Here is a 44006-nt window from a genome sequence, read left to right as displayed (position 1 = left end):
AACTTCGGAATCAGGACACTAGCCCCTTGTGGGAGAAGGTGGCCGAGCGAAGCTCGGTCGGATGAGGGGTATTGGCAGGATCGCTACGATGAAGGCGTAAGCAGCTCAAATCCCTTGATGTTTTCACGTCTTGCTTCCGCGCCGATCCACCTTCTCCCACAAGGGGAGAAGGCAAGAGCCCTACTCCGTCGGCTGGTCCGCCGGATACGGCGTGCGGACCAGGATCGCCAGGCCGACGCCGAGGAACAGCACGATTGCCGCCATGCCTAGCCGCGACGAGCCGCTGGCCAAGGTGATCGTGGCCACCATAAATGGCGCAGCAAAACTGGTCGCCCGCCCGGCCAGCGCATAGATGCCGAAATAGCGGCCTGATTCGGCAGCTGTGACACTGCGCGCCATGTAGGAGCGCGACGATGCCTGCACCGGCCCGAAGGCAAGCCCGATCAGCAGACCGAAAAAGATGTAGGCTTTTTCGGCCGGTGTACCGAACAACCCGCCGCTATCGGCTCCGGGCATCATCCAGGCACCGAACAGCGTGTAGCCCGGCCCGGTCGAGACGATGCCGATCGTGGCAATGCTGAGCAGGACAAGCGAAATCATCACTATGGTCTTGGAGCCGAGCGCCACGTCGAGGCGCGCGGCAACCAGGCAGCCGACGATGGCGACGACGTTGAGGATGATGCCGAACAGGCCGATCTCGGTGATCGACCAGTGGAACATCGCCGCCGCAAAGGCACCGCCCAGCGCAAGCAGCGCATTGACGCCATCCTGATAGATCATGCGGGCGACGAGAAAGCGGAAGATACCGCTGCGCTGGCGTATTTCGCCCAGCGTCGATTTCAGTTCCGACAGCCCCTCGCGCACCGCTGGTCCAAGGGGAATGCCCTTGGCCGCATCCGGTGTGAAAAAGAACATTGGCAGGATGAACAGGAAATACCAGGCCGCTGAGAGGGGTCCCGTCGCCCGTGCGTCCTCGCCGAGTTTCGGATCGAGACCGAGGATCGGGTCGAGACCGACGATCGTCTTGCCGGTTTCCGACGAGCCGGCCATGAAGGCGACGACAAAGATCAGCGCGATCATGCCGCCGAGATAGCCAAGGCCCCAGGCCATGTTCGAGATTCGGCCAATTTCGCTCTTGGGCACCAGGCGCGGCATCATCGAATCGTTGAAGACGGTCGAGAATTCCGCCGCGACCGAGGCCAGCGAAAAGAACAGCACGACCAGGAAAATGTTCGAACCGGGAGCAGCGAACCATAGCAGGCAAAGACTGGTGATCTTGATCGCGGCGAAGAGCGCGATCCACGGTTTTCGTGGGCCGGTCTGGTCGGCGATCGAGCCGAGGACCGGCGACAGAACGGCGATGGCCAGCCCCGCCGCGGCGATGCCGTAACCCCATGCCGCCTGTCCAGTCTCCGGATCGCTCGCCATACGCGAGACGAAATAAGGGCCGAAGATGAAGGTGGTGATGACCGTGAAGAACGGCTGCGCCGCCCAGTCGAACAGCATCCATCCCCAGATGCCGCGTTCCGGCGCTCGCTGCACTGCTACCTCGGCCATATGCCCTCCCACGAACGGTGCCCCGAAGCGGGGAACCGTTTCGCTCTATAGCGCAGTTCCTGCCGGCAATCGCGAGCGATTCGGAAGACTTCTCACAGCGCTGTCAGGTCGCTGATCAGCCCCGATGCCACCGACAGCCGCGACACGGTGATGTCGCCGCCCTCGGTCAGCGCCTGCAGCCGCTCGCGGACGCGTCCGACCCTCTCGCCGCCGGCCTCCAGCCATGCCGTCACCGAATCCGCCGCCTCGGCATGGCTGATCAGCGCCGCCACGGCGATGCCGCGCCTGGCCGCGCCGATCGTGTCGGTGGCGCGGGAAAGAGCCAATTGATCGTAGTAGTCGGACGGCGCGATCGAGCGCGCCGCGTCCTCGACGCGCGGAATGCGGAAGGCATCGCTGACCGCGAAAAACGCCTTCGCGGCGACGACGATGTCGGCATTCGCGGTTCGGGCCGTCAGCGCGATGTCAGGGACGACGCTGATCACGTCGGTCAGCGCCAGCTGTTCGGCCAACCTTTCGGGCGCGCCGCCCTTGGCCAGACCATGCCGCCGCTCCTCGATCCGCTCGCGCGAGAAGGCCGGCAGCAGTGAAACCAGCTTCGGCTCCAGAGCCTTGCGTGCGTCCTGCAACTCGGCGATCCGTTGCCCGAGCGGAGCGGTGCCGGTATCGTTCTTGAGATACCAGCCGCTGGCCACATAGGTAACCCGGCTAATGGCCTGATAAAGGTCGAGCTGCACCTGCCCGTCGATCCGGTTGTCCAGCGCGTCGATCTGGCGATAGAGCGCCGGCAACCCGAAGCCGTCGCGCACCACGGCGAAGGTCCGGACCACGTCGGCCGCACTTCGGCCGGTGGCTTCCTGAAGCCTGTTGACGAAGGATGGGCCGCCGCGATTGACCAGATCGTTGGCGACGACACGGGCGATGATTTCGCGGCGCAGGCGATGGCCATGGATCTCGGCCGCGTATTTCTTCGCCATGCGGTCCGGAAAATAGCCCATCAGGTCACGGTCGAAATGCGGATCGTCCGGCACGTCGCTGGCGACGATGTCGGAAAACAGCTCGATCTTGGCATAGGCCAACAGCACGCCGAGCTCGGCCCTGGTCAACGGCTCGCCGCGCGCCTCGCGCTCGGCAAGGGCTGCCGGCGACGGCAGAGCCTCGACATTGCGATCGAGCAGGCCGCGCGCCTCGAGCGCGGCCATGAAACGGCTCTGATGGGCGATGTCGGCAAGGCCGCGCTTGCGGGCCAGGGATAACGCCAGCGTCTGCTCGTAATTGTTGGACAGCACCAGCGCGCTCACCTCGTCGGTCATCTCGGCAAGAAGCTTGTTGCGCGCTGGGCGGGTCAGCGCCCCTTTGCGCATGGCGGAAGCCAGCGCGATCTTGATGTTGACCTCGACGTCCGAGCAGTTCACGCCGCCCGAATTGTCGATGGCGTCGGAATTGCAGCGGCCGCCATTCAGCCCAAACTCGATGCGGGCCAGCTGCGTCACGCCGAGATTGGCGCCTTCGCCGATGACCTTGGCGCGCACTTCGAGCGCGGTCACCCGAACAGCATCGTTGGCGCGATCGCCGACATCCTGGTTGGTTTCTGTCGATGCCCTGAGATACGTGCCGATGCCGCCGAACCATAAAAGGTCGACCGGCGCTTTGAGGATGGCGCTCATGATCTCGACCGGCGAGGCGGTCGTCTTGCCGAGGCCGATCGCCGCCGCTGCGGCCGGCGGCAGCGTGATCGACTTCTGGCTGCGCGAGACGATGACGCCGCCTTCGGACAGTTTTGTCTTGTCGTAGTCCTGCCAGCTCGAACGTGCGAGGGCGAACATGCGTCGGCGCTCGGCCATCGAGGCCGCCATGTCGGGGGCGGGATCGATGAAGATGTCGCGATGGTCGAAGGCGGCGATCAGCCGGGTCTGCTCGGACAGGAGCATGCCGTTGCCGAACACGTCGCCCGACATGTCGCCGACGCCGACGACGGTGAAGGGCGCGGTCTGGATATCGCGGTTCATCTCGCGGAAATGCCGCTTGACCGCTTCCCAGGCGCCCTTGGCGGTGATGCCCATCTTCTTATGGTCGTAGCCGGCCGAGCCGCCGCTGGCGAAGGCGTCGTCGAGCCAGAAGCCATGTTTCTCGCTGATGGCATTGGCGGTGTCGGAGAAGGTCGCCGTACCTTTGTCGGCGGCGACGACGAAATAGGGATCGTCCTGGTCGCGCCTGATCACACCGGCTGGCGGGATGACGCCGTCCAGGCCGATATTGTCGGTGATCGACAACAGGCTGGAGACGTAGTTCTTGTAGGCGGACGCGCCGGCTTCGAAGATGGCGTCGCGCCCGGCGCCCATCGGCAGCTTCTTCGGATAAAAACCGCCCTTGGCGCCAACCGGCACGATTACCGCATTCTTGACCTGCTGCGCCTTGACCAGGCCGAGCACCTCAGTGCGGTAGTCCTGGGCGCGGTCCGACCAACGCAGGCCGCCGCGGGCGACCGGGCCGAAGCGCAGATGCACGCCCTCGACCTCGGAACCATAGACGAAGATCTCCCGCCACGGCCGCGGCGCCGGCAGGCCGTCGACCGCCTGCGAGTCGAGCTTGATCGCCAGCGACTGGCCCTTCTCCTTCGTATCGGCAACGAAATGATTGGTGCGTAGCGAGGCCTCGATCAGGTTGAGGTAGCGACGGATGATGGTGTCGTCATCGATGTTGGGAACCTCTTCCAACGCATCCCTGATCTTGGCCTTGAGGTGCTTGGCCGCGACTAACCCTTCCGTCTCCGCCATCGGCCCGAGGCGGGCGACGAACAGCTCATGCAGGCCACGCGCGATCTCCGGATAGCGGTTGAGTGCGGCGGCAATGAAATCCTGGCTCTGCGGGATCCCGGCCTGCTGCAGATAGCGGCCATAGGCGCGCAGGATGGTGACCTCGCTCGACCACAGGCCGGCGGTCTGGGCAAGGCCGTTATAGCCGTCATTGTCGATGTCGCCGCGCCAGACGGAAAGGAACGCGTCCTCGAACAGCGCGCCGCGGTCGCCGAGGTCGATCGGCTTGCCGTAGCTGTTTTCGAGCTCCATGTCGTGGATGAAGACCATGCCGGAAGCCTCGTCGCCGACCTCGAAGGTGCGCTCGCTGATCACGCGGAACCCGATGTTCTCCAGCACCGGCACCCGCCGCGACAGCGCCACCGGGCTGCCATGGTGATAGATCTTCAGCGCCGCCTGATGCGGCTCCTGGTTGGCATGACGGTAGTAGTCGATGGCGATCGGGTTGGCCGCGCTGATCTTGGCGATGCGCCCGGCATCGGCCAACGCCTCCGCCGGCGAGAAGCTGTCGCGATAGCTTCCCGAGAAGCGCGAGGCGATCGCCGTGAGCGCCGCATCGGCGCCGGTCTCGGCCGCCGTCTCGCGCAGAATGTCGTCCCAGGTCCGCACGATGGCGCGGATCGCTGCCTCGATCGTCGCCTGGTCGACCTTCGGCGTCCTGCCGCCGGAACGCCCGATGATGAAATGGACGCGCGCCAGTCCGCCTTCCGGAAAGGCGGGGTAGTAGGCCGAAAGCCGGCCTTGGAACACCGTCTTCAGATAGGTGCCGATCTTCTCGCGTACGACGCTGTCATAGCGGTCGCGCGGCACGAAGACGAGGATCGAGACGAAGCGGTCGAACTGATCGGCGCGCACCAGCGCTCTGACGCGCGGCCGCTCGATCAGCCCCAAAATGGCTTCGGCGTGCTTGCGCAGGATCGGCACCGGAACCTGGAACAGCTCGTCGCGCGGATAGCTCTCCAGCACGTTGATCAGTGCCTTGCCGGAGTGATCTTCAGGGTTGAAACCGGATTTGGCGATGATGGTTTCGGCTTTCGACCTGAGATAAGGGATCTTCATCACCGAGCGCGTGTAGGCAGTCGAGGTGAACAGGCCGACAATGCGCAGTTCGCCGGCAAGCACGCCCTTGGCGGTGTAGGTCTTTACGCCGATGTAATCGAGATAGATGCGGCGATGCACGGTCGATTTGGCGTTGGCCTTGGTGACGATCAGCGGTTCCGGCCCGTGCAGGAAGGCGCGGATTTCCGGCGTCGTCGACACCGCTTCGGTGCCGCGCCGCAGCACCAGCACGTCCGGATCGGAGAGGATGCCGAGGCCGGGCTTTTCGGTGCGCTCCAGCATGCCGCTCTTCTCGCCGCCGGTATATTTGAACTCACGCATGCCGAGGAAGGTGAAGTTGTCGTCGCGCAGCCATTCTAGGAAGGCGATCGCCTCAGCGACGTGGGCCTTGTCGAGCGGCACCGGAGCGTAGCGGAATTCGGAGATTGCCTGGTCGAGGCGGGCCAGCATCGGCTTCCAGTCGGTGACAGCGGCGCGCACCTGGCCTAATATTTTCTTCAACCGCTCGGCCAATGCGTCGGCCTGATCGGCCGAAAGACGGGCGATATGGACGTGGATAACGCTCAGCCGCTCATGACTGTGATCGCCCTTGGCAAAGCCGCCATCGCCGAGGATTTCGTCGACGCCGCTCTTGCCGTGCCTGACGACGATGACCGGGTGGGTGACCAGCAGCGGTTCGCCGGCGCTCTCGGTGACCTCGCCGAGGACGGAATCGAACAGGAACGGCATGTTGTCGTTGACAACGGTGATCACGGTCATCGGCCTGCCTTGGCGGACGACACCGGAATCGACGTCTATGGCGACGAGGCAATCGCCCTTCTTATGCCTGGCGACGGCGCGTCCGGCGAGATCGGCGGCGCGTTCGAGGGCGGTGACCTCATAGGCGGCGACATCTTCGGCCGGCGCTCGGGCCAGCAGATAATCGGCAAGCCTGCCGGGTTTCTCGCTGCCTTTGGCCGTGCTTATCTTTTTCAACTGGCTTGCAGATTTCAGGCCGGCCATGTCGCTAATCCCTCCCGTCATATGTTTTGCGACTATGGTAGCAGATGACCGATATTTGGCGACAAAGGTTTGACCGCTTGCGACGAAATGTCGGGATTCGCCGGTGGGTCAACGAAAATGAGGAGAAAATCCGCCATGAAAGACAGGATCACCGCACTTGACCTCGCGCCCGCGGAACTGAGCGAAGCGACGAAGGCCTATTTCGCCAAATGCGAGGAGAAGCTCGGCCTCGTTCCCAATGTGCTTTTGGCCTACGCTTTCGACGAGACGAAGCTGCGTGCCTTCACCGATATGTACAACGATTTGATGCTGGGCCAATCCGGCCTGTCGAAGCTGGAGCGCGAGATGATCGCGGTCGCCGTCTCCTCCATCAATCATTGCTATTATTGCCTCGCCGCCCATGGCGCGGCGGTGCGCCAGCTTTCCGGCGACCCGGCCTTTGGCGAGATGATGGTGATGAACTTCCGCGCCGCCGACCTTTCCGCGAGACAGAAGGCGATGCTTGAATTCGCGGTGAAGCTGACCGAGCAGCCGGACAAGATCGCCGAGGCCGATCGTGCAGCGCTGCGTGAGGCCTGCTTTTCGGATCGCGACATCTGGGACATCGCCTCGACCGCCGCCTTCTTCAACATGTCGAACCGGGTGGCGGCGGCGGTCGACATGCGGCCGAACGATGAATACCACGCGATGGCGAGGTGAGGTTCGGCCCAACCGAACCTTATATTAACCTTGTATTAGCTATTGCGCATTCTCGTTGCTTGTTTGCCGGTTTGGTCCGATGATCGTCCTGCGGCGTGACCGCATGCAGGTTCGACGCCGCTGATCAACGGAGGAGAACATGGCGAAATTTCTCTATGTGTATCATGGCTCGGGCAAGATGCCGACCGACGAGGCCGAACGGAAGGCAGCGATGGATGCCTGGAACGGTTGGTACGGCAAGCTTGGCTCGGCCGTGGTCGACGGCGGCAATCCGGTCGGCATGTCGAAGACCGTGCTGCCCGGCGGCAAGGTCGAGAACAATGGCGGCAGCAATCCGACCGCCGGTTACACGATCGTCGAAGCGAAAGATATCGACGATGCCGTCGATAAGGCCAAGGACTGTCCTATCCTGAAGGACCCGGGTTTCAGCGTCGAGATCGCGCCGATCATCGAGATGATGTGACGCTCAGGACCGCGCCGCGATCGCCGCCGCGGCGCCGGCCATGGTGCCGGCGCTGACACGGTTGGCGATCTTCATCGCCCGCTTGCTCTTCAGCAGTTTTCGCGCCTGCGCTGCCGCGAGCACCCAGGCGAGAGTGATGGTGACCAGAACCACGGCCATGGTCAGCGTCAGTTCGATCCAGCCGACGACCGTCACCGAGGCGAGATCGATGATGGTCGGCAGCAGCGCCAGGTAGAACATCATGATCTTGGGATTGCCGAGCGTCACCGCCATGCCGGCAAAGAACAGTTTGACGGCCGACTCCTCGCGCGGCATCTCGCCCTCGCGCGCCTCGACCGGAGCGGTCCACATCTTCCAGGCGAGGTAGGCGAGATAGGCGACGCCGACCCATTTCAGCACGACGAAGGCGAGATGGAAGGTCTGCGCCACCACCGCCAGGCCGAATACCGCCAGCGACAGCCAGATGCCCTCGCCGATCCACATGGCGAGCAGGAACGGAAACACGTCGCGAAAGCCCTTTGCGATGACCCGCGCCACCAGAGCGGCAATCGATGGGCCGGGCGAGCCGGCGGCGACGAAAAGGGCGGCGGCGAAGATGAGGAGAGAAGTGAGGTGCATGACCAGGATCTTTGCTTGGGACGTAGACCGCTCGATGTTAGCCGAACTGCCGCCGCAGCGGTAGCACCGATGATAGAGGGGCTTGTCGGCCCGCCGCGTCGCGGCTAGAAGGTTGGCCCGCCACAATTTCGAGCTTCACTTTGCCTACGTAATCGCCGGTCTCGTCAACTCCCCCGACACAATGCATGGCGCCGCATTCGCAGCGTCTGTTTCATATCATGTGTTCCTCAGGGTGGCGGTTCGAGACCGGTTTGGCACTGCTGAACCGCTGTCGCGCGCAGTCACCCGCGACACCTGATTTCCGACCACCGCAGCCTCTCGCCACGCCGTGCCCGCATGGGCATCTCGACATCGCCGATCTGACGAACTTCCCGACGGGAAGGCCTTTTCGCATGTCTTCGATACTGCGTATGCGCTGGACGATCGCACCCAAAACCGCACCTCGACCTCTGAATAACTGCAATCGCTGCGGCGGCCTGAAGGCGTACCACAGCAGCGGGAAATTCCGCGTCAACGCCAACGGCAAACGCATCGACGCGTGGCTGATCTACCGATGCATCGATTGCGACAATTCCTGGAATTTCGGCATTCTGGAGCGGTGCAACCGCCGCGAGATCGAGCCGGCGCAGCTGCAGGCGCTCGAAAGCAACGATCCGGCCCTGGCGCGTCGCCATGCCTCGATGTTGTCGCGCTGCGAAGCAGGGTCGGACGCGTCGAGGTATTTCCCGAAGCCGCCGTCCACAAGGAGATGCTCGGCGACAGGCCGGAAAACATCGCCGCTATCGAGCTCCAGCTCGGGCTCGAGGTGCCGACAGCGCTGCGGCTCGACCGGTTGCTTGCCAGCCAACTCGGCATCTCGCGATCGCGGCTTCAGGCCTGGGAAGAGAAGCGATTGCTGGTCGTTGGTCCGGACTGGGCCAAGGCGTTGCGCAAGCCAGCTCGAGCGGGAACGGCGATCCGCATCGATCTGGCCGGCGAATCCGATCGCGAGGCCGTTATCTCGGCTGCCGGCGGGTAAACTAAAAGGGAGGGAGCACGCGCGTGCTGCCTCCCTCATAACCGCTGAGAAGAAAAGGCTTACGCCGCGCCGACCACTTTCGCCGACTTCTCAAAACGCTTGCGCTCGTTCGGGTCGAGGTAGAGCTTGCGCAGGCGGATGGTCTTCGGCGTCACCTCGACCAGCTCGTCGTCCTGGATCCAGGCCAGCGCGCGTTCCAGCGTCATGCGGATCGGCGGCGTCAGCTTCACCGCCTCATCCTTGCCGGCGGCGCGGATGTTGGTCAGCTTCTTGCCCTTCAGCACGTTCACTTCGAGGTCGTTGTCGCGTGAATGGATGCCGATGATCATGCCCTGATAGACCTTGACGCCCGGATCGATGACCATCGGACCGCGATCTTCCAGGTTCCACATGGCATAAGCCACCGATTCACCCTGTTCGTTGGAGATCAGCACGCCATTGGTGCGGCCTGGCAGCTCACCCTTATAGGGTTCATAGGCATGGAACAGCCGGTTCATGACAGCGGTGCCGCGCGTGTCGGTCAACAGTTCCGACTGGTAGCCGATCAGGCCGCGCGTCGGCGCGTGGAAAACGATGCGCTGGCGGTTGCCGCCCGACGGGCGCAATTCGACCATCTCGGCCTTGCGCTCCGACATCTTCTGCACGACGACACCGGCATGCTCCTCGTCGACGTCGATAACGACTTCCTCGACCGGCTCCAGCAATTCGCCGTTGTCGCCCTGCTGCATGACGACCCGCGGACGCGACACGGCGATCTCAAAACCTTCGCGGCGCATCGTCTCGATCAGAACGGCAAGCTGCAATTCGCCGCGGCCGGAGACGAAGAACGAGTCCTTGTCCGGCGATTCCTCGATCTTCAGCGCGACATTGCCTTCGGCCTCGCGCAGCAGGCGGTCGCGAATGACGCGGCTGGTCACCTTGTCGCCCTCGGTGCCGGCCAGCGGGCTATCGTTGACGAGGAACGACATCGTCACGGTCGGCGGATCGATCGGCTGCGCATGCAGCGGCTCGGTCACCGACGGGTCGCAGAACGTATCGGCAACGGTGCCCTTCGACAGGCCGGCGATGGCGACGATGTCGCCCGCCTGCGCTTCGTCGATCGGCTGGCGCTCAAGCCCGCGGAAAGCCAGGATCTTCGAAATACGGCCGGTTTCGACCTGGGTGCCGTCATGATGCAGCACCTTGACCGCCTGGTTGGATTTCAGCGTACCGGATTCGATGCGGCCGGTGATGATGCGGCCGAGGAACGGGTTGGCCTCGAGGATGGTGCCGATCATGCGGAACGGGCCGGGATGGACGGTCGGTGCCGGCACATGCTTGATGACGAGGTCGAACAGCGGCGCCAGACCCTGATCCTTCGGACCTTCGGGGTTTTCCGAGACCCAGCCGTCGCGGCCCGAGCCGTAAAGGATCGGGAAGTCGAGCTGCTCGTCGGTCGCGTCGAGCGCTGCAAACAGGTCGAACACTTCGTTGACCACCTCGACGTGGCGGGCGTCCGGCCGGTCGATCTTGTTGATGACGACGATCGGCTTCAATCCGACCTTGAGCGCCTTGCCGACGACGAATTTGGTCTGTGGCATTGGCCCTTCGGCGGCGTCGACCAGCACGATGGCCGAATCCACCATCGACAGGATGCGCTCGACTTCACCGCCGAAATCGGCGTGGCCGGGGGTGTCGACGATGTTGATGCGGGTGTCCTTCCAGTCGACCGAGGTCGCCTTGGCCAGGATGGTGATGCCGCGTTCCTTTTCCAAGTCGTTCGAATCCATGGCGCGTTCGGCAACGCGCTGGTTGTCGCGGAACGAGCCGGACTGTTTCAGGAGTTGGTCGACGAGGGTGGTTTTTCCATGGTCGACGTGCGCGATGATCGCGATATTACGAATTTTCATGTTGTGGTCTCGGGAGCGTTGCAGGCAGCAGGCCAAAAGGCGCTGCCTCTTTCGGTTGGGCGGCTCATACAGGGTTTTTCGCAATTGCGAAAGAGGAGGCGTGCCACCAAATATATGGTCACCAAATCTTAAGCGTCTTGGTGTGAAATGGAATTATTAACCAAAGCGGAACCTTTCGCGGTCGGGACAGTTCGAATTTCATGAGCAATACGGGCAGCAGATACCGGCCAATCCTCGCATGGGCGGCCTTCGCCGTTCTCCTCGCGGCGGGCGCGGCACAGTCGGCCGCGACCCTCAAGGAAGCGCCCCCTGCCCTGCCGTCCGATACGCGTTCGGCGGAGCAGTTGTTTGCCGATGCGCCCGATGGCGTCGACCCGGTGGTGACCGGGCCGGTCAGCGCCGCCTTCAAGCAGAGGCAGGAGGCTGCCAACTGCGACAGCGCTGTTTGGCCCGAAATTCCGACCGTTTGCTATCCTGACTGACGACTGCCGACGGCGGTCGTCATCCCGAGATACCGTTCCGCTGCGATCCTTCACGCCCCTCTGCCCTGCCGGGCATCTCCCCCACGAGGGGGGAGATCGGTCGTCGCCGCCGCTTTCGCCAACCTCCAACGTTGCAGGCGCGAGCGGAGCGCCCAAGCTGCCAATCTCCCCCCGTGTGGGGGAGATGTCCGGCAGGACAGAGGGGGGCGCTGTCCCGCCTGCGTTTTGGCCATTATTGAAGCCAGCCCCTCACGCCGACTGCACCGGGTCGAGCGTGACCTTGTAGAGTTCATTGTCGTCGCGATCCATCAGCCGCACCGTCATCTGTTCAGTGGCGCCGTCGATGTCGACGAGGCCGAAGAACTGCAGGCCGGCCGAGGGCGGCAGGTTCTGCCCCTGCTCGGCGGTTGGCGCCTTGATGAATTTCAGCTCCGGGCCGAAGGTCATGTCGAAATCATTGGGTCCATACGTGCCGGCATGGAGCGGACCCGAAACGAATTCCCAGAACGGATTGAAGTCCTGGAACTGCGCCCTATCAGGATTGTAGTAATGCGCCGCCGTGTAGTGCACGTCGGCGGTCAGCCAGACGGTGTTGGTGATACCGGCATTCTTTATATAGCGAAGGAGGTCGGCAATTTCCAACTCGCGACCCTTGCCCGGACCATTGTCGCCATTGCTGATGGCCTCGGCGCCGGCCTTCTTGGTGGCGTCGTTCCAGACGACGAGACCGAGCGGCATATCGGCGGCGATGATTTTCCAGGTCGCGTTGGAGGTTGCCAGTTCGCGCTTCAGCCACTTCGTCTGCTGTTCGCCGAGAATGCGCGATTGCGGCGTCACCGTATCCTGCATGCCGGGGCCGTTGGCGCCGCGATAGGAACGCATGTCTAGGAAGAACACGTCGAGCAGCGGCCCGTAGGCGATCTTGCGATAGACGCGGCCCGGTTCCGACGGCTCGTAGCGGATCGTCGTCATCTCGTGGAAGGCGCGTGCCGCGCGTGCCGCCAGCACATGGATGTTTTTTTCCGAGTAGCGGTCGTCGGCGCTCAGGTCCTTCGAATCCGACCAGTTGTTGACCACCTCGTGGTCGTCCCACTGGTAGAAGGTCGGGCAGATGGCGTTGAGACCCAGCACATGTCCGTCCATCAAGTTGTATTTCCACTGGCCGCGGTACTCGTCCAGGGTCTCGGCAACCTTGCGCTTTTCGTCGATGAGGACGTTGTTCCTCCACTTGCTGCCATTGGTAAGGTCGACCTCGTCCTTCATCGCGCCGTCGGCATAGATGGTGTCGCCGGAATGCAGGAAGAAGTCGGGCGTATGCTTGCCGATCGTGGCATAGGTCTTCATGCCGGTGTCGTCGATGCCCCAGCCCTGGCCGGCGGTATCGCCCGACCAGGCGAAACGAATGTCGCGCTTCGAGGCCGGCGCCGTGCGGAAGCGGCCGACGATCGGCTCGGAGACGGCGTTGATGTCGGCGAGATCGGCCGCGATCATGCGGTAGAAGATGTCCTGGTCGGAGGCGAGGTCGGTGAGCAGCCGCTTTACCGTGTAATCACTGGCCGGCGACGTGTCGAGCGGCGCAAGGCGCAAGGCATTGGCGAAATTTTCCGTCGACGACACTTCGAACATGACGCGCGAAGGGCGGTCGGTGCGGGTCCACACCACGCCGCTGGTTGCGTCGACATCGCCCGACTGGATGCCATGGGTGAAGGCGGGCCGCTGATTGGCGCGCGAATAATAGGGAAGCGCGAGGCCCGATACGCCGACGAGGCCGGCGGCGCTCACGGACGTGACGAAGGCGCGCCGGGTCATCGAAATCTTGTTCATGGCTGTCTCCTGGATGGCGTTGAACGGCGCCGCCAAGGTCCAGCCTCAATGTTTCAGGCACATCTCGAAACTATGAAGGTTTTCTGACGATCAACAGGCTGGCGAATCTCCCCCCTCGAGGGGGAGATGTCGCCGAAGGCGACAGAGGGGGTCGTCTCGCGTGGAGCGCCGACCTCCTGTGTCTGCGATAAGGGGCCGAGCCCGGTCGGACCGACCCCCTCTGGCCGCTTCGCGGCCATCTCCCCCTCAAGGGGGGAGATTAGCGCTCAGCCGTCACCGCTCAAGCCGCCTGCGGTTCCGGCTCAAAGGCCGGACGGCTGGTGTTGATCAACAGCGAGATGCAGGCTGCGGCTATTGCCGTCATGCCGGCGATGAGGAAGGCAACCTCGTAATTGCCCTGCAATTCACGCATGGTGCCGCCGAAGAAAGCGGCCGCCGCCGCACCCACCTGATGGCCGGCGACGATCCAGCCGAAGACGATCGGCCCGCTGCGGTCGCCGAACGCCTCGTTCGACAGCCTGAGCGTCGGCGGCACGGTGGCGATCCAATCCAGTCCGTAGAGCACGGCGAAGATGATCAGGCTGGTCGACGAAAAGCCGGAATAAGGCAGGTAGATCAGCGACAGGCCGCGGATGCCATAATAGACGCCGAGCAGCTTGCGCGGATCGAAACGGTCGGTGAGCCAGCCCGACAGCGTCGTGCCGATCAGGTCGAAGATGCCCATCAACGACAGCAGGCCGGCAGCTTGCACTTGGCCGATACCCATGTCGCCGCAAAACGCGATCAGGTGCGTGCCGACCAGTCCGTTGGTGGTGAAGCCGCAGATGAAGAAGGTGGCGAACAGATACCAGAACACGCGGGTGCCGGCGGCACGGCGCAGCGTGCTGAGCGTATGCGTGAGGAAATTGCCCTGCGAGGCCGGCGGAACCGGCGGCACGTCATCGGCGTCCGCACCATAGCGCACCATGCCGATCGAGGCCGGACGCTCCGGCACCAGCAGATAGACCAGCGGCACCAGGCAGGCAGTGGCGATCGCAATGGCGATGGCGACCGGCTTCCAGCCGCCCAACTGGGCGAGCGCGGCGAGCAGCGGCAGGAACACCAGCAGGCCGGTGGCGGCGGAGGCCGACATCAGTCCCATCACCAGGCCGCGATTGGTCTTGAACCAGCGATTGACGATGGTGGCGCCGAGCACCGTGGCGACCGCGCCGGAACCGACGCCCGAGAATACGCCCCAGGTGAGAAGCAGGTGCCAGGGCTCGGTCATCAACAGGCTGAGCGCCGTCGAGCCCGACATCACCACCAGCGACGCCAGCAGCGTGCGGCGCAGCCCGATCCGTTCCATCAGTGCCGCGGCAAACGGCCCGGTCAGGCCGTAGAGGAAGATGCCGATGGCCGCGGCGAGCGAGACGACGTCGCGCCGCCAGCCGAAACTCTCCTCCAGCGGCAGCATCATGACGGCCGGCGCCGACCGCAGGCCCGCCGCGATCAGCAGGCAGAGGAAAATGACGGCGACCACGACGAAAGCGTAGCGCTGGCCAAACGGGCGGGATTGGACTATCATGTTACTGACCGGTACGTTGCGATGCGCCGAGGTATACGTACCGATCGGTAACATTGTCAAGCAGGCAACACCGTGTCGAGAATCAAAAGCATTGAACCAGCGATCAAAGCGGATGAAGTAGCCCCGCCGCGCGCCGGCGAAAAAATCCTTCGCGTTGCCCGCGACCTGTTCTACCGGCAAGGCATCAGGGCGATCGGCGTCGACGAGATCGTGCGGCGCGCCGGCGTCACCAAGCCCAGCCTCTATCGCAGCTTTCCCTCCAAGGACGAATTGGCCGCCTCCTATCTCCGGCAATACGACCTGGAGTTCTGGGAGCGCTTCGACGCGGCGGTGGCTGCCCATCCCGGCGATCCGCGCGCGCAGATTGCCGCCTTCCTGACCCGCATCGGCAAGCGCACGCAAAAACCCGACTATCGCGGCTGCGGCATGACCAATGCGGCCGTCGAATATCCCGAGCACGGCCATCCGGCCCGCCTGGTGAGCGAGGCCAACAAGCAGGAATTGCGACGACGCCTGCGCGCCATGGCGGCGGCAATGGGTGCCGGCGACGCCGACACTCTGGGCGACGGGCTGCTGCTTCTCATCGAGGGCGCCTATATCAGCGGCCAGCTGTTCGGTGCCGGCGGACCGGCGAAGTCTGTGGCCCGCAACGCCGACCTGCTGATCGAAGCGAGCTTGAAGAAGTAGACCTCTTGCGGTCCATTCCGGCCGGAAGCAGTATGGCTGTCACGCTCGCACTCTGTTGATAATTGCCGGTACCGACTTGAACCCTGCTAGGATGTTTTTAGACGACCTCGAAAAGATGTTCCTGCTTCACTACCTGAGGCAGGGGCGGTCGGGTTTAATTGGCGAGCAAGAGAAGAAAGACATTGGGGCGATCCTTAGCCTGAATGAGTATAAGGTCAAGGAAGCCGTACTGCGCAGGGTTGCCTTCTTGATACTCATCTCGTCGATTGCGATGTATTTCGTCGGCAAAACGCCAAGCTCCAGCACAACGGCAAGTATACTGACCACGTTGATATCCGCATTCACTTTGGTATTTTTATACTTGGATGCCGCGGTTCCCGTAGTCCTGTTTGCGGCCAGCGCGTCGCTACTGGCAATTTGCTGGATGGACTACCAAACGTTCGTTATGGCCACCTGGTTTTCTGCGTTGTATGGGCTGTATTTTTTTGCGAGGCTTAGATTCAGGTAGCTGGCCAGAGGGGATTTCCGCCGTGCGTGTTTCTTTGATCCCGCTTGCCCTCGCTGGCCTCTGCCAGGCCGCTCAGGCCGGCGATATTTCCAGCGCCTACACCGATCTCGACTGGAAGAAGGACTGCGTGACCTACGCGCAGGCGGAGGAGGGCGAAGGCGACTGGGCCAGTCTTGCCTGTTCGGGCTATCGCGGCTACCCGGTGCTGATCGCCTACGACGATGCCCGGGAATCGCTATTCTATGGTTTTCCGCCCAGCGATATGACCGCGGTCTGGGAAAGTTTTGTCGGGCTCAATTCGGCTGCACCCAGACTCGAGTGGCGCATCGAGACGAATGGCGATCTGGCCATTCCTTTCGCGGTCATCCACCGTCGTTCGGTCAGCAATCCCGAGGCGGAGAACAAACCGACCGACGTGCTGATCGTCGCCAAGGTCGCCCAACCGGAAACCTATGAAGGCTGCACCGTCGGCCTGGTGCTGGCCACCGGCAACCCCAGCGCCAACGACCAGGCCCGCAGGCTCGCCGACGAGAAGGCGCGGACCTTTGCCTGTGGCAAGGACAAGCGCGTGGTTATCGGCAACGCGCCCGCTTTCGGCCGCGTCGATAACTGACTTCGTCATCCTGGGGCGGAGCAAGGAGCGCAGCGACGCAGCGCAGACCCCTGGATCCATGCCGTGACGTCAAAGCGCCGCAACGGTGCAGAATTCTGGTCCGCTGCGCACTTCGGTTGATGTCACGGAATGGATCCCAGGGACTGCGCTCCGCTTCGCGTCGCTCCGCCCAGGGATGACGAAGCTGAGGGGCTTCGGCCAACCTCAATCGTTGCGACAACCCATTCGGTCAACTTCAGGAGTTTCGGCTACTTGCTTGCCTTGGCCCGTTCGATCGCCTCGACGATCATCTTCTTGGCGTAGGCGGCATCGTGCCAGCCCTCGATCTTGACCCATTTGCCGGGTTCGAGATCCTTGTAGTGCTCGAAGAAATGCTGCACCTGCTGGCGGGTGATGTCGGGCAGGTGCGTGTATTCGGTGACGTTCTCGTAGCGCAGCGTCAGCTTGGGCGAAGGCACTGCGATGATCTTTTCGTCCAGACCAGAATTGTCCTCCATCACCAGCACGCCGATCGGCCGCACATTGATGACGCAGCCCGGCACCAGCGCGCGCGTGTTGCAGACCAGCACGTCGATCGGGTCGCCGTCACCCGACAGCGTGTGCGGCACGAAGCCGTAATTGCCGGGATAGCGCATCGAGGTGTGCAGGAAGCGGTCGACGAACAGCGTGCCGGCCTCCTTATCCATTTCGTACTTGATCGGCTCGCCGCCGATCGGCACCTCGATGATGACGTTGATGTCCTCCGGCGGGTTCTTTCCGATGGCGATGGCTTCGATACGCATGGCTTTTGTCCCTCTTTCGATTGGAGACCGATAGCGGGCAGCGGCGCATGGTGCAATGCGGCGAATGGTACTGAAAGCAGCTGAGGGTGTTAGCGAAAGGCGTGTCGAGCCGTCATTCCCAGACGAAGGCGACCTTCTTCAGAGCCTTCTGCTCGAAGATCTCGACGCCCTCGGCGACGTCGCGGCCGCCGGCGCCGGCATAGAAGGTGAGCGCGCTCTGGTTGTCCTCCAACGCCCACACCACCATGCCTTTCAGGCCGTGGTCTGCCAGTCGCGCCCGTGCGGCCGAGAATAGCCGGCTGCCGAGCCCGATGCCCTGATATTCCGGGCGCACGTAAAGTTCGTAGATCTCGCCCTGCTGCTTGAGCTCGCGGGCGCGGTTCTTGCCGATCGTGGCGTAGCCGGCGACCTTGCCGCCGATCTCGACGACCAGAACGGTGGCGGCACGACGGATGGCGTTCGCCCACCAGTCGACGCCGCGGCGGTTGATCATCGACGTCAGTGTCCGATGCGGGATGATGCCGGAGTAGGCGCCGCGCCAAGCCAGCAGGTGCACGTCGGCGATGGCGCTTGCGTCGCGCGGCTCGGCTTTCCTGATGTCGATGCTCAGCGTCTTCATGATTGGTTAACCATAAACCCGCATCGCCCGATTGCAAGAGTCCGGTCAGCGGCTCCCAAGCTTTCGCACAGACGATAGACGTGCCGTTGAGTGCTGAAGGAAGCCGTTCGTAACGACTCAGATTTCGACCAGATGGTCGTCCAGCTCGTTGACGTCGCCGGTAGAAACCGGGAAATGCTCGGCCAGCACCGCACCCGTCGCTTCGATCGCCTTGATGAAGCCGTCGGCGAGACGATCGTCGCGGGCATGCGCGGTAAGGTCGCGGACGACGCCGTCCCAGACATCCTGGCCGACACGGCTGTCGATGCCGCTGTCGGCGATCACTTCGGCGTAGTGCTCGGCAATCGAAACGAAAACCAGCACGCCGGTGCGCGCCGTCGTGCGGTGGACGTTGCGGGCGAGGAACTGCTTTATCGCATTGGCATGCGCGGCCTGGTAGCGCAGCCGTCTCGGCACCAGATGGATGCGCAAGGCGGGCAGCGCCCACAACAGGACAAGTACCGAGGCCATCGCCAGAAGCTGCGCGATGACGAAATGCGGCACGCGGATCGACAGCCACCATGCTTCCAGCCCGTAGCTGACGGCGAGGCTGACGACGAGCATGGCCAGCGTCGCCATGAAGGCCGCCGGAAAGAAATAGCCGTCGCTGGCATAGGCGACCACGCAGTAGATTTCGCCATCGGTCTTTGATTCGGCGGTGCGGATCGCCTTGGCGATGCGGTCATGGTCCCCGGGGCTGATCGGTCGTGTTGCCATGTTGTGTCTCACCAGCTTCCTGAAGAACCGCCACCACCGGACGAGCCGCCGCCGCCCGAAAACCCGCCGCCACCGCCCGACGACCAGCCGCCTCCAGAACGGCCCGACGACCAGCCGCTGCCAGTCCCGGATGTCCAGACGCCGCCCGAGGAGGCGGAACCCGACCTTTGGCCACAGCGACCCGACCTTTGACCATAACGAAATGTCATGCCCAGCCATTTATACACGCCAGGCGACAGCTTAATGCCGAAGATCGGCGGCAGGAACGCCATCGCCAGACCGCCTAAAAACAGCGTCGCCCACACGATGATGAACAGCGCGACGATGGGATCGACGGCATTGCTTTCGGCCGGATTGCGGGTCCCGCGCGCTTCCAGTTCTTCAGGGCTGCCTTCCAGCACCATGACCATGTCGTCAACGGCCTTGGCTATGCCGCCGGAGAAGTCGCCGGCGCGGAAGGCCGGCACTATGTCGTTTTCGATGATCAGCTTGGTGTGGAGATCGGTCAGCGTGCCTTCCAGCCCGTAGCCGACCTCGATGCGCATTTTGCGATCGTCCTTGGCGACCAGCAAAAGCACACCGTTGTCCTCGCCGGCCTGGCCGAGCTTCCAGGCGCGGAACAGCCGGTTGGCATAAGGATCGATCTCCTCGCCGTCGAGGCTATTGATTGTCGCGACGACGATCTGGTCAGAGCCCTTGGCCTCGAAATCGGCGAGCTTCCGGGTCAGCGCCGCCTCGGTCGCGGCATCGATGATACCGGCATTGTCGACAACCCGCCCGGTCAGGGCAGGCAATTCGGCGGCGAGAGCGGTGAAGCCGACCAGCAGCAGCACCGCCATGGCCGCCAAGGCAGCGCCGATCAGCGCGGCGAAACGGCCGGAAGCTGGTGAACTGATGACACGTCGTGTCATGCCGTCACCAGCTTCCCGATGAGCCGCCGCCGCCGGACGAGCCACCGCCGCCGGAAAAGCCGCCACCGCCTGAGGACCAGCCTCCCCCACCGGAACTTCCCGACCAGCCGCCAGATGATCGCCGACCCGGCTCGAAAGTCATGCCCAGCCAGCGATAGCGGCCGGGGCCGAGTTTCCGGCCGAAGATCGGCGGCAGGATGGAGGCGGCGATGCTGCCGAAGAAGATGATCGCCCAGATGCTTATGAAGATCGCAAAGAACAGATCGTCGGTGTTGAATGGCGGCTGCTGGTTGCGTTCGCCGCGTGCTTCCAGTTCTTCAGGATTGCCCTCCAGCACCATGACCATGTCGTCGACGGCCTTGGCTATGCCGCCGGAGAAGTCGCCGGCGCGGAAGGCTGGCACCATGTCGTTTTCGATGATCAGCTTGGTGTGCAGGTCGGTCAGTGTGCCTTCCAGCCCGTAGCCGACCTCGATGCGCATCTTGCGGTCGTTGTTGGCGACCAGCAAAAGCACGCCATTGTCCTCGCCGGCCTGGCCGAGCTTCCAGGCGCCAAACAGACGATTGGCGTAGGGCTCGATCTCCTCGCCGTCGAGGCTATTGATTGTCGCGACGACGATCTGGTCCGAGCTCTTGGCTTCGAAATCGGCAAGCTTCCGGGTCAGCGCCGCCTCGGTCGCGGCATCGATGATACCGGCATTGTCGACAACCCGCCCGGTCAGAACAGGCAATTCGGCGGCAAGGGCGGTGAGCTGAAGGAAGAGAAGGCTTAGGACGATGAACAGGAATGCCAGGCTGGCTTTCCTTCGCGCCCCCCTCTGTCCTGCCCTCTTTGCCACCACTTGGCATCTCCCCCACTTGGGGGGAGATTGGATGTCATTCCTGCTTTCGCCAATCTCCAACGTTGCAAGATTGGCGACGGGGTCGAAGCTGCCAATCTCCCCCCTCGTGGGGGAGATGTCCGGCAGGACAGAGGGGGGCGCGACGGAGTGCAAGGCCAATAGGGACCACGCTCACCAGCTGTTCGTCACCCGCCCTGCTGCGTGCCGAAATCAACCTTCGGCGTCTGCATCTTGTCTTCCTCGATGGTGAAATTCGCGAACGGCTGATTGTCGCGGAACCACAGGGTCGCCCAAATCACCGACGGGAAGGTTCTCAGCGTCAGATTGTACTCCTGCACCGCCTGGATATAGTCGCGGCGGGCGACCGCGATGCGGTTTTCGGTGCCTTCGAGCTGCGCCTGCAGCGCCAGGAAATTCTGATTGGCCTTGAGGTCGGGATAATTCTCCACCACCGCCAGCAACCGCGACAGCGCGCTGGTCAGGCCGGCTTGACTGTCCTGGAATCTCTTGACCGCTTCCGGATCGCTCAGCGTGTCGGGCGTCACCGTCACCTGCGTCGCCTTGGCGCGCGCCTCGATCACGGCATCGAGCGTATCCTTCTCATGCGCCGCATAACCCTTGACCGTCTCGACCAGGTTGGGAATGAGATCGGCGCGGCGCTGGTACTGGTTCAGCACCTGGCTCCATGCGGCCTTGGCGTTTTCCTCCGCCGTCGGGATGGTGTTGTAGCCGCAGCCGGCCAGCAGCGGCAGCACGATCGCCATCATCAGCAAGGCAGGCAGATTGCGGAAGACGAAAGGGGAGGAAAGGGCAAGCATGGAAAGATCCCTCGATAAGACTGACAGGCGAAGCATTACCACAATCCGTGCGCGAGAACATGACCTCCGGGGGGACCTTACTGGTGCTTTATCATTCACTGCCAGGCCCTGTAATTGGCCGGGCGAACAGGTTAAAGTCGCCGTGAAAGCAGGGCATCGCCATGGCGGAACGCCAGGACAGCGACGACGAATCGCGCCGCATCATCGAGCGCGTGGCACGTGAAACCGACCCGGGCGGCACCTCGTTCATTGCGCGGACCGCGAAGGGCGCGCGCGATCACGTCACTGCTGCAGACGCCGACCAGTCGGACCCGATCGAATATTGGGGCACCCGCATTGGCCGGGCGCTGGGGTTCGTTATCGCCATTGGCCTGTTGATCTGGCTAGTGGTTTTCGTCAGCCAAAGTTAGGAACCTCGTGAGCACTGAAGAACACGACGCGCCGCGCGCGGTCATCGTCATTTCCAGCCATGTCGCGCGCGGCTCGGTCGGCAACCGCGCCGCGGTCTTTGCGCTGGAGACGCTGGGCTTTCCGGTGTGGGCGGTGCCGACCGTCATCCTGCCCTGGCATCCGGGCCATGGACGGGCGACACGCATCGTGCCGCCGCTCGATCAATTCAAGGCGCTGATGGCCGATCTCGAGCGCGCGCCATGGTTGGGCGAGGTCGGCGCGGTGCTGTCCGGCTATCTCGGCGAAGGCGGCCAGGCCGACGCCGTGGCCTCGCTGGTCGGCGCGGTCAAGGCGAAGACGCCGGACGCCGTCTATATCTGCGATCCGGTGTTGGGCGATTCGGGCGGGCTCTTTGTGCCTGAGGCGACCGCCATCGCCATGCGCGACCGGCTGATGCCGATCGCCGACATCGCCACGCCCAATCGCTACGAGCTGGAATGGATGGCGGAAGCGCCGCTGCCCGACCTGAAAGCGGTGATGGCGGCCGCCCTTGATGCCGGGCCGTCGACCATGCTGGTCACTTCCGCGCCGGCGATGATGGCCGGCGGCACCGGCAATCTGCTGCTCGACGGCAACCAGGCGCTGCTCGCCGAACATCGCCTCATCGAAAAGCCGCCCAATGGCCTCGGCGACCTGACGGCGGCCGTCTATCTGGCACGCATCCTGTCCGGCCAGCCGCCGATCAAGGCACTGCAATCGACCACGGCGGCGGTCTACGAGATACTGGCGCGCACCGCCAAGCGCGGCGGCGACGAATTGCAGCTCGAAACCGACGCACAGAGCCTGTCGCACCCGATGGCGATGGTGCAGCTTCGCCATCTCCTGCATCCAGGACGGGACAAAAGAGCGTGACTTTCGTCGGCGTCGACGGCTGCAAGGCCGGCTGGATCGCCGTTCGCCGCGATCCGGGCGCAGCGCCCTCGGTAGCCGTCTTTCCCAGCTTCGCAGCACTGCTCGACGCATTGCCGGCCGATGCGACAGTCGCCGTCGACATGCCGATCGGCCTGCCCGATCTTTCGCAAAAGGGCGGCCGTGGGCCCGAAGCGCTGGTGCGGCCGCTGCTTGGTAACAGGCAATCCAGCGTCTTCGCCATCCCCTCGCGTGCGGCGCTTTACGCGCACACAGATGGCTTCACCACGATCGAGGCCTGGTATGCCGCACATCGCCAGGCAAGCAAAGTTGCCAAGGCAACCTCGGATCCGCCGCGCGGCATCTCGATCCAAGCTTTTGGCATCTTTGCCAAGATCCGCGAGGTCGATGCCGTGCTGATCGCGCGTCCCGAACTGCGCAGCCGCGTCTTCGAATCACACCCGGAAGTCGCCTTCTGCCGGCTGAATGACGATCAGGCGATGCGCCTGCCGAAGAAGATCAAGGGCGCCGTCAACCCGGCCGGCATGGCGGAACGCAAGGCGCTGCTTTGCCGGCACGGTTATATCAGTGGCTTTCTCGACCGGACGCCGCCGCGAGGCGCTGCTGCCGACGACTTTCTCGACGCCGCAGCGATGATGCTGATCGCCGGCCGCATCGCCAGCGGCGAGGCAAGGCCGTTTCCGGATCCGCCGCTCGCCGACCGATTTGGCATCCCTGTCGCCATCTGGGCATGAATTTCTTCGTCCCGTCTATCGGCGAGACAATCGCATTGGGCGAAGGCCGCCTCATCCGGCCCTTTCGGGCCACCTTCTCCTCGCTGCGCTAGCGTGCACACACATTTGCGTCTTGGGGAGAAGGTGGCCGTAGCGAAGCGGAGGCCGGATGAGGGGGCCTTCCAGCATGGCAATTGCAGCCATCCGCGATTCGGCATTGCTCGCGACCGGCTTTTGCCGCTAGAGCCTTCCTGACTTAAAAGAGCTGCCGCCTAACCCGGAAAGGCTCCAGACGCCGCCAATGCCTCATCTCCCTGACCATCTGCTCACCGGCTACCGCAATTTCATGAGTGGCCGCTATCTCGCCGAAAGCGGACGCTATCGCTCGCTCGCTCGCGAGGGCCAGTCGCCCGAAACGATGATCATTGCTTGCTGCGACTCGCGCGCGGCTCCCGAAGCGATCTTTGACGCTGGCCCCGGCGAACTCTTCGTGCTGCGCAATGTCGGCAATCTGGTGCCGCCCTATGCGCCCGACGACCAGTTCCACTCGACCTCGGCGGCGCTCGAGTTCGGCGTGCAGAGCCTCAAGGTGAAAAACATCGTGGTGATGGGTCATGGCCGCTGCGGTGGCATCCGCGCGGCACTCGACAGTACGGCCGCACCGTTGTCGCCCGGCGACTTCATCGGCAAGTGGATGAGCCTGATTGCGCCGGCGGCCGAGACCGTGTCGTCCAGCACCTTCATGACGGCAACGGAGCGCCAGACCGCGCTGGAGCGCATTTCGATCCGCTATTCGATCGCCAATCTCAGGACGTTCCCCTGCGTCTCGATCCTGGAAGGCAAGGGACGGCTGTCGCTGCATGGCGCCTGGTTCGACATCTCGACCGGCGAGCTCTGGGTGATGAACAAGGACACCGGTGACTTCGAGCGGCCGGAGATGACATAGGAGGCTTGCATGGTATGCCGTTCGATCGCCTTGGCCGCAGCGGCGCTGCTGTTTTCAGTCATGTCCGCCCGCGCCGATGACGGCGCGCTCATCGACCGCTGGTACGCGGCGCTGCTGGTCGCCGATCGCACGGAATTGTCGGATCTGCTTGCCGACGACGTCCGGATAAAACTCGACGACCTCGGCGTCGTCCAGACCAAGCAGGAATTCATCGCCTCCATCGACGACTGGAAAGGCGCTGTCGCCGGGGCTGAAATCCGGCATCGGATCGAGAAGACCGAGGGTGGCGTCACCACAGTCATCGCCTGCTATGATTTCCCCAACAACGACATGCTGATGCAGGAAACCTTCGCGATCGCCGACAACCGCATCACCGCCAGTTCGCAGGCGGCGATCGCGGAAAACTGTGACGGCTACTGACCGGCCGCGATATTGCGTGCGGCAAGCCAGCGCCTTACATCGGTGGTGGTCCCGCCCTGCCCTTACAGCCACTCAGCGAAAGCCCCTCACTTACGAAAGATTGTCCATGCCGTCCACGAATACCGTCGACCTCGCCGCCCATCCGCTGACCGCATGGCAAGGGCCGCTCGGCCTGCCCGATTTCACCCGCATCGGCGACGGCGATTTTTCTCCGGTGTTCGATGCGGCGTTAAAGGCGCATGAGGCCGAGATCGAGGCGATATCGGGCAATGCCGAGACGCCGACCGTCGAGAATACGCTTGCAGCACTCGAGCTCGGCGGCGAGGCGCTCGACAATGTCTCGTCGATCTTCTGGTGCCGGGCCGGCGCCCACACCAACGAGGCGATCCAGGCGCTGGAGCGCGACATCTCGCCAAAGATGTCGCGGCATTTCTCGGCGATCTCGATGAACGAGAGGCTGTTTGCCCGCATCGACGATCTCTACCAGCGCCGCGAGGCCCTGAAGCTCGATGCCGAAACGCTGCGGGTGCTGGAAAAGACCTGGAAAAATTTCGTCCGCTCCGGCGCCAAGCTCGACACCGAGGGCAAGAAGCGGCTGGCGGCGATCAATGAGGAACTGTCGTCGCTCGGCACGATTTTCGGCCAGAACCTGCTTGCCGACGAGCGCGACTGGGCGCTGTTCCTTGACGAGGCCGACCTTGCCGGCTTGCCGGAATTCCTGAAAAGCGCGATGGCGGAGGCCGCCGAGATGCGCGGCCAGAAGGGCCGCTATGCCGTCACCCTGTCGCGCTCGATCTACGAGCCGTTCTCGACCTTCTCTGAGCGCCGTGACCTGCGCGAGATTGCCTTCCGCGCCTTCACCATGCGCGGCCAGAACGGCGGCGCCACCGACAACACCGGCGTGGTGCGCGATATGCTGCGTCTCCGCGCCGAAAAGGCGAAGCTGCTCGGCTACGCTTCCTACGCCGCCCTGAAGCTCGACGACACCATGGCAAAGACGCCGGAGGCGGTGCATACGCTGCTCGACCCGGTCTGGGAAAAGGCGCTGAAAAAGGCCGCAAGCGACCAGATCGAATTGCAGCGGCTGGCGGCTGAGGCCGGCAGCAATGAAGAATTCGCCGCATGGGACTGGCGCTTCTATCAAGAGAAGCTGCGCGCGGAGAAATTCGCCTTCGACGAGGCCGAGCTGAAGCCCTACCTGCAGCTCGACCGCATCATCGACGCCTGTTTCGACGTGGCGACAAAATTGTTCGGCATCACCTTCGAGGAGAAGAAAGGCATTGCCACCTGGCACCCGGACGCACGTGTTTTCGTCGTCAGGAATGCCGACGGCAGCGAGCGCGGTCTGTTCCTGGCCGACTATTTCGCGCGGCCCTCAAAGCGCTCCGGCGCCTGGATGAGCGCGCTGAAGTCCGGCTACAAGCTTGGCGATGGCTCCAAGCCGGTCATCTACAACATCATGAATTTCGCCAAGCCGCCGGAGGGCGAGGCAGCGCTTTTGTCGGTCGATGAGGCCAAAACCCTGTTCCACGAATTCGGTCATGCGCTGCATGGCATGCTGACCGAAGTCACCTGGCCGTCGGTCGCGGGCACCTCGGTCAGCCGCGATTTCGTCGAACTGCCCTCGCAGCTCTACGAGCACTGGCTGACCGTGCCGGCAGTGCTGGAAAAGCATGCGCTGCACGTGAAGACCGGCAAGCCGATGCCGAAGGCGCTGGTCGACAAGATGCTGGCGGCGCGCACCTTCGGCGCCGGCTTCGCCACGGTCGAATTCACCGCCTCAGCACTGGTCGACATGGCCTACCACGCGCGGTCGGATGCGCCGGAGGAGCCGCTTCGTTTCGAAGCCGAAACGCTTGAGAAGCTCAACATGCCCGACACCATCGCCATGCGCCATCGCACCCCGCATTTCGGCCACATCTTTGCCGGCGACGGCTATTCGGCCGGCTACTATTCCTACATGTGGTCGGAGGTGCTCGACGCCGACGCCTTCGCCGCCTTCGAGGAGACGGGCGACCCGTTCAATCCGGCGCTGGCCGAGCGGCTCAGGAAGAACATCTACGCCGCCGGCGGCTCCAAGGACCCGGAAGAGCTCTACACCGCCTTCCGCGGCAAGATGCCGTCGCCCGAAGCGATGATGGTCAAGCGCGGGCTGGTGTAAACGCCGAAGCTGCCAATCTCCCCCTTGCGGGCAGGGTAATCGCATTTGGATTCTTGCGAAGATGGACCCCCACCCTAACCCTCCCCACAAGGGGGAGGGAACGCTGCCGCGCGCCCTTACTTCCCCTTTGGCGCCGAAAGGCAGGCAATTTGCCGAGGTCAGCGCCAGCGGAAGTCTCCCTCCCCCTTGTGGGGAGGGGTTAGGGGTGGGGATACATCGTAGAGCGAAAGCCTCGGCTTTCCACCTGCGATAGCCCTGCCCTTGTGGGGGAGATGCCAAGTATTGGCAAAGAGGGCAGGACTGAGACGGTTCAAGCGCTGCTGAGCGCCTCGATGCATCTCGCCAGCGCAGCCGGATCGCCGAGGACGTGCAGCGTTTTCAGCCGGGCCGTGCCGCCGGCGACGACCGAGACGGCCGATCGCGGCACTCCCAGCGCCTTGGCGACCAGCCGTTCGAGCGCTTGATTGGCGGCGCCGTTCTCCGGCACGGCGCGGACACGAGCCTTCAGATGGCTTCGCCCATCCGCCGAGATCTCGATGCCTTCGAGCCTGTCCATCGCCGCTTTCGGCGTCAGCCGGACGAACAGGTCAACGCCGTTGTTACGCATGCGAAACGACGCGCTCATGAAACGCCGGGTCAGACGACCAGCGGCGCCACCGTGGTGAGCAGGAACTGCCGGAGGAAAAACAGGATCAGAAGCAGGATGATCGGCGAAATGTCGATCCCGCCGAGGTCGGGCAAGAAGCGGCGGATCGGCCGCAGCGCCGGCTCGGTCAGCCGGAAGAGCATGTTGCTAACGCTATCGACGAACTGGTTGCGCGAGTTGACGACGTTGAAGGCGTAGAGCCAGGAGAAAATCGCCGAAGCGATGATGATCCACCAATAAATGTCAAGCGCCAGGACAATGGTCTGAATGAGGGCTATCATGCCGGTCTCCGATTGGTTGCCGACATGTAGCCATTGCGGGGGAAGGCGGCAAGAGCCAGCTTCCGCGGCAGGCCACGCCGATGGCTGGCCGTGCGGCTTTTGGGCAAAACGCAGTCTTGACAGGAAACCGCCGCGCCCGATAAATGCGCCCATTCCGTTGGACGGGGCTGTAGCTCAGCTGGGAGAGCGCGTCGTTCGCAATGACGAGGTCAGGAGTTCGATCCTCCTCAGCTCCACCAGCGGAAATTTACCCCCAGTAAGATCAAGAAGATAGCTGTACCGGCGCACCCCGAACGCGCTCTGGCGGACTTTGAGCTTGGGGCTTAAACCTGACCATCAAGCCATTCTCGCAGATCGCGGTCCTCGTGATCTTCAGCGATAGATGGTCTCGTCCTGACGTACCAGATCACGGCAAATCCACCGGCCGCCCACGCGCCAGCAAACACGTCTACGATGATGTCCGTCACTTCAAACCCCTAAGCCCAACCGACATTTAGCTCGACCGAAATCGCTCCACAAGAGCAAAATCAGGCCGTTGCCGGAGTGGGCTGGCGCCCCGCCTGGGAGAGTCATGCTGTTGTCAGATGCCCAAATCAGCCGCATCTTTGCGGCGGGCCAACGCCAATCTGCATTTTCTCAACGGCGTGATCGGCGCCTCGCAGGCCTCGCTCGCCGCATCGACAATGGCCTCGACATCGCTTCGAGCGCATGGTTGATCTGCTGGCTTCCATATCTGAAAAAATGAAACGTTGTGCCGGGAGGAGGAATGGAGCTTCGGCTAGACAACAAGGTGGTGCTGGTCACCGGCGCGACGCAAGGCATTGGCCGGGCAATCGCCGAGGCGCTGGCGCGTTCTGGTGCCGGCGGCCTGCTGGTCACCGGCCGCGAGCCCGTGCGCGGCAGCGAAGTGGCGACGTCGCTCTCCCAGGCAGGCACGCCAACCGCATTCGTCGCCGCCGATCTGGCTGATACCACGGCGCCGGCACGGCTGGTTGACGAATGTGTCAGCCGCTTCGGCCGTATCGACGCCCTGGTCAACGCCGCCGGCCTGACCAACCGCGCCTCATTCCTCGATGCCGATTTTGACGACTGGGCGGCGCTGTTCGCCGTCAACGCGCGGGCGCCGTTCTTTCTCATGCAGGCGGCCATCACGCAGATGCGCAAGCAACGTCAGGGTGGCGCCATCGTCAACATCCTGTCGATCAACGCACATTGCGGCTCGCCGGAACTCGCCGTCTATTCCGCCACCAAGGGCGCGTTAGCCACACTCACCCGCAATGCCGCCAATGCGCACCGATTCGACCGCATCCGCGTCAACGGCATCAATGTCGGCTGGACCGACACGCCGGCCGAACGCATCATGCAGGCCGAGACGCTGGGGCATGGCCCGGGTTGGATCGACGCCGCCAACGCGTCGCAGCCTTTCGGACGCCTGCTGGCGGCCGACGAGGTGGCCAACCTCGCCGTCTTCCTGCTCTCCGACGCCTCCGGGCCGATGACCGGCGCGCTGATCGACCAGGAGCAATGGGTCGTGGGCGCGAACCGGTGACGCCTGCTTCACTCGAAATGCTCGGCCCGAAACTGCTTAGCCGGCTTCCCCTTCCGTCCAAAGACCGTCCTATGGCTCATATCGGTGTCGCCGCCTTCCACCGCTGCTTTGCCGGGTGGCGCGGCCTGGCGGACTGGATCGCCGCCAACGATGATTTCCGCACGGCTGTCACGGCCAGTCACGACGGCTTGCTCTGCGACGATCCGATGGCGTTCGTCAGACAGGTTTGCACGTTGCCGGCGGCCACACGGTTGAAGCGGCCCGCACAATCGGCATAGTAGGTCGCCACGACCACGGGAGGGCAATATGGAGCTCGGACTGCTCACCGCACCGTTTGCCGACACCCCGCTCGGCGAGGTCGCCGACTGGGCAAGTTCTGCCGGCTTCGAGGCGCTGGAGATCGCCTGCTGGCCGAAATCCTCGGGTGCTGCCCGGCGCTATGCCGGCACCAGCCATATCGACGCCGCCTCGACCTCGGCCTCGCAGGCCAAGGAAATCGCCGCCGCCCTGGCGGAAGAGAACCTGTCGATCTCCGGCCTCGGTTTCTACCCCAATCCGTTGCATCCCGATGCCGCCCACCGCAAGGCCGTCATCGATCATTTGAAGAAAGTGATCGTGCTGGCGAGCCATATGGGCGTGCCTGTCGTCAACACCTTCTGCGGCGGCGACGCTGCAAAAACCATCGACGCTAACTGGCAAGAGGCACTCAAACTGTGGCCCGCCGTCATCGCCCATGCGCGCGACAACGGCGTCAAGCTGGCCTTTGAGAACTGCCCGATGATCTTCAGCTATGACGAATGGCCGGGCGGCCACAACATCGCCTATTCGCCCCATATCTGGCGCCGCATACTTGAGGCCTGGGGCGGCGACGTCGGCATGAATTTCGACCCGTCGCACCTGGTCTGGCAGATGATCGATCAAGCCCGCTTCATCAAAGAGTTCGGCCCGTACATGCTGCATGTCCATGCCAAGGACCTGATGATCGATCGTGATGGACTTTACGAGCGCGGTATCCTCTCGGCCGGCATGGGCTGGCAGGTGCCGCGCATGCCGGGGCTTGGCGATGTCGACTGGAATGTGATCTTCTCCGGCCTCTATAGCGTCGGCTACGACGGACCCATCGTCATCGAGCACGAGGACCGGCGGTTTGAGGGGAGCGATGAAAACGTCAAGCGCGGCTTTCTGCTCGCCCGCGACGTGCTGCGCCCCTTCGTGAAATGAGCCCTTTTTCGAACTGAACTGAGATCAATGTGGAGGAAGACTGAAATGAAAAAATATCTGGCAATGGTCCCGCTGCTTGCCGGCGCGGCGTTTCTGGCTTCGGTGGGCGTCTCGTCCGCTGAAGCCAAATACACGATCGGCGTCTCCAACACGGTGCAGGGCAATGGCTGGCGCGAGGAGATGATCTGCGCCATCAAGGCGCAGGCGCTCGCCTCCGGCGAGGTCACCAAGCTCAACATCGCCCATCGCAACACCGACGCCGCCGGCCAGCTCGAGGACATCCGCAACCTGATCAGCGCCAAGGTCAACGCCATCGTCGTCAACCCGGCCGATCCGGCCGGCATCAAGTCAGCCCTCGAGGAAGCCACCAAGGCCGGCATCGTCGTCGTCGCCGTCGACCAGGCGGTCACCGAGCCCTCGGCCTACATCATCTCCAACAACCAGGAGCACTACGCCTATCTCGGCGCCAAATGGCTGTTCCAGCAGATCGGCGGCAAGGGCGACGTCGTCTACATGCGCGGCGCCGCCGGCGCCTCGGCCGACAGCGACCGCGACAAGGGCTTCAAGAAGGCGCTTGCCGAATTCCCCGACGTGAAGGTCGTGCACGAGGTCTTCACCGGCTGGCAGCAGGACCAGGGCAAGCAGCAGATCCTCGATTTCATCGCCACCGGATCGCCGTTCAACGGCATCTGGACTTCGGGCATCGACAATGTGATCGTCGATGCGCTGGTCGAGTCGCAGACGCCGCTGGTGCCGGTGGTCGGCGCCGACAATGCCGGCTTCGTCGGCCAGCTGAATTCGGTCGAAGGCCTCGTCGGCGCGGCGGTGACCAACCCCGGCTCGATCGGCGGCGCCGGCGTGACGCTGGCTCTGCAGATCCTGAACGGCAAGAAGCCGGCGGAGCAGACGGTGCTGGTCGAGCCGCAGCTGTGGGAGAACGCCACCGAAGAGGGCAAGGCCAAGCTGAAGAGCGTCGCCGATCCGTCGCTGAGCCCGGAGTGGCCGGTCTCGATCTCCATCCCGGAGTGGACCACCTACACTAAGGACCAGATCATCGCCTGCAAGGGCCCAGGCGAGTAAAGATCGCTTCAGCCGTAGCGCGAGGGACGGCGAACTGCCGTCCTCGCGCTACAAAGAGTTGATAGACTGGCGCTCTACGGCGCCCCCCTCTGTCCTGCCGGACAGAGGGGGGCGCCGTAGAGCGCCAGCAATAGAGTTTCGGGAACGAGAGCAACGCGATTTTGACCACCAACCCCCTCCTGGACGCCACCGGCGTCGTGAAGACTTACGGCGCCGTGGTGGCGCTGCGCAACGCGTCGCTGTCGGTTGTGCCGGGCGAGGTTCACGCCCTGATGGGCGCCAATGGCGCCGGCAAATCGACGCTGGTAAAAATCCTGACCGGCGCCATCCGCGCCGATGCCGGGCATATCCTGATCCGCGGCGAAGCCCGCGACGTGCGCTCGCCCGCCGATGCGCGCCGCGCCGGCCTGCTTCCGGTTTACCAGGAACCATCGCTCATCCCCGATCTCGACGTCGCCTCCAATCTTCGCCTGACCGACACGCCGGTCGAGCCGTTCCGCGCCTGGGTGCGCGAACTCGGCATTCCCGACCTCGACATCCGCGACACCGCGCGCGACATCCCGCTTGCCGTGCTGCGCGTGCTCGATCTGGCGCGGGCGCTGGCGGTCGAGCCCGACGTTCTGCTGCTCGACGAAATGACCGCGGCACTGCCGGCAAACCTTGCCGAAAAGGTGCTCGAGGTCGTTCGCCGCCAGGGCGACAGCGGCCGTTCGGTGATCTTCATTTCCCACCGTTTTGTCGAGATATCGGCACTTTGCGACCGTGCCACCGTGCTTCGCGACGGCGAGACCCTCGGCGTCGTCGACATCGAACCAGGCGTCGAGGAGCGCATCGTCGAGATGATGCTCGGCGCCAAGGTCGAAAAGACGCAAGTGGCGGCGCGCCAGGCGGGCCAGGACGCTTCGCCTAGGGATAGCCGTCCGCGCCTCGGCGTGGCGAACCTTCGTGTCGGCACCAAGCTCAACGACGTTTCGTTCGACCTGGCGAATGGTGAGGTCGCGGGCGTGGTCGCGCTTGAGGGACAAGGCCAGGACGAGCTCTTCGCCGCCCTCGCCGGCTCCATCCGCCCGTCCGGCGGCACGATCGAGGTGGACGGGAAGCCGGTGAGATTCGTGCATCCGGCCGATGCGATCCGCGCCGGCATTGCCTATGTGCCCGGCGACCGCACCGAAGCTTTGACCATGCAGCGCTCCGTGCGCGAAAACATCGCGCTCCCGTTCAGCGCCGCGTTGCGCAACTGGGGGCCGATCAACATGGCGCAGGAACGCTCCAGCGTCGTCAGTGCGATCGAGCGTCTGCAGATCGACACGCGCGCCCAGCGCGAGGTGCAGCGCCTGTCCGGCGGCAACCAGCAGAAGGTGACGATCGCCCGCTGGATCGCCGCCGAAGCACAGACCATTCTCTGCTTCGACCCGACACGCGGCATCGATGTCGGCACCAAGCAGGAGATCTACAAGCTGCTGCGCGAACTCGCCGACCAGGGCAAGTCCGTGCTGTTCTATACATCCGAGCTCGAGGAGGTACAGCGTGTCTGCGATCGCGTCATCGTCATCTTTGGAGGGCGCGTCGTCGATGTCTTCCCCGTCGAACTCGCCGACGAGCCGGCGCTGATGCGCGCCGCCTATGGCTTGCCGCGCGGCGCCAAGGAGGATGTCGGCATTCTCGCCGATATCCACTCGAGCCCGGTGGCGAAACCTTGACCCGCCTCGTCCGCCGTCAGGGCTGGGTCGCAGGCCTACTTGTCCTCTTCGTGGTCCTCTTCGTGATCACCAGGCTCATCCAGCCGGGCTATGGCAGCGGCGATTTCGGCTCGCTGGTGCGCGCCGTGCTGCCCTACGCCTTTGCCGTGGCCGCCCAGACGATTGTCGTCATCGCCGGCGGCATCGATCTTTCCGTCGGCGCCATGATGGCGCTGACCAGCGTCACCGCCGCCTCGATGATGGACGGCGCCAGCGAGGAATACGCGCTTTTCGTCGTGCCGTTCGTGCTGGCCATGGGACTGGTGCTGGGCGCCGTCAACGGCATGCTGATCGTCGTCACCCGCGTGCCCGACATCGTCGTCACGCTGGCCACCCTCTTCGTTCTGCAGGGCGCGGCGCTGCTGGTCCTCAGTGCGCCCGGCGGCGCGGTCGCCGAATGGCTGAGGGCGACCATCGTCGGGACGGTCGCGATCCCGGGGTTGCCCGGGATCTCCGCCTGGATACCGAAGGCGCTGGTGCTTTTGGTCGTCTGCCTCTGCATCATCTGGATACCGCTCAAGCGCTCAAAACTCGGCCTGTCGATCTACGCCATCGGCAGCAGCGAGCTCGCGGCCTTTCGCAGCGGCGTGCCTGTCGCGCGCACCAAGATCATCGCCTACGCCCTGTCGGGGCTTTTCGCTGCCATGGGCGGGCTGGCGCTGACCATGAGCACAGGCATCGGCGCCCCCATTCCCGGCCCCTATCTTCTTGCCAGCGTGGCGGCGGTCGTGCTCGGCGGCGTCGCACTTGGCGGCGGCAAGGGCGGGTTGCTCGGCCCGATCGTCGCGGTCTTCGTGCTGCGGCTGGTGCGCACCGACCTGACGCTGCTCGCCATCGATCCCAACGTCACGGCAATCATCGAGGGCGCGATCATGGTCGCCGTCGTCATGTTCGGCGCCTTCATCACCATGCGGAGCCGGCAATCATGAGCAATGCCGTGGGGCTGGTTTACGGAGTCGGTGCTCCACGGCGCCCCCCTCTGTCCTGCCGGACATCTCCCCCACTTGGGGGGAGATTGGACGGCTCGACGGCTTTCGCCAATCTCCGAAGGTGCAAGAAGGGCGCCGAGTGTGAAGCTGCCAATCTCCCCCCTTGTGGGGGAGATGTCCGGCAGGACAGAGGGGGGCGCCGTAGAGCGCTATCCTCTCCCGAAACCAACATCGCGCAAAAACAATCGCGAGCAACGTCATGAGCACAACCGCGATCCAACCCGTGCCCTTCGGCCGCCGCCTCAAGCGGTTCATGGCCGACCGGCCGCTGATTCCGCTGATCATCCTGCTGGTCATCCTGGTGCTGGTGCTGCAGATCCTGCGCCCCGGCATCGTCAACGAGCGCTGGCTCGCCAACACGGTCAAGTTCGCCATCCCGCTGGCAATTCTTGCCGGCTGCCAGACCATGACCATGCTGACCGGCGGCATCGATCTGTCGGTCGGAACCGTGGCGACGATGAGCGCCTTCATCATGGCGACGCAGGTCGTCAATCATGACCCGGCGGTGGCGATTCTCATCGCCTTGGTGCCGGCGGTGCTGATCGGCCTAGTCAACGGCATCGGCGTCGGCGTGTTTCGCGTGCACCCGCTGATCATGACGCTCGGCACCAGCCTGATCGGCACCGGCTGCCTGCAGGTCTATCAGCGCACCGTCATCGCTTCGGGCGCCAAGATTCCGCCCTTCCTGGCCTGGCTCGGCACCGGCCTGACCTATGGCGTGCCCAACGCGCTGCTGTTGTTCGTGCCCATCGCCGTCCTCATTGTTTTCACCTTGAACCGCACCGGGTTCGGCCGCCTGCTTTACGCGGTCGGCGACAATGAGGGGGCAGCACGCCTGTCCGGCGTCCGCTACTGGCAGGTCATCACCGCGCTCTACGTCATCTCGAGCGTGCTCGCAGGGATCACCGGGCTGCTCTACATCGGCCTGATCAAGGCGCCGTCGCTGTCGCTGGCAGAGCCGCTGGTGCTGCCCTCGGTAGCAGCCGCCGTGATCGGCGGAACCTCGATCTTCGGCGGCCGCGGCGGCTACACCGGCACCATCATCGGGGCGCTGATCCTCACCGTGCTGACGACGCTGCTCACCATCCTGCAGATGCCAGAAGGCGCGCGGCGGATACTGTTCGGGCTGATCGTGCTGTTTGTGACGGCGGCTTATCTGCGGATTATTGAGGATCGGTAGGGGAGGATTGACGCGAGCAGCTGCTTTGACCCGAAGCAGACTCTCGCAAACGGAGCCGTGCATGACAGCTTTGCGCCCCGATGTCGGACATTGAGATCAGAATTGCCGCTTCCTGAGAGCCGACATCCCAAGCGACCACGCTGAGGGTCGTGGTTGCCGGGAGCAGTCATTCGGTGGAAGCTGGATAAATGTCCGCTTTGCGCCGCCAATTACGGACTTCCGCTGACGCCGGCCCGCTGTCAGGACGACCTGCTTGTGGGCGGTGGCGTAGAAGGAACCAACACCTTCCGGTTTTCCGCCACGGCCGGAGAGGGCGATTTCCCTACGCTCGCGGATTTGGTGGCGCGCTTCGATGGCGTCGCGCTCGACACGAATAATGATTTTGGGTTCCGGGGCGACGCGGCGTGACCGGGAGCGTGGAGATCACGCTGTTGGGATCGCGTTGCTCGGCGCCGATGACCTTTTCTTCATCACGTGACTGAAGCCCTCGCCCATCTGTTGCACGTTGCGGCTGGCAGGCGCAAAATGGCGGCGACATGGCGAGCCAAGGGCGCGCAGCCGCTACTCGAGCTTCGGAGACAGACTATGGACTGGACCAAGGGACGCGGCCGGCAGATCCTGATTGCGGGTGCGGTGGGGGCCTTCGCCCTCCTGCTCGGCATGGAGGCGGTGAGGGAGGATGAGGTGGTGACCCTCACCGAGCTGTTGACGGAAGCGGCGGGCATTGCACTTCTCGTAGGCTGCTCGGCCTGCGTTGCGCTCCTTTCCTCGCGCCTGCGGGAGCAGGAAGCGGAAAGCTTCGACATGCGCGATGAGATTGCGCGAATCCGTGAGCGCGACACGCAGTGGCGGGCCGGCCTGGATGACCATTTCCAGGAACTCGGCGCCGCCATCCAGCGCCAGTTTGCGGCTTGGGGTTGCACCCAGACGGAGCAGGAGGTCGGGCTCCTGCTGCTCAAGGGCTTCAGCCACAAGGAGATCGCGCGAATCCGGGGAGCAAGCGAAGCGACCATTCGCCAGCAAGCGACTGCGCTCTACCACAAGGCTGAGCTCTCGGGCCGCGCGGCGCTCTCTGCCTATTTCCTCGAGGAGTTGCTTCTGCCGCCGGTGCCGTCGAACTCCTTGGGGGCTCGCAACGGCCTTGCTCGTCCCGAGATGTCGAGCCGGCCGGCCGCTTCGCGCCGGGCGTAGCGCGGAGCTAGCTCCAGGGTCACGGGCCGTGCGCTTTCTTGCCTCAGTTCTCACCGGCCTGGGGTTGCTTGTATTCTCAACTCCAGTACTGGCCGAAGATCCAGTAGCGGAGCTGGTCGAGGGCTGCGCGGCGCCCTGTGTCAGTTACGAACTATCTACGGAACTTCAAAACGACTGGATTTTTGCGGCCGATCCGTCATTCCTGACGTCCGACGTGCTTCAACCGACATTCACAGCCGATTTGCTTTTCGCGCCGACGGACTATCTGCAACTGGAGACTTCCATCATCACCGAGCCGGTGGTGGACTCGGCGCCCGGCGAGAATACGGTTCTTGAAGGAATTGGCACCTACGTAGCCGAACTGTATACCGTGATCGAGGCAGGTCCCGCTACCACGCGGGCCGGAAAATTCGATACGATCTTCAGTCTCGCCAGCGAAGTCGCGCCAGGGATCAATGCCACGGAACTGGTGTCGGATTTCGACGCGGACGAACGTCTAGGCGGGGAAATTGTCCTCCGCTTCGAAAACCTCGGGTTGAACCATGCTTTGGCAGCGACTGCATTCACAACCGATCGCACGATCCTCAGCGAGTCGCTCTTTACCAACCGGGGCCGGGCCAGCCTGTCGGATGGCGGCGCGGGCAACACAAAGGGCGTGCCGTCGTTCTCGGTAACTCTTGATGGCTGCGAAGGTTCGGAAACAGCCGATTGCTATTTGGACGGCGAATTTGGCTACAGGTTCGGCTTTCGGTATCAGAGGGCCGGGCATCCTACCGAGGAGGACATCGAAGACGACGTTAAGCTTGGTGACGAACTTGCCTACCTCGCCGCCGCGACCAAGAGTTTCGAACTGGACGAAATGACGCTCAGGCTGCTGGGCGAAATGTCGTATCTTCGGCATTTTGACGGCCGCCAGGACGATGCCCTGGTCGTCACGGGCTCCGCCGCGCTCGACGTAGACTCCTTAACCTATATCGCGACCTACACGGAGCAGACGAACCTGGTCGCCGGAGGTCCGGATACCCGCGATTACCTAGCTGATTTCGAGGTCATATATTCGTCCGACGACAATACGCCGTTCGTTGGATCAAAATGGCAACTCGCCGCCGCCTATACGTTCGCGCGGAATGCGGATCACGAAAACGCTCACATTCTCAGCGTGCGTGCGGTGTTCGATTTCAGCGGAGGTGTGGAGTTCGGCAGGTAGACTGCCGCACGTCGGCACGGAGATAAGGGCCCCAATTGCGTTCACGCATGATGGCCAAGGCGTCCCTTGAAGAAGCCCGTGAACGCCAAAATTGCCCTCCCTCGTTTTGGTCCGCCGCTGGCCAGCTTCAAGGCTTCACGCCCTCAGATACTCGACTGCAGTCCGTGACCGGGAAAGCTGTCATGCTAACTGCCGCCGGCAGGGCACTCACATCCGTAGGATGTGCCGTCTAGGGCTTTGAAAGGCTGAGTCTTTTTACCCGTCACGCCTGCCGGATTCCCGTGAGGCGGGAGCCAAGCCATGCTGGGGACTGCGGCGAGCGTCCGGCCGCGGACGCGCCCGCGACGCGACCCACCTCGGAGGACATTCCCATGGCCATTTTACCCGACTTCGCCGCCGCCACGTTCGGCAATTCCACGAATATCGACAACACGTTCTTTCCGCTGCCCGGAGGCACCATCAACAGCTACGGCGCCGCGCTTATCGATCCCGAGACCGGCGAGGAGGAGACGGAGCGCAACGATCACTTCGCCACGTTCGAGACGAAGATCATCGAGGGCGTCGAGACTGTCGTCGTCCGCGATACGGCCTATGCCGACGGCGTTCTCGTCGAGGACACGCTCGACTGGTACGCGCAGGCCGATGACGGCAACGTCTGGTATCTGGGCGAGATCGCGACGAACTACAACTACAACGACGAGGGCGAGTTCATCGGGACCGACTTCGGCGGATCGTGGGAGGCAGGCGTCGACGGCGCCGCGCCGGGGTGGATCATGCGCGCAGCACCGATGCCGGGCGACAGCTATTTCCAGGAATTCTACGCCGGAGTGGCGGAGGATGAAGGCGAGGTGATCGCGACAGGCCTCACCGTCGAGACCGACTTCGGCTCTTTTGACGACGTCGTGAAAATCCTCGACACTTCCGGCCTGGAGCCCGGCGTGGGCGCCTACAAATACTTCGCGCCCGGCGTCGGCCTGGTGTTGGAGGAGGAGGTGGTGCTCTCGGAGGATGAGCCCGAACTCGTCATCGAGATCACGAACAGGCGCGAAGTCGACGTCTCCGCCCCCGTCGATCCGACGGAGCTCGCCTTCGCGGGAGACGGCGCTGCCAAGACCATCACCTTCATCAGCGAGGACGCGAGCACCAACGGCGCGATCGGCGCCTATACTTTCGACACCGCGACGGGCGAAATTGGCGAGGCGCGCATCCTCTTCGCCGACACCGAGGACGTGAAGGCGGGCGCCCAGGCGACGATGGCAGTCGCGGCCGGGCAGTCGCTCGGCCTGTTCCTCATCCCGGATGTCGAGGATCTCGGCCTCGAGCTCGAGGACTACGCAGACGGCGGCCTCTTCTTCCGCGACTTCACCTCAGGCGATGTCGCCGACGTTTACGACGGCGACGACGCGACGACCTACACGCCAGGCCCGGCCACCATCTACGACCGGGTGGCGCCGGTCGTCACCGATGCCGACGGCAACCTGCTGCCGATCCGGGCGTTCCATTCGGTCGGCAACCGCGACGGCTTCAATTTCCTGAACCCGGTGGCTGGCGAGAACGCCCTTGCAAGCGATATCGACGACGGCCTCGCCGGGGTCGAGGTGGTAAGCTTCGAGGATGGCCTGGCCAGCACCGAGGACTTCGACGGCGATTTCGACGATGCTTTCGTTGCCGTTAGCGATGCGCCGCTCAGCGGCGAGACAGTCAATGCCCTGGTTGAAGCTACCGGCATCAGCCGGCGGGTCGGCACGGACGGCCCGGATCGGCTCGTCGGAACCGATGAGGACGATCAGCTCATCGCGCTCGACGGCAACGACGTGATCCGTGGTAGCGGCGGCGACGACCAGATCGAGGCCGGCGACGGCAACGATCGTGCCTATGGCGGCGCCGGCGATGACGAGATCTCCGGCGAGGAGGGGCACGACCGGCTGTTCGGCGACGAGGGCGACGACGAGATTGATGGCGACGAGGGTCGCGACAGAATCCAGGGCGATGCGGGCGATGACGAACTCGCGGGTGGCGAGGGCAACGACCAGCTCTGCGGCGGCGATGGCTTCGACGAGCTCAAGGGCGGTGAAGGCGACGACCGGCTCCGGGCCGGCGGCGACGGCGCGCGGATGTCCGGCGGCGCGGACGACGATATCCTCTTTGGCGAGGCCGGCGCCGAGGATGTCTTTGTCTTCGACCTGATACCTTTCGGCAGGGACCTGATCCGGGGCTTCGAGAACGGCGCCGATCGCATCGAGATCGCGACCTATACGGGCGTCGAGAGCTTCGAGGACGTCGCCGTCACGCAGGACGGACATTCGACCGTGCTGAGCTTCGCGGAGGGAACCGTAGAGATCGCCAATTTCGACTCCGCGCTGATCAATGCCTCCGATTTCTTCTTCGTCTGACGCGCGGGCGGGGCGCGGTCTCCCTGGTGCGCCCTTGCCCATCGGCTGGAAGGAGTCACCTGCAAGCGCTACAAGCGCAGCACGGCTCGTGAAGTTCTGATTAATAGTAAGGAATAGGGCCGCATGGGCCGGCGCCGCTTGCTCCGCGGTCATTGGCCCTAAACTTGCGGCGCCTCTCCCGAAAATGAACCGGATGCTTGGCGCGAGCGCCAAAAAAGCCTCTGTCAAAGGAACCATGATGTCCGCTTCAATTGCCCCGCAACCTTTCAATCAGCGAAAGAGACTTCTTGTCGTCCAGGGCTTGAGCATCGCGGCGATCGGATCGCTGTTGTTCTCTCGACCAGGCTGGGACGAAGCATCGACCCTTCATGAACTTATCGAGATGACAGGCTTTGTCCTGATCCTCGTCTGCATATTCGGAAGATTGTGGAGCATCCTATATGTCGGGGGCCGGAAGAACACCGAGTTGGCGGTAAACGGGCCATACTCGATCACTCGCAATCCCCTGTATCTGTTTTCGATGATTGGAGCATTCGGCATCGGCCTCATGTTCGGGTCGATCATCGTTGCCGTCGTTCTCGGAGTGTGCACCTACGCGGTTTTCGGGATGACCGCTAGAAAGGAAGAGGCGTTTCTTCTGGGAAAGTTTGGCCCGAAATACGAGGCGTATGCGGCCAGAACACCACGGTTCTGGCCCAAACTATGGCTTTATCACGACGAGCATCAGCACACGTTCTCCACGAAAGCGCTAAGAAGCACATTCTTCGATGCTCTCTATTTTCTCGCGGTCTTTCCTGCCATCGAAGGCATCGAATACCTCCAGGTGATCGGTTATCTGCCAACCTATTTCTGGCTATTCTAATCCCAAGGTCGAGGCAATCCGCCGTCGCCAACTTGCCTACCATTTAGCCTTTGTAACCCACTAGAACCGCCTGTTGCGATCAATATAACACCTACCCAATTCGACAACGACGAGTGCTCCTTGAGGAATGTCACTCCGAACATCGCCACGAGCACGACGCTCAGTTTGTCGATAGGGGCAACGCGTGCCGCATCTCCCAATTGAAGCGCACGGAAATAGCAAATCCACGACGCACCTGCAGCAAGCCCCGACAGGACGAGGAACAGGTAGGTCCTGCTCGAAATAGAGCTAAGCGGCTGGAACTGGTTGGTGGCCGCAAGGATCGTCCCAAGGACTAACAGAATAACAATGGTACGGATGAAGGTGGCGAAGTCCGAGCTAACGTTTTCCACTCCGACCTTGGCGAAAATAGCGGTCAGAGCGGCGAAGCAGGCCGAGAGCACCGCCCAGGACTGCCACGAGAGGAGAAGGTACTTCACACTTCTTACCCACAAATTGTACCGATCAGGAACGGCGGCGTCCAGCGCGACAAGCAAGTAAGCCGCTGTCGCGAGAGGTTGAAGACGCGCCCCATCATTACGGCTGTCACGTTCGCCCGCAAAGATGTTGCCGAGCGCAGCCCCGCTTTTTTTGGTGCAACTTGCTCGTTGGGTGGGACAGAAGGCAGCTTTCCACACTAAGCTGACCATCGTGCAGTCCGGCCGAAAGGTCCGGTTCGGTCAGGTCATGACGATGCTCACGCCGACATGAACGTCCGCTCTTGAAGATCCGCAGCCTGAAGCTGCCAGTCCGCTCGGCCCCAAACGCGACGTCTGAGTAGCACAATGACCGCTCTTGGCGCTTTGCTGATTTTTGAGCGACGTCAGCTTTCGCCCAAACTGCATCAGCCCTCACACAGCCAAGCTCCCCTGCGCCACCTCCTCCGCATTAGGATCCCCCGGCGCCGTCGCCCAGGCCAATTCCACCAGCGTCACTGTCCGCCTCCCGACCCCGTCAAGCTGGCATACGATCAGCCCCTGCTCCTCGATATAGGTCAGCAGGCGCCGGGCGCGGCGCAGCGAGTGCGAACCATAGGCGCGGGCGATCGCCGCGTCGCTCGGGCAGGGCCAGCCTTCCTTGGCCGCGCGGGCGATCATCATGAACACACCTTGCATATCCTCGGGCAGCAGCGAGGCAAAGGTCTTCCTCAGAAGGGGATAGCTAAGCGGTCGGCCGGAAATAGCCGATGTCGCGCTTGCCTTGCCACGAAACATGCCGTCCGTCAGGCCCCTCCCACCGCATTAATCATTGCGCACGTTCCCCCGATCAGCGTGGAGCGATCTCTGCGACGATATCGTTCGTCATCTTGACCCCAGCCATGAAGCCGGCGGCATTGAATTCGTTCATGACGAAGAAAGCGCCGACGCCGCGTGTCGGTGCAATCGCAACATAGAGAAACATCCCTTGCAGGCCGCCGCTCTTCTGGAGGATGAGCGGGCGATGCTCGTTGGGGAGCATGATGACCCATCCGAGACCCATGGCGTCCATTGGGCCGCCGTCATCCAGCCCCACCACCGACGCGAGCCCGTCCCGGTACAAAAAGGCCGCGTGGTTCACGAGGCGGAACTCGGCGTCGGCCGCGGAAGGCTTGTTGTCAACATGCCAGTTCATCCAGCGGAGCAGGTCGGCCGCGGTCGAGTACAATCCACCGGCGCACTCCATGGCTGTGCTCGTCGGCACGATGGGCATGGCGCTGCCGTCGAAGTTATGGCCCTGCATCAGGCGCGGCTCGTCCTCCGGTCTTGGGTTGAAAACCGTGTCTTTCATGCCGAGGGGATCGAGGACACGCTCCCGAAGGACCTCGGCATAAGGCTTTCCAGAGACATTCGCGAGCGCCGCTCCGAGGAGGTCGTATCCGAAGTTCGAATAGAGAACGGCGGTGCCCGGCGCGAAGAGCAGCGGATTGTCCTTGAGGGCGGCAATCTGCGCCTCTTTGGTGTTCGTAGAGAAGGGGTCGGAGGGGAGCGCCTCGGCCACTGGCACCTCCCGCGGAAGGCCGGAAGCTTGCGCGGCGAGATCGATCAGGCGGAGGGCGCGGCCATCCTTCTCAGGGAGCGTGACGTCCCAGCCAAGGCGATCCTGCAGCCGGTCGGTGAGCTGTACCTTGCCGTCGATCGCCAGCGAGGAAAGCACACTGCCGCAGAACACTTTGCTCACGGACGCGATGCGGAACATTGTGTCGCCGTCGGGCACTTTTTCACTCCCGTCGGCAATCTTGCCGAAACCGGCCAAGGCCGTCTCGCCGTTGCGCACGGCGCCGAAGATCAGGCCAGGCACCTTGGTGGAGAGATACAGGATCGTACCGTTGAACTGCACCGCTTCCGTCAGCAGCTTGTCCTCGGCATGTCCATAAGAGGGAAGGGTGACGGCTGCGATTGCCGTCAACGCGATGGCCATAAGTCTGCGCGATCGAGACAAACGCATTGCCAAAATCCTTTGATAAAGCTGCAGAATAAAATCTTCGGAAAAAGGGCCGCCGCGTAGTATCTCACCATCTCTCCAGAAGCAGGAGATGTCAACAGAATGAACCGAAGGGGGTAATC

41 protein-coding genes, 1 tRNA gene and 3 pseudogenes are annotated in these 44006 nt (G+C 63.3%); 27 read left to right on the top strand and 18 right to left on the bottom strand.

Features of this window, described 5'->3' with window-relative positions:
• Positions 1 to 180 precede the first annotated feature (180 nt).
• Complete coding sequence (locus BQ8482_RS18425; protein WP_123148919.1) at positions 181 to 1557, bottom strand: MFS transporter; 1377 nt, start codon at positions 1555 to 1557, stop codon at positions 181 to 183.
• A 92-nt stretch (positions 1558 to 1649) separates the two neighbouring features.
• On the bottom strand, positions 1650 to 6434 hold the full coding sequence (locus BQ8482_RS18420) for an NAD-glutamate dehydrogenase (RefSeq protein ID WP_123148918.1): 4785 nt from the start codon (positions 6432 to 6434) through the stop codon (positions 1650 to 1652).
• 135 nt (positions 6435 to 6569) lie between these two features.
• On the opposite strand from BQ8482_RS18420, the gene BQ8482_RS18415 reads away from it, so the two are divergent.
• Positions 6570 to 7133 carry a peroxidase-related enzyme gene (locus BQ8482_RS18415; protein WP_123148917.1) on the top strand — a complete coding sequence of 188 codons (564 nt, stop codon included), beginning with the start codon at positions 6570 to 6572 and terminating at the stop codon, positions 7131 to 7133.
• A 139-nt stretch (positions 7134 to 7272) separates the two neighbouring features.
• Positions 7273 to 7596, top strand: a complete 324-nt coding sequence (locus tag BQ8482_RS18410) for a YciI family protein (protein WP_123148916.1) — start codon at positions 7273 to 7275, stop codon at positions 7594 to 7596.
• Between the two features lie 3 nt (positions 7597 to 7599).
• On the opposite strand, the gene BQ8482_RS18405 is transcribed toward BQ8482_RS18410, so the two are convergent.
• Positions 7600 to 8214 carry a LysE family translocator gene (locus BQ8482_RS18405; protein WP_123148915.1) on the bottom strand — a complete coding sequence of 205 codons (615 nt, stop codon included), beginning with the start codon at positions 8212 to 8214 and terminating at the stop codon, positions 7600 to 7602.
• A 392-nt stretch (positions 8215 to 8606) separates the two neighbouring features.
• Between BQ8482_RS18405 and BQ8482_RS18400 the strand changes: the two are divergent.
• A pseudogene (locus tag BQ8482_RS18400) lies at positions 8607 to 9232 on the top strand (DUF1062 domain-containing protein).
• 59 nt (positions 9233 to 9291) lie between these two features.
• On the opposite strand, the gene typA reads toward BQ8482_RS18400, so the two are convergent.
• The gene (gene typA / locus BQ8482_RS18395; RefSeq protein WP_095518070.1) at positions 9292 to 11121 is read right to left on the bottom strand and encodes a translational GTPase TypA; all 1830 of its coding nucleotides are present in this window, start codon (positions 11119 to 11121) and stop codon (positions 9292 to 9294) included.
• A 200-nt stretch (positions 11122 to 11321) separates the two neighbouring features.
• Here typA and BQ8482_RS18390 point away from each other — a divergent pair, with 200 nt between their 5' ends.
• Positions 11322 to 11603 (top strand): hypothetical protein, encoded by a 282-nt coding sequence (locus tag BQ8482_RS18390; protein WP_123148914.1) that lies wholly within the window; start codon positions 11322 to 11324, stop codon positions 11601 to 11603.
• Between the two features lie 249 nt (positions 11604 to 11852).
• On the opposite strand, the gene BQ8482_RS18380 is transcribed toward BQ8482_RS18390, so the two are convergent.
• Together BQ8482_RS18380 and BQ8482_RS18375 are read right to left on the bottom strand one after the other, a co-directional pair.
• Positions 11853 to 13427, bottom strand: coding sequence for an alkaline phosphatase D family protein (locus BQ8482_RS18380; protein ID WP_123148953.1), 1575 nt, complete (start codon positions 13425 to 13427; stop codon positions 11853 to 11855).
• Between the two features lie 280 nt (positions 13428 to 13707).
• Positions 13708 to 14991 (bottom strand): MFS transporter, encoded by a 1284-nt coding sequence (locus tag BQ8482_RS18375; RefSeq protein WP_123148913.1) that lies wholly within the window; start codon positions 14989 to 14991, stop codon positions 13708 to 13710.
• 81 nt (positions 14992 to 15072) lie between these two features.
• On the opposite strand from BQ8482_RS18375, the gene BQ8482_RS18370 reads away from it, so the two are divergent.
• The 3 genes from BQ8482_RS18370 to BQ8482_RS18360 all read left to right on the top strand — a co-directional run bounded on the left by BQ8482_RS18370 (position 15073) and on the right by BQ8482_RS18360 (position 16799).
• The gene (locus tag BQ8482_RS18370; protein WP_208867749.1) at positions 15073 to 15678 is read left to right on the top strand and encodes a TetR/AcrR family transcriptional regulator; all 606 of its coding nucleotides are present in this window, start codon (positions 15073 to 15075) and stop codon (positions 15676 to 15678) included.
• A gap of 91 nt (positions 15679 to 15769) precedes the next feature.
• Positions 15770 to 16186 (top strand): hypothetical protein, encoded by a 417-nt coding sequence (locus tag BQ8482_RS18365; RefSeq protein WP_123148911.1) that lies wholly within the window; start codon positions 15770 to 15772, stop codon positions 16184 to 16186.
• Positions 16187 to 16208: 22 nt separating this feature from the next.
• A complete protein-coding gene (locus BQ8482_RS18360) occupies positions 16209 to 16799 on the top strand; it encodes a hypothetical protein (protein WP_123148910.1) in 591 nt (196 codons plus the stop codon).
• Between the two features lie 248 nt (positions 16800 to 17047).
• Here the strand turns inward: BQ8482_RS18360 and ppa are convergent, their stop codons facing one another.
• The 6 genes from ppa to BQ8482_RS18325 form a co-directional block, all read right to left on the bottom strand.
• A complete protein-coding gene (gene ppa, locus BQ8482_RS18355; protein ID WP_023800478.1) occupies positions 17048 to 17581 on the bottom strand; it encodes an inorganic diphosphatase in 534 nt (177 codons plus the stop codon).
• Between the two features lie 112 nt (positions 17582 to 17693).
• A complete protein-coding gene (locus tag BQ8482_RS18350) occupies positions 17694 to 18200 on the bottom strand; it encodes a GNAT family N-acetyltransferase (protein WP_123148909.1) in 507 nt (168 codons plus the stop codon).
• Between the two features lie 117 nt (positions 18201 to 18317).
• Entirely contained in the window at positions 18318 to 18956 is a 639-nt protein-coding gene (locus BQ8482_RS18345; protein WP_123148908.1) for a TPM domain-containing protein, read from the bottom strand.
• 8 nt (positions 18957 to 18964) lie between these two features.
• Positions 18965 to 19867 carry a TPM domain-containing protein gene (locus BQ8482_RS18340; RefSeq protein ID WP_123148907.1) on the bottom strand — a complete coding sequence of 301 codons (903 nt, stop codon included), beginning with the start codon at positions 19865 to 19867 and terminating at the stop codon, positions 18965 to 18967.
• A 4-nt stretch (positions 19868 to 19871) separates the two neighbouring features.
• The gene (locus BQ8482_RS18335; RefSeq protein WP_123148906.1) at positions 19872 to 20708 is read right to left on the bottom strand and encodes a TPM domain-containing protein; all 837 of its coding nucleotides are present in this window, start codon (positions 20706 to 20708) and stop codon (positions 19872 to 19874) included.
• Positions 20709 to 20893: 185 nt separating this feature from the next.
• Entirely contained in the window at positions 20894 to 21526 is a 633-nt protein-coding gene (locus BQ8482_RS18325; protein WP_123148905.1) for a LemA family protein, read from the bottom strand.
• A gap of 161 nt (positions 21527 to 21687) precedes the next feature.
• Between BQ8482_RS18325 and BQ8482_RS18320 the strand changes: the two genes are divergently transcribed.
• The 6 genes from BQ8482_RS18320 (at position 21688) to BQ8482_RS18295 (ending at position 27086) form a co-directional block, all read left to right on the top strand.
• Positions 21688 to 21936, top strand: a complete 249-nt coding sequence (locus BQ8482_RS18320) for a hypothetical protein (RefSeq protein WP_095495498.1) — start codon at positions 21688 to 21690, stop codon at positions 21934 to 21936.
• A 7-nt stretch (positions 21937 to 21943) separates the two neighbouring features.
• Complete coding sequence (gene pdxY, locus BQ8482_RS18315; RefSeq protein ID WP_123148904.1) at positions 21944 to 22828, top strand: pyridoxal kinase PdxY; 885 nt, start codon at positions 21944 to 21946, stop codon at positions 22826 to 22828.
• Positions 22825 to 23580, top strand: coding sequence for a DUF429 domain-containing protein (locus BQ8482_RS18310; protein WP_123148903.1), 756 nt, complete (start codon positions 22825 to 22827; stop codon positions 23578 to 23580). The genes pdxY and BQ8482_RS18310 overlap by 4 nt, the downstream gene beginning before the upstream one ends.
• Positions 23581 to 23860: 280 nt before the next feature.
• Entirely contained in the window at positions 23861 to 24505 is a 645-nt protein-coding gene (locus tag BQ8482_RS18305; protein ID WP_123148902.1) for a carbonic anhydrase, read from the top strand.
• Between the two features lie 9 nt (positions 24506 to 24514).
• Positions 24515 to 24925 (top strand): nuclear transport factor 2 family protein, encoded by a 411-nt coding sequence (locus BQ8482_RS18300; RefSeq protein WP_123148901.1) that lies wholly within the window; start codon positions 24515 to 24517, stop codon positions 24923 to 24925.
• A gap of 106 nt (positions 24926 to 25031) precedes the next feature.
• Complete coding sequence (locus BQ8482_RS18295) at positions 25032 to 27086, top strand: M3 family metallopeptidase (RefSeq protein WP_123148900.1); 2055 nt, start codon at positions 25032 to 25034, stop codon at positions 27084 to 27086.
• Positions 27087 to 27396: 310 nt separating this feature from the next.
• On the opposite strand, the gene BQ8482_RS18285 is transcribed toward BQ8482_RS18295, so the two are convergent.
• Positions 27397 to 27711 carry a DUF167 family protein gene (locus BQ8482_RS18285; protein ID WP_123148898.1) on the bottom strand — a complete coding sequence of 105 codons (315 nt, stop codon included), beginning with the start codon at positions 27709 to 27711 and terminating at the stop codon, positions 27397 to 27399.
• Between the two features lie 11 nt (positions 27712 to 27722).
• Positions 27723 to 28013, bottom strand: a complete 291-nt coding sequence (locus tag BQ8482_RS18280; RefSeq protein ID WP_023800489.1) for a YggT family protein — start codon at positions 28011 to 28013, stop codon at positions 27723 to 27725.
• Positions 28014 to 28176: 163 nt separating this feature from the next.
• On the opposite strand from BQ8482_RS18280, the gene BQ8482_RS18275 reads away from it, so the two are divergent.
• Positions 28177 to 28252 (top strand) — tRNA-Ala (locus tag BQ8482_RS18275).
• Positions 28253 to 28336: 84 nt separating this feature from the next.
• On the opposite strand, the gene BQ8482_RS38660 is transcribed toward BQ8482_RS18275, so the two are convergent.
• Positions 28337 to 28480: a hypothetical protein gene (locus tag BQ8482_RS38660; RefSeq protein WP_208867738.1), complete on the bottom strand. Its 144-nt coding sequence runs from the start codon at positions 28478 to 28480 to the stop codon at positions 28337 to 28339.
• Positions 28481 to 28584: 104 nt separating this feature from the next.
• On the opposite strand from BQ8482_RS38660, the gene BQ8482_RS38155 reads away from it, so the two are divergent.
• The 13 genes from BQ8482_RS38155 to BQ8482_RS18215 all read left to right on the top strand — a co-directional run bounded on the left by BQ8482_RS38155 (position 28585) and on the right by BQ8482_RS18215 (position 41424).
• Positions 28585 to 28758 carry a hypothetical protein gene (locus BQ8482_RS38155; RefSeq protein ID WP_165848610.1) on the top strand — a complete coding sequence of 58 codons (174 nt, stop codon included), beginning with the start codon at positions 28585 to 28587 and terminating at the stop codon, positions 28756 to 28758.
• Between the two features lie 21 nt (positions 28759 to 28779).
• Positions 28780 to 29562, top strand: coding sequence for an SDR family oxidoreductase (locus BQ8482_RS18270; protein ID WP_123148897.1), 783 nt, complete (start codon positions 28780 to 28782; stop codon positions 29560 to 29562).
• A 71-nt stretch (positions 29563 to 29633) separates the two neighbouring features.
• Positions 29634 to 29840 carry a hypothetical protein gene (locus BQ8482_RS18265; RefSeq protein WP_123148896.1) on the top strand — a complete coding sequence of 69 codons (207 nt, stop codon included), beginning with the start codon at positions 29634 to 29636 and terminating at the stop codon, positions 29838 to 29840.
• A gap of 28 nt (positions 29841 to 29868) precedes the next feature.
• On the top strand, positions 29869 to 30783 hold the full coding sequence (locus tag BQ8482_RS18260; protein ID WP_123148895.1) for a sugar phosphate isomerase/epimerase family protein: 915 nt from the start codon (positions 29869 to 29871) through the stop codon (positions 30781 to 30783).
• 45 nt (positions 30784 to 30828) lie between these two features.
• Positions 30829 to 31863, top strand: coding sequence for an ABC transporter substrate-binding protein (locus BQ8482_RS18255; protein WP_123148894.1), 1035 nt, complete (start codon positions 30829 to 30831; stop codon positions 31861 to 31863).
• A gap of 161 nt (positions 31864 to 32024) precedes the next feature.
• Entirely contained in the window at positions 32025 to 33563 is a 1539-nt protein-coding gene (locus BQ8482_RS18250) for a sugar ABC transporter ATP-binding protein (RefSeq protein ID WP_123148893.1), read from the top strand.
• Positions 33560 to 34531 (top strand): ABC transporter permease, encoded by a 972-nt coding sequence (locus BQ8482_RS18245; protein ID WP_123148892.1) that lies wholly within the window; start codon positions 33560 to 33562, stop codon positions 34529 to 34531. Before BQ8482_RS18250 ends, BQ8482_RS18245 begins: the two co-directional genes overlap by 4 nt.
• A 259-nt stretch (positions 34532 to 34790) precedes the next feature.
• Entirely contained in the window at positions 34791 to 35771 is a 981-nt protein-coding gene (locus BQ8482_RS18235) for an ABC transporter permease (RefSeq protein WP_077380804.1), read from the top strand.
• 153 nt (positions 35772 to 35924) lie between these two features.
• The gene (locus BQ8482_RS37745) at positions 35925 to 36179 is read left to right on the top strand and encodes a hypothetical protein (protein WP_133254785.1); all 255 of its coding nucleotides are present in this window, start codon (positions 35925 to 35927) and stop codon (positions 36177 to 36179) included.
• Positions 36180 to 36356: 177 nt separating this feature from the next.
• The gene (locus BQ8482_RS18230; RefSeq protein ID WP_165848609.1) at positions 36357 to 36962 is read left to right on the top strand and encodes a helix-turn-helix transcriptional regulator; all 606 of its coding nucleotides are present in this window, start codon (positions 36357 to 36359) and stop codon (positions 36960 to 36962) included.
• A gap of 28 nt (positions 36963 to 36990) precedes the next feature.
• Complete coding sequence (locus tag BQ8482_RS18225) at positions 36991 to 38169, top strand: hypothetical protein (RefSeq protein WP_123148891.1); 1179 nt, start codon at positions 36991 to 36993, stop codon at positions 38167 to 38169.
• A 371-nt stretch (positions 38170 to 38540) separates the two neighbouring features.
• Complete coding sequence (locus BQ8482_RS18220; RefSeq protein ID WP_123148890.1) at positions 38541 to 40562, top strand: hypothetical protein; 2022 nt, start codon at positions 38541 to 38543, stop codon at positions 40560 to 40562.
• A 184-nt stretch (positions 40563 to 40746) separates the two neighbouring features.
• Positions 40747 to 41424 (top strand): methyltransferase family protein, encoded by a 678-nt coding sequence (locus BQ8482_RS18215; RefSeq protein WP_244602857.1) that lies wholly within the window; start codon positions 40747 to 40749, stop codon positions 41422 to 41424.
• Between the two features lie 43 nt (positions 41425 to 41467).
• Here the strand turns inward: BQ8482_RS18215 and BQ8482_RS18210 are convergent.
• The 3 genes and pseudogenes from BQ8482_RS18210 to ampH form a co-directional block, all read right to left on the bottom strand.
• Positions 41468 to 41903, bottom strand: a pseudogene (locus tag BQ8482_RS18210) (EamA family transporter).
• A 411-nt stretch (positions 41904 to 42314) separates the two neighbouring features.
• Positions 42315 to 42599, bottom strand: a pseudogene (locus BQ8482_RS18205) (ATP-binding protein); the annotation flags it as partial.
• A gap of 130 nt (positions 42600 to 42729) precedes the next feature.
• Complete coding sequence (ampH, locus tag BQ8482_RS18200) at positions 42730 to 43860, bottom strand: D-alanyl-D-alanine-carboxypeptidase/endopeptidase AmpH (RefSeq protein WP_244602856.1); 1131 nt, start codon at positions 43858 to 43860, stop codon at positions 42730 to 42732.
• Positions 43861 to 44006 lie beyond the last annotated feature (146 nt).

The sequence above is a fragment of the Mesorhizobium delmotii genome, from assembly GCF_900149755.1.
Lineage (GTDB): Bacteria > Pseudomonadota > Alphaproteobacteria > Rhizobiales > Rhizobiaceae > Mesorhizobium > Mesorhizobium delmotii.
This window is presented reverse-complemented; position numbering and strand designations above follow the sequence as displayed.

Coding starts and splice junctions, on each gene's coding strand:
- BQ8482_RS18380 (WP_123148953.1), bottom strand. CDS start 13,427: ATGAACAAGATTTCGATGACCCGGCGCGCCTTCGTCACGTCCGTGAGC.
- BQ8482_RS18390 (WP_123148914.1), top strand. CDS start 11,322: ATGAGCAATACGGGCAGCAGATACCGGCCAATCCTCGCATGGGCGGCC.
- ampH (WP_244602856.1), bottom strand. CDS start 43,860: ATGGCCATCGCGTTGACGGCAATCGCAGCCGTCACCCTTCCCTCTTAT.
- BQ8482_RS18270 (WP_123148897.1), top strand. CDS start 28,780: ATGGAGCTTCGGCTAGACAACAAGGTGGTGCTGGTCACCGGCGCGACG.
- BQ8482_RS18410 (WP_123148916.1), top strand. CDS start 7,273: ATGGCGAAATTTCTCTATGTGTATCATGGCTCGGGCAAGATGCCGACC.
- BQ8482_RS18415 (WP_123148917.1), top strand. CDS start 6,570: ATGAAAGACAGGATCACCGCACTTGACCTCGCGCCCGCGGAACTGAGC.
- BQ8482_RS18365 (WP_123148911.1), top strand. CDS start 15,770: ATGTTTTTAGACGACCTCGAAAAGATGTTCCTGCTTCACTACCTGAGG.
- BQ8482_RS18235 (WP_077380804.1), top strand. CDS start 34,791: ATGAGCACAACCGCGATCCAACCCGTGCCCTTCGGCCGCCGCCTCAAG.
- BQ8482_RS18220 (WP_123148890.1), top strand. CDS start 38,541: ATGGCCATTTTACCCGACTTCGCCGCCGCCACGTTCGGCAATTCCACG.
- BQ8482_RS38155 (WP_165848610.1), top strand. CDS start 28,585: ATGCTGTTGTCAGATGCCCAAATCAGCCGCATCTTTGCGGCGGGCCAA.
- BQ8482_RS18285 (WP_123148898.1), bottom strand. CDS start 27,711: ATGAGCGCGTCGTTTCGCATGCGTAACAACGGCGTTGACCTGTTCGTC.
- BQ8482_RS18305 (WP_123148902.1), top strand. CDS start 23,861: ATGCCTCATCTCCCTGACCATCTGCTCACCGGCTACCGCAATTTCATG.
- BQ8482_RS18215 (WP_244602857.1), top strand. CDS start 40,747: ATGAACCGGATGCTTGGCGCGAGCGCCAAAAAAGCCTCTGTCAAAGGA.
- BQ8482_RS18230 (WP_165848609.1), top strand. CDS start 36,357: ATGGACTGGACCAAGGGACGCGGCCGGCAGATCCTGATTGCGGGTGCG.
- BQ8482_RS18345 (WP_123148908.1), bottom strand. CDS start 18,956: ATGGCAACACGACCGATCAGCCCCGGGGACCATGACCGCATCGCCAAG.
- BQ8482_RS18340 (WP_123148907.1), bottom strand. CDS start 19,867: ATGACACGACGTGTCATCAGTTCACCAGCTTCCGGCCGTTTCGCCGCG.
- typA (WP_095518070.1), bottom strand. CDS start 11,121: ATGAAAATTCGTAATATCGCGATCATCGCGCACGTCGACCATGGAAAA.
- BQ8482_RS18295 (WP_123148900.1), top strand. CDS start 25,032: ATGCCGTCCACGAATACCGTCGACCTCGCCGCCCATCCGCTGACCGCA.
- BQ8482_RS18350 (WP_123148909.1), bottom strand. CDS start 18,200: ATGAAGACGCTGAGCATCGACATCAGGAAAGCCGAGCCGCGCGACGCA.
- BQ8482_RS18425 (WP_123148919.1), bottom strand. CDS start 1,557: ATGGCCGAGGTAGCAGTGCAGCGAGCGCCGGAACGCGGCATCTGGGGA.
- BQ8482_RS18375 (WP_123148913.1), bottom strand. CDS start 14,991: ATGATAGTCCAATCCCGCCCGTTTGGCCAGCGCTACGCTTTCGTCGTG.
- BQ8482_RS18405 (WP_123148915.1), bottom strand. CDS start 8,214: ATGCACCTCACTTCTCTCCTCATCTTCGCCGCCGCCCTTTTCGTCGCC.
- BQ8482_RS18320 (WP_095495498.1), top strand. CDS start 21,688: ATGGCGGAACGCCAGGACAGCGACGACGAATCGCGCCGCATCATCGAG.
- ppa (WP_023800478.1), bottom strand. CDS start 17,581: ATGCGTATCGAAGCCATCGCCATCGGAAAGAACCCGCCGGAGGACATC.
- BQ8482_RS18420 (WP_123148918.1), bottom strand. CDS start 6,434: ATGGCCGGCCTGAAATCTGCAAGCCAGTTGAAAAAGATAAGCACGGCC.
- BQ8482_RS18325 (WP_123148905.1), bottom strand. CDS start 21,526: ATGCTTGCCCTTTCCTCCCCTTTCGTCTTCCGCAATCTGCCTGCCTTG.
- BQ8482_RS18255 (WP_123148894.1), top strand. CDS start 30,829: ATGAAAAAATATCTGGCAATGGTCCCGCTGCTTGCCGGCGCGGCGTTT.
- BQ8482_RS18260 (WP_123148895.1), top strand. CDS start 29,869: ATGGAGCTCGGACTGCTCACCGCACCGTTTGCCGACACCCCGCTCGGC.
- BQ8482_RS18280 (WP_023800489.1), bottom strand. CDS start 28,013: ATGATAGCCCTCATTCAGACCATTGTCCTGGCGCTTGACATTTATTGG.
- BQ8482_RS18265 (WP_123148896.1), top strand. CDS start 29,634: ATGGCTCATATCGGTGTCGCCGCCTTCCACCGCTGCTTTGCCGGGTGG.
- BQ8482_RS18300 (WP_123148901.1), top strand. CDS start 24,515: ATGGTATGCCGTTCGATCGCCTTGGCCGCAGCGGCGCTGCTGTTTTCA.